Below are 57222 nucleotides of genomic sequence, written 5' to 3'. Positions count from 1 at the left end.
GACTCGACTCTCGTGGTCACCCGTCTCTCGAACTACTTCCTCCGCACGCTTCGCGAAGACCCCTCGGATGCCGAGGTCACGAGCCACCGCCTGCTCGTGCGCGCCGGCTACATCCGTCGCAACGCCCCGGGCATCTTCGCGTGGCTGCCGCTGGGCCTGAGGGTCAAGGCGAAGATCGAGACCGTCGTCCGCGAGGAGATGGCGAACGCGGGCGCGTTCGAGGTGCACTTCCCGGCCCTGCTGCCGCGCGAGCCCTACGAGCAGACGGGCCGCTGGGAGGAGTACGGCGACGCGCTGTTCCGCCTGCAGGACCGCAAGGGCGCCGACTACCTGCTCGCCCCCACGCACGAGGAGATGTTCACGCTCCTGGTGAAGGACCTGTACTCGTCGTACAAGGACCTGCCGCTCACGCTGTTCCAGATCCAGGACAAGTACCGCGACGAGGCGCGTCCTCGCGCGGGTCTCCTGCGCGGTCGTGAGTTCACGATGAAGGACGCCTACTCGTTCGACGCGACGGATGCCGGGCTGGATGCCTCGTACCAGGCGCAGCGCGATGCGTACGAGCGGATCTTCCAGCGTCTCGGCCTCGAATACGTCATCGTCGCGGCCGACGCCGGTGCCATGGGCGGGTCGAAGTCGGAGGAGTTCCTGCACCCGACGCCCATCGGCGAGGACACTTTCGTGCGGTCGGCCGGCGGGTACGCCGCGAACGTCGAGGCGTTCACCACGGTCGTCCCCGAGGCGCGGCCGATCGAGGGACAGCCCGAGCCGGTGATCTTCGATTCGCCGAACACCCCCACGATCGCGACGCTCGTCGACCACTCCAATGCCCAGCTCGACGCGCCCGCCCCCGGCATCGCCGGTCCCGCGACCGCCGAAGCCGCCGAGTGGACCGCCGCGCACACACTGAAGAACGTCGTGCTCGCGCTCACGCACCTCGACGGCACGCGGGAGATCGTCGTCGTCGGCATCCCCGGCGACCGCGACATCGACGACAAGCGCGTCGAGGTGGCCTTCGCCCCGGCCGAGGTCGAGGCCGCCACCGAGGCCGACTTCGCGAAGCACCCGCTCCTGGTCAAGGGCTACATCGGCCCCTGGTCGCCCACGGGCCCCGTCCTCGGCGAGGAGTCGGCGACCGGCATCCGGTACTTCCTCGACCCCCGCGTCGTCGACGGCACCGCGTGGATCACCGGCGCCAACATCGACCAGAAGCACGTGCACTCGCTCGTCGCGGGCCGCGACTTCGTCGGCGACGGTTTCGTCGAGGCCGCCTCGGTGCGCCCGGGTGACCCGGCCCCCGACGGCTCGGGTCCGGTCGAGCTCGCGCGCGGCATGGAGATCGGCCACGTCTTCCAGCTCGGCCGCAAGTACGCCGAAGCGCTGGGGTTGAAGGTGCTCGACGAGAACGGCAAGCTCGCGACCGTCACGATGGGCTCGTACGGCATCGGGGTCACCCGCATCCTCGCGATCATCGCCGAACTCAACAACGACGCGAAGGGCCTCATCTGGCCCGCCGCGGTCGCGCCGTTCGACGTGCACGTCGTGGCGACGGGTCGGGATGCCGTGGCCTTCGACCTCGCGGCATCCGTGTCCGATCAGCTCGAGGCCGCCGGACTGGACGTTCTGTACGACGACCGCCCCAAGGTCTCGCCCGGCGTGAAGTTCGGCGACGCCGAGCTCGTCGGCATCCCGCGCATCCTCATCGTCGGGCGCGGGGCCGCCGACGGCGAAGTGGAGCTGTGGGACCGCCGCTCGGGCGAGCGCGAGACGCTTCCGGTGGCCGAGGCGCTCACGCGCCTGCAGGGCTGAGCCGCCCCTCGATTCACCGAGACCGCATCCCGCCGACAAACCCCCTGCACGCTGCAGCGGAGTTGTCGGCGGGATGCAGTCTCACGGGTGAGGGGCCGCCGGAACCACCCTCGGCCCGGTGCGCGCTCGCGGCGGATAGCGTGGATGCCATGATCTCAGCGCCCCGCGTGCCCCTGTCCGACGGCTCGTCGATCCCGCAGCTCGGGGTCGGCACCTACAAGGTGCCCGCAGACGTCACCGCGGATCTGGTCGCCGGAGCCATCGTCGCCGGCTACCGGCACGTGGACACCGCCGCGCTGTACGGCAACGAGCGCGAGGTGGGCGAGGGGCTGCGCGCCTCGGGCGTCGCACGTGACGACGTCTTCGTCACGACCAAGGTGTGGAACGACGACCACGGCTTCGACGAGACCCTCCGCGCGTTCGACGCGAGTGCCGAGCGTCTGGGTCTCGACCGGGTCGATCTGTACCTGATCCACTGGCCGATCCCCAGCGCCGACCGGTACGTCGACACCTGGCGCGCTCTGGTGCGCCTGCGCGAGGAGGGGCGGGTCACCTCGATCGGCGTGAGCAACTTCTCGCCGGCCCACATCGAGCGCCTCCGCGACGAGACGGGCGTGCTGCCGGTCATCGATCAGGTGGAGCTGCACCCGCGGTTCCCGCAGAACGCTCTGGTCGACTGGAACGCCGCCCACGGGATCGTCACCGAGTCGTGGGCGCCGCTCGCGCGCGGCGGCCTGCTCGACGAGCCCGTGCTCGCCGACATCGCGGCGCGGTACCGCAAGACTCCCGCGCAGGTCGTGATCCGCTGGCACCTCGACCGCGGTCTCGTCGTCTTCCCGAAATCGGTATCGCTGGACCGGCTGCGCGAGAACGGCGACGTGTTCGACTTCGTCCTGGATTCCACCGATCACGCCGCGATCGCGAACCTCGAGACCGGCGAGCGCACGGGACGCGACCCCGACCTGGACTGACCGCCGGGCGGCGCCGCGGGCCTGAGGGTGCTGCGGGCTGTCTATCATTGCCGGATGCCCGCACGCCCCCGCCCCCTGTCGCGGCGGTGGAGCGCCCTCCCGGAACTCGTGCGCGATGCGCCGCCCCGTGTCCTGCTGATCGTCGGGGCGGTCGTCGTCGTCCTGGGCGTCCTCATCGTCACGCGCCCGCTCACCTCGATCGCGCTGCTGGGGATCTACGTCGGAGTGAGCGCGATCGTGACGGGCGTGGTCGAGATCGCCGGCCGGCCGGCCGGGGTGTGGCCGCGCATCGTGGCGGGCGCGTGGATCCTCGCCGGTCTGGCGGTGCTCGTCTGGCTCGGCCGCAGTCTCGAGCTCCTTCCCGCCGTCCTGGCGGTTCTGCTGATCATCGGCGGACTCGCCTCGATCGGCGGCGTCCTGCGTCCGGGACCGGCGAGCGTCCGGATCCTGCGTGGAGCGTGGGGCATCGCCCAGTTGGCCTTCGGCGTGCTGTCCTTCACATGGCCCGACGTCACGGTGCTCGTGCTGGCGGTGATCTTCGGTCTGCGCACGGTCGTGTTCGGCCTCGGCATCCTGGTGCGTGGGGCGCGTGGCATCCGTCGTCCGCGTCCGACGGAGGCCGGAGGGGATGCCGCGCGCCGGGCACGCCGCCGACTCTCGCGGTCGCGCTGGGCGGCCGCGGGTCGGTACGCGCTGTCGCTCGTGCTGGTGGCTACCGCCGCCGGCGGGTGGTTCCTCAACGACTGGCTGCAGGACGGCGCGCCCGTCGTCGACGCGTTCTACGACCCGCCCGCCGAGCTCCCGTCGGGTCACGGGCGGCTGATCCGCTCCGATTCGTACCTCGGCCGGGCCCCCGAGAACGGCGACGCCACTCGCATCCTGTACACCACCCGCGACGCCGTCGACCGCCCCGCGGTGGCGAGCGCGCTCGTGATCGTGCCGAAGGATCCGCCGCCCGGCCCGCGGCCGGTCATCGTGTGGAACCACGGGACCACCGGAGTCGCGCAGGGGTGCGCGCCGAGTCTGCGCGACGCGTCGGCCACCCGGTGGTCGATCCCGGCTCTGGAACAGGCGCTGAAGGCGGGGTGGGTCGTCGTGGCCTCCGACTTCTCCGGCCAAGGCGCACCCGGCGCCTACCCGTACCTCATCGGTGAGGGCGAGGCCCGGTCGTCGCTGGACGCGGTGCTGGCCACGGGCGAACTGCGCACCGATCTCGTGCTGTCACCCGACACGGTCGTGTGGGGGCATTCGCAGGGCGGGCACGCGGCGCTGTGGACCACCGCCATCGCCCCCGAGTACGCGCCCGGCGTCGACGTGCTCGGCACTGCCGTGGTCGCCCCGGTGGCCGACCCGCCGGCGCTCGCGCGCGAACTCCTGTCGGGCCCGCCCAACGCGATGCTCTCGGTGCTGACCTCGTGGGTGCTCGTGCCGTACTCCGAGACCTATCCCGACGTGAATCTCGACGACTACATCGCCGAGGGATCGCGTTCGATCGTGCTCGAGATGACGCAGCGCTGCCCGAGCGAGCCCGGAGTCGTGGTCTCGGTGCTCACCGCCCTCGGTGTCTCGGAGGACCGCCCCCTCTACTCCGCCGACCTCACCGACGGCGCGCTCGGACGCCGCCTCGCCGAGAACGCGATCACCCAGCCCCTGGGCACCCCGATGCTCGTCGCGTGGGGCGCCGACGACGAAGTGATCCCCCCGCGCCTCCAGCGCGAGTACGTCGACACGTTGTGCGCCGAGGGGCAGCCGGTCCGGTGGGCGACGTACGCCGGATACGACCACTTGCGCCCGATCCTGCCGAAGTCCCGGTTCCTCCCCGTGCTGTACGACTGGACCAAGGGACTCATCGAGCGGCGCGCACAGGTCGTGGACGGGTGCGGTCTGCGCTGACCGACCAGCGGACCCGTGGCGTGTGCGGCGTCAGGGTGACGATCTCGTGTCGATCCCGTTGCCTCTTGGCGCTCGCCGTCCGTTCTCATTACGGTCGAACCGTGCCCGACAACACCGCTTCCCCGTCCGAGCTCCGCCCGACCCACCCGCTCGCGCTGGCGCCCGTCGCCGCACCCGCGGCGTCGGTCGACGGCTTCGTGCGTCGTTTCCTGCAGAACCTGAACTTCGACCAGGGGGTGGCGCTGTCGGCATCCGATGACAACGACCGCTACTTGGCGCTGGCCGGGACCGTTCGCGACTACCTCATGGCGCGCTGGCTCGACGACCAGGCGCAGCAGGCGCGACAGCAGTCCAAGACCGTCTGCTACCTCTCGGCCGAGTACCTGCTGGGACGTCAGCTCGACAACAATCTGCTCGCGGCGCGCTTGACCGATATCGCCACCGAGGCTCTCGCGCAGTGCGGCATCGACATCGAGGATCTGCGCGCTCTCGAGATCGAGCCGGGCCTGGGCAACGGCGGCCTCGGACGTCTCGCGGCGTGCTTCATCGACTCGCTCGCCACCATGAGCATCCCCACCATCGGGTACGGCATCCGCTACGAGTACGGCATCTTCCGCCAGGCCTTCGCCGACGGACAGCAGATCGAACAGCCCGACGCGTGGCTGCGACTGGGATCGCCGTGGGACTTCCCGCACCCCGAGGCGGCGCAGACGATCTCGTTCGGCGGGCGCACCGAGACTTATGTCGACGAGGGTGTCGAGCGCTCGCGCTGGGTTCCGGACTGGAACGTCCTGGCGGTGCCGTACAACATGATGGTCCCCGGCTACCACAACGGGCGGGTCAACACCCTGCGCCTGTGGCGCGCCGTGGCCACCAACGCGTTCGACCTGCACACGTTCAACTCCGGCGACTACGTCGAGTCGGTGCGCGCGCAGACCTTCGCCGAGAACATCTCCAAGGTGCTCTACCCCGAGGACTCCACCCCGCAGGGCAAGGAGCTGCGGCTGCAGCAGCAGTACTTCTTCGTCGCGGCCTCGATCGCGGACTTCATCGAGCACGTCCTGCCCGAGGGCTTCGACCTCGACACGCTCCCCGAGCGCGTGATCTTCCAGCTCAACGACACCCACCCCGTCATCGGGGTGCCCGAGCTCATGCGCGTGCTCGTCGACGAGAAGCACATGGAGTGGGATGCCGCGTGGGCCATCACCCAGAAGTGCTTCGCCTACACGTGCCACACGCTGCTGCCCGAGGCGCTGGAGGTCTGGTCGGTCGACCTGCTCGGACGACTGCTGCCGCGCCACCTCGAGATCATCTACCGCATCAACGACGATTTCCTCCTCGCGGTGCGCGAGCGGTTCGGCGACGACGAGATGCTCATCCGGGACATGTCCATCATCGGCGAGCACCCCTTCCGTTCGGTGCGGATGGCCTACCTCGCCACCGTCGCCGGATCCAAGGTGAACGGCGTCGCCGAACTGCACTCGCAGCTGCTGCGCGACAACGTGCTGAAGGACTTCGCGCAGATGTGGCCGGAGAAGTTCACCAACGTCACCAACGGCGTCACGCCGCGGCGCTTCCTGCGCCTGGCCAACCCCGACCTCTCGGAGCTCATCACCGAGACGCTCGGGGCCGGATGGACCGTCGACCTCGAGCGGCTGCGCGGGCTCGAGGCGTTCGCCGACGACCCCGAGTTCCGCGATCGCTTCGCCGCGGTGAAGGCGGCCAACAAACGGCGCCTGGGTCGCGTGCTCTCGGCGCGCGACGGGATGACGATCGACGATGGGCACCTGCTCGACGTGATGATCAAGCGTCTGCACGAGTACAAGCGTCAGACGCTGAAGGTCCTGCACATCGTGAGCGCCTACGACGGCATCGTCTCCGGTCGCGTGCCGATCGAGCAGGTGCAGCCGCGGACGTTCCTGTTCGGCGCCAAGGCGGCGCCTGGGTACGCGATGGCCAAGCACATCATCCACCTCATCAACGCCGTCGGAGAGGTCGTCAACGCCGATCCGCGCGTGCAGGGCCGCCTGAGGGTGCTGTACCCGGCCAACTACAACGTGACGCTGGCCGAGAGCATCATCCCGGCCGCCGACCTGTCCGAGCAGATCTCGCTCGCGGGCAAGGAGGCCTCGGGCACCGGCAACATGAAGCTCGCCCTCAACGGCGCCCTGACGATCGGCACCGACGACGGCGCGAACGTCGAGATCCGCCAGCTCGTCGGAGACGACAACTTCTTCCTCTTCGGCATGAGCGAGCCCGAGGTCGAAGCGCTGTGGGCCGAGGGCTACCGTCCCGCGGACTTCTACCACCGCGACGAGCGCTTGCGCGCGGCTCTCGACCTCATCGCCTCGGGGGCGTTCTCGGGCGGCGACCGTTCGGTGTTCGAACCGCTCGTGTCGAACCTGCTGTACGACGACCGTTTCATGGCGCTCGCCGACTTCGGCTCGTACGTCGACGCGCAGGAGCGGGTCGACGCCGCGTACGCCGACCAGGACGGCTGGGTGCGCTCGGCGATCCTCAACGTCGCCCGCAGCGGCTTCTTCTCGTCCGACCGCTCGATGCGCGACTACCTCGACCGCATCTGGCACGCGACGCCCGTCAACTGAGCAGAGACGGATGCCACGACCCCGGTGTCGTGGCATCCGTCCCGCTCTGGCAGGAAGACGCCGAAGGCTGACCGGCGGGCGCCCGTTCGCGGCGCCGGCGCACGCGAGAGTGGGGGAGCGGCCCCGTCCGCCCGCCCGAAGGAGCCCTGCCATGCGCCTGTCCGACGTCTCGGCCCCCGACACCGTCGCCGCTCGCGGCGCTCTCGCGCTGGCGCAGCAGTACCAGTCGCCCGCGATCACCGCCCACGCCCTGCGCTCGTGGCTGTGGGCCGAGGCGTTCGCGCGCGTGGACGGGATCTCGGGCATCGATCACGAGCTGCTCTACGTCGCCGCGGTGCTGCACGATATCGGCACGGTGACGGAGTTCGACAACCACACGCTGTCGTACGAGCACGCCGGCGGTCACGTCGGCATCGCCCTCACCGCGGGGGCGGGGTGGGAGCCAGCGCGGCGGGAGCGCGTGCTCGAGGTCATCGTGCGCCACAACTGCCCGCGGGTGGACCGGGCGCTGGACCCCGAGGGGTACCTGCTCGAAACCGCGACCGCGCTGGACATCTCCGGTGCCCGGCCCGACGCGCTGCCGTCGACGTTCGTGCGCGAGGTCCTCGAGGTGTATCCGCGGGGCGCGCTCGCGGCGGAGTTCGGCGCCTGCGTCGCGGACCAGGCGGCGCGCAAGCCCGACACGGCTGCGCGGCGGCTCGTCGACGGGGGAGTGCAGGCCAAGCTCGCCGCGAATCCCCTCGAGCACGTCTGACGCCGATCGGAACCGCTCCGCGGGTCGCGAGGGATGCGGCATCCCGGGTATCGTAGGAGGGTTGTCGGTACCGGTTGTGCCGACGAGAGCTGAATACGGAGGATCCCGATGGACATCGATCTTGCACTCCTGAAGACGATCGAACGCGAGAAGGAGATCCCCTTCGACGAACTCGCGCGCATCATCGAGCAGGCGATCCTCACCGCCTACGCCAAGCACATCTCGCCCAGCGGCGAGATCCCCGCCGGAGCGCGCGCCGAGCTCGACCGCAAGACCGGCCACGTCGGCATCTTCACGCCCGTCCTCGATGACGAGGATGTCGTGATCGGCGAGGAGGAGCAGGCTCCCGACGACTTCGGCCGCATCGCCGCCTTCGCCGCGAAGCAGGTCATCAGCCAGCGTCTGCGCGACATCGCCGACGACGCGGTGCTGGGCGAGTTCCGCGGAAAAGAGGGCGACATCGTCGCCGGTGTCGTGCAGCAGGGCCCGAACCCTCGCATGGTGCACGTCGACCTCGGCACGGTCGAGGCGATCCTCCCGCCCGAGGAGCAGGTCCCGGGCGAGACCTACGCGCACGGTTCGCGTCTGCGCGTCTACGTGACGTCGGTGTCCAAGGGCAACAAGGGCCCCCAGATCACCGTGTCGCGCACGCACCCCGGTCTGGTGCGCAAGCTCTTCGCGCTCGAGGTCCCCGAGATCGCCGCCGGGCTCGTCGAGATCGTGTCCCTCGCGCGCGAGGCCGGCCACCGGTCCAAGATCGCCGTCAAGGCCAACGACCCGACCGTCAACGCCAAGGGCGCCTGCATCGGCGAGCTCGGGCGCCGCGTCCGTGCCGTGACCGAGGAGCTCGCCGGCGAGAAGATCGACATCATCGACTACGACGCCGAGCTGCCGAAGTTCGTCGCCAACGCGCTGTCGCCGGCCAAGGTCACCTCCAGCTTCGTGCTGGACGCCTCCACCAAGGCCGTCCGCGCCCTCGTGCCCGACTACCAGCTGTCGCTGGCGATCGGCAAGGAAGGGCAGAACGCCCGCCTGGCCGCCAAACTCACCGGGGCGAAGATCGACATCCAGCCCGACAGCATCCTCGAAGACAACTGAGCGTCCGATCGCCCGGACGACGGCGAGGTGTACGATGGAACCAGTACGAACGTGCGTCGGATGCCGCGCACGTGCCCCTCGATCCTCGCTTCTGCGTGTGGTCGCGGAGGGATCGGTCCTCGTCAGAGACGAGCGGGCGGTTCTGCCGGGACGGGGTGCGTGGGTGCATGAGACGGACGCGTGCGTCGGGAAAGCTCTCGCACGCCGCGCCTTCGTACGAGCATTGCGTGTGTCAGGCCCGCTTGACACGCAGACCTTCGAATCAACCCTCCAGCGAAACGGCTGAACGGCTATGGACACGAAGTGAACGGCTCGAAATGAGACCCGTCCGCAACTAACGGTCTGCCCTGTCCGGGGTAGGCCCTGAGACAGGAGAATTGTGGCAAAACCACGCGTGCACGAGATCGCTTCCGAGCTCGGCGTCGACAGCAAGGTCGCGCTTGCGAAGCTGAAGGAGCTCGGCGAGTTCGTCAAGAGCCCCTCATCCACCATCGAGCCCCCCGTGGCCCGGAAGCTCCGTGCCGCCCTTGCGGCCGAGGGTTCTTCCGGTTCGTCGGATGCCAAGCCCGCCGCAGCGTCGGCGCGCCCGGCTTCGGGTGCTCGTCCCGGTCCCGCGCGCCCCGCGGCGACCCCCGGCGCCCGTCCTTCGGGCCCCACCCCCGGCCCCGCCAAGCCCGCCGCCCCCGCGGCCGCCCCGGCTCCGGCCGAGGCTGCTCCCGCGGCATCCGCTCCCGCGGCATCCCCGTCGGCCAGCCCGGCCCCCGCCCCCGCGGCCAAGCCCGGCAACGCCGGTGGCACGCCGGCGGCACCCACCCCCGGTGCCGGAGCCCCCAAGCCCGGCCCGAGCGCGCCCCCGCGTCCGGGTGGAGCACGTCCCGGCAACAACCCCTTCGCTTCGGCGCAGGGCATGGGCCAGCGTCCCGCCGGCCCGCGTCCGGGTAACAACCCCTTCGCTTCGGCTCAGGGTATGGGCCAGCGCCCGACCCCCGGTAACATCCCGCGTCCCCAGGCTCCGCGTCCCGGCGCCCCGCGTCCCGGTGCCCCGCGCCCCGGTGGTGCCGGTCGTCCCGGTGGCGGCGGTCGTCCCGGTGCTCCGTTCCAGCAGCGTCCCGGCGGCCCCGGTCGTCCCGGCGGTGCCGGTGGCGGGTTCCAGCGCCCCGGTGGCGGTGCTCCCGGTGGCGGTTTCGCCGGTCGTCCCGGTGGTGGCGGCGGCCGTGGCCGCGGTCCCGGCGGGGGCACCGCGGGTGCCTTCGGTAAGGGCGGCGGCAAGTCCAAGCAGCGTAAGTCGCGTCGGGCGAAGCGGCAGGAATTCGAGATGCGGTCGGCGCCGGTCGTCGGCGGCGTCAACGTCTCGAAGGGCAACGGCGAGATCATCCGCCTGCGTCGCGGTGCCTCCATCGCCGACTTCGCGGACAAGCTCGAGGCGCTGCGCGGCTACACCGTGCAGCCCGGCACGCTCGTGACCATCCTGTTCAACCTGGGCGAGATGGCCACCGCGACCGAGTCGCTCGACGAGGCCACCTTCGAGGTCCTCGGCGCCGAACTCGGCTACAAGATCCAGATGGTCTCGCCCGAGGACGAAGACAAAGAGCTCCTCGAGGGCTTCGGTCTCGACCTCGACGCCGAGCTGGAGGCCGAGAGCGAGGACGACCTCGAGATCCGTCCTCCCGTGGTCACCGTCATGGGCCACGTCGACCACGGTAAGACGCGACTGCTCGACGCCATCCGCCAGACGAACGTCGTGGCGGGCGAGGCCGGTGGCATCACGCAGCACATCGGTGCGTACCAGATCTGGACCGAGCACGAGGGCATCGAGCGCGCGATCACCTTCATCGACACCCCGGGTCACGAGGCGTTCACCGCCATGCGTGCCCGTGGTGCGCAGGTGACCGACATCGCGATCCTCGTGGTCGCCGCCGACGACGGCATCATGCCCCAGACGGTGGAGGCCCTGAACCACGCCCAGGCGGCCAATGTGCCGATCGTGGTCGCGGTCAACAAGGTCGACAAGCCGGATGCCAACCCCGCCAAGGTGCGCCAGCAGCTCACCGAGTACGGTCTGGTCGCCGAGGAGTACGGCGGCGACGTCATGTTCGTCGACGTCTCGGCCCGCCAGGGCACGAACATCCAGGAGCTCCTGGACGCCGTGCTGCTGACGGCCGACGCCGGTCTCGACCTGACGGCCAACCCGAACAAGGCTGCCCGCGGTGTCGCGATCGAGGCGAAGCTCGACAAGGGTCGCGGTTCGGTCGCCACGGTGCTGATCCAGTCGGGAACGCTCCGCGTCGGCGATGCGATCGTGGCCGGTACGGCCTACGGCCGCGTCCGCGCGATGATGGACGAGAACGGCGACGCGGTCGACGAGGCCTACCCCTCGCGTCCCGTCCAGGTGCAGGGCCTCAACTCGGTCCCGCGTGCCGGCGACGTCTTCATCGTCACCGAGGAAGACCGCACCGCGCGCCAGATCGCCGAGAAGCGCGAAGCCGCCGAGCGCAACGCCCAGCTGGCCAAGGCCCGCAAGCGCATCTCGCTCGAGGACTTCACCCGTGCTCTCGAAGAGGGCAAGGTCGAGTCGCTCAACCTCATCATCAAGGGTGACGTGTCGGGTGCCGTCGAGGCGCTCGAGGAGTCGCTGCTCAAGATCGAGGTCGATGACAGCGTCCAGCTGCGCATCATCCACCGCGGTGTGGGTGCGATCACCGAGTCGGACATCAACCTGGCCACGATCGACAACGCGATCGTGATCGGCTTCAACGTCCGCCCCGACACCAAGGCCCGCGAGCGTGCCGCCCGCGAGGGTGTGGACGTCCGGTTCTACTCGGTCATCTACAACGCGATCGACGACGTCGAGCAGTCGCTCAAGGGCCTGCTCAAGCCGGAGTTCGAAGAGGTCCAGTCGGGTGTCGCCGAGATCCGCGAGGTGTTCCGCTCCTCGAAGTTCGGCAACATCGCCGGTGTCATCGTGCGGTCGGGAACGATCACGCGCAACGCCAAGGCCCGCGTCATCCGCGACGGTGTCGTGCTGGCCGACGGCCTGGCCATCGAGTCGCTGCGCCGCTTCAAGGACGACGTCACCGAGGTCCGCACGGACTTCGAGGCGGGTATCGGCCTGGGCAAGTTCAACGACATCCAGATCGGCGACGAGATCGAGACCACCGAAATGGTCGAGAAGCCTCGAGGCTGATCCGTCGTGCGGGGGTCGCGTCTTCGGGCGCGGCCCCCGCTCCGTCTTCCGGAGAAAGGGAACGAAAGTGGCAGGGGAACGACAGGCCCGAGTGGCCGACCGCATCCGCGTGGTTCTCGCGGAGCGTCTCGAGAAGGGGCTGCGCGACCCGCGGCTCGGTTTCGTGACGATCACCGACGTGCGCGTCACGGGTGATCTGCAGCACGCATCGGTGTTCTACACCGTCATGGGCGACGAGGCGCACCGCGCCGACACCGCCGCCGCGCTGAAGTCCGCGACCGGCATGCTGCGCAGCGAGGTGGGCAAGAACCTCAACACGCGCCTCACACCGTCGCTGGAGTTCATCCTCGACGCCATCCCCGAGAACGCCGATCACATCTCGGCGCTGCTGCGCGAAGCGCGCGAGCGCGACGAGTCGGTGGCCGGTCTCGCCGCGGGCGCCGCATACGCCGGCGAGGCGGACCCGTACGTCAAGCCGCGCGAGTTCGACGAGGACGACGCCGATGAGGACGAAGACGACACCGACGACACCGACGAGGTGGACGCGCGCGCCTGACGTCCGCGATCGACACGGTCGGATGCCACCCCCTCGGGCGGCATCCGGCCGTTCGTCTTCCCGCGAGGGTCAGGGGTGCGCCGGTCTCCGTCGCGCGGGGGAGGCGCCGGCATCCGGTCCTTCCTAGGGTCGAGGTATGCACAGCTCGTCTCGCCCCGACTGGCCCGCCGTCCTCGTCTTCGCCGTGACCTCGGTCGCGCTGTCGTGGCTGATCGCCCTGCCCGTGTGGCTGCGCGGCCAAGGCCTGGCCGACCCGTTCCTCGGTCTCACCGCCGCGGCGATGATGGTCACCCCGGGACTCGGGGTGCTGGCGGCGCTGGCGGTCCAGCGTCGGACCCTCGGTCGCCGCGGGGCACGGGCGGTGTTGCGCGAACTCGGCATGTGGCCGCTGCGACCGGCCGCGCGAACCGTGTGGACGTGCGTGGCGGTCATCTTCGCCGCGCCGATCCTCGTGGCCGTCGGACTCGCTGTCGTCGGGGTGCTCGGAGTCGCGAGCTTCGACATCGTGACCTTCTCGGGATTCCGGCAGCTGCTGGAGGCCTCGGTCCCCGCCGGCACGCCGCTGCCGCCGGTCGAACTGCTCGTCGGCGTGCAGCTCGCGATGATCCCGGTGGGCGCGGTCATCAACGCCCCGTTCGCGTTCGGCGAGGAGCTCGGCTGGCGCGGGTTCCTGCTCCCCGCGCTGCGCCCCCTCGGCGTCTGGCCGGCGCTGCTGATCTCGGGCGCGTTCTGGGGGTTCTGGCACAGCCCGCTGATCCTGCTCGGCTACAACTTCCTGGAGCCGAACGTGCTCGGGGTGGTGCTGATGATCGGTGCCTGCACCCTGTTCGGCATCCTGCTCGGATGGACGCGGCTGCGCACCGCGTCGGTCTGGCCGGCGGTGTTCGCCCACGGGGCGTTCAACGCCTCGGCGGGGCTGGGGACGCTCGTCGTCGCGGCCGATTCGCCGACGCCGTCGCCGGTGGTCGCGGGACCCCTCGGGCTCATCATGTGGGGCGTGTTCGCCGTCGTGATCGCGGTGCTCGCTCTGACCGGGCAGTTCCGCGCCGACCGGGTGAACGCCACGCTCGGCCCCGATCCGGTGCGCCCCGCCCCGGCCCCGGCCCCGACCGCCTGATGCGGAACGGCGGCCGGTGTCGCGTCAGCGGGGCAGGAAGAGCAGTGCCTCGGCGGCCTCGGCCAGGCCGTCGGCGATGAGCGAATCGATCGCGCGGTCGCGCTGCACGGGGTCGGGCCACTCGGCGATCACCGCGTCCAGGGGCACGGCGGCGGGTGCTGCCTCGCGCAGCACCTTCATGACCGCTCCGCGCGCCTGACGATCGCTGCCCTCGTACTTCGCTGGGCGACGGCGACGATCCTCGGATGCCGGATACCCGGCGTTCCGCCACGCGCACTGCGCCGAGAGCGGGCACACGTCGCACTTCGGCGATCGGGCGGTGCACACGATCGCGCCGAGTTCCATCGCGGCGGCGTTCACGATCGCGGCGGCGGTGAGGTCGGCCGGGAGCTCGGCATCCATGCGGGCGAGGTCGGCCTTGCCCGGAGGGCCGGGCTGCGCGACGCCGTCGACGACGCGCGCGAGCACCCGGCGGGTGTTGGTGTCGACGACCGGATGCCGATCCCCGTAGGCGAAGACCGCGACGGCGCGCGCGGTGTAGTCGCCGATCCCGGTGAGGGCGAGCAGCGCCTCGACGTCGCGCGGCACGACTCCGTCGTGACGATCGCGGATCTCGACCGCCGCCCGGTGCAGCCAGAGCGCGCGGCGCGGATAGCCGAGGTTCGCCCACTGGGTCACGGCCTCGGCCGGGGCGGCCGCGGCGAGGGCGGCCGGCGTCGGCCAGCGGTCGAGCCACGCCTCCAGGTGCGGGATCACGCGATTCACGGGCGTCTGCTGCAGCATGAATTCGCTCACGAGCGTTCCCCACGCCCCGAACCCGGCGCGGCGCCAGGGGAGGTCCCGCGCGGTGTCGCGATACCACGCGATGAGCGGCGCGGCGAGTGCTGGCATCCCTCCAGCGTAGATCGAGAGTCGGCGTGTCCGGCGCCCGGCCTAGGCTGGAGGCATGTCGCTCGAGTCCCTCCACCGCAGCCTCCGCGACGAGGTGCGTCAGAACTCCCGTTCCGGCCGGGTCGTCGTCGCCGTCGACGCGCTGGATGCCGAGGCGGCCACCGCGTTCGCCGAGGGGTTCGCCGCGGCGCTCGGGGCGGACGGCACCCCCGTGTTCCGCGCCTCCCTGGGCGAGGTCGCTCCCGACCGGGCCGAGGCGGTGCGCGCGGAGCTGGTCGCACCGTTCCGGGCGGGTGAGCCGTTCCCGCCCGTCGGCGTCGAGGCGGCACCCGCGGACGCCGTGCTCGTCGTCGACGGAGCGTTCCTCCTGGACTCCGCGTTGCGCGGCATGTGGCACTGGTCGGTGTGGCTCGAGTCCTCGCCGCCGATCGGGGCACCCGCACCCGAGCGGAGCGACGCGCAGAAGCACTACCTCGCGGCGACGCGCCCGCGCGCGACGGCCTCGGCCATCGTCGAGAACTCGAATCCCGCCGACCCCGTGCGCGTGTTCGGCGACTTCTGCTGATGGCGCGCGCCGGAATTCTCCTGGTCGACAAGCCCGGAGGCCTCACCAGCCATGACGTCGTCGCGCGGGCCCGCCGCGCCCTCGGCACTCGCAAGATCGGGCACGCGGGCACTCTCGACCCGATGGCGACGGGGCTGCTCGTGCTCGGTGTCGAGGGTGCGACGCGCCTGCTCACCTTCATCGTCGGGGCCGACAAGACCTACGAGGCGACGATCCTGCTCGGGATCGAAACCGACAGCGACGACGCCGACGGCGAAGAGACGGCTCGAGCGGACGCCGCCGATGTCGCGGCGGTGACCGATGCGGCGATCGCGGCGGGCATCGCCGACCTCACGGGAGAGATCGACCAGGTGCCCAGCACCGTGTCGGCCATCAAGGTCGCGGGCCGCCGGGCGTACGACCTGGCGCGTGCCGGCGAGACCGTCGAGCTGAAGGCCCGACGCGTGACGGTGTCGCGCTTCGACGTGCGTGCCATCCGTCGGGACGCGGCGACGATCGCCCTCGACGTCGTCGTCGACTGCACCAGCGGCACCTACATCCGCGCCCTCGCCCGCGACCTGGGCCGAGCCCTCGGCGTCGGCGGACACCTCACGGCTCTGCGTCGCACGCGGATCGGTTCCTTCGACGTGGCGTCCGCGGCATCCGTCGACGACATCGCCGACGACGCCCTCGTCGACCCGGCCATCGCTGCGGCCACGGTCGTCGGAGGTCTGGCCGTCGGCGACGACGACGCGCGCGATCTCCGCCACGGCAAGCGCATCGACGGCGGCGGCCGCCTCACGGGGGAGCGGGCTGCGGCGATCGATCCGGGTGGGCGCCTGGTGGGCATCGTCGAGCGGCGGGGGAGCCAGCTCAAGAGCGTCATGAACATGCCCGAGGAGGCCGCGCGATGATCCTGTGGTTCACGCTCACGCAAGTGGGGGTCGCGGTTCTCGCGGGCCTCGTCGCGATCGCGGCGGGGCTGGCGGGACGTCGTCCCTCCGACCTCACCGTCGGGGCGCTCGCCCTCATCGAACTGCTGCTCATCGTGCAGATCGTCGTCGCCATCGTGTCGCCGTTCGCCGGCAACCCGGCCTCGGGCAGTCTGCTGGAGTACTGGACGTACCTCGTCTCGGCCGCACTGCTCCCGCCGGCCGGCGCCGCGTGGGCGCTCATCGAGCGCAGCCGCTGGAGCACCGTGATCATGGGGGTCGCGGCTCTCGCGGTGGCCGTCATGGTGTGGCGCATGCACGTGATCTGGACGGTGCAGGTCGCCTGACCCGGGCGCCGAACCGACGGCGAGCTGCGGTGCCGACCGAACTAGACTCGGAAGGTCATGGCATCCACCACTCCCGCCCGCACCCGCGGAATGACCGGCATCGGCCGGGTCCTCGTGATCGTCTACGGCATCATGGCGCTCGCTGCCACGGGGCGCTCGTTCGTACAGATCGTCCGCGAGTTCGACGAAGCGCCGGTGGCTTATGCCCTGTCGGCGCTCGCGGCGGTCGTCTACATCCTCGCGACCCTCGCGCTGATCTTCTCGGCCCGCCCGGCCTGGTACCGGGTCGCCTGGGTGGCGATCGGCTTCGAGTTGATCGGCGTGATCGTCGTGGGCACTCTCAGTCTCGTCCTGCCCGCGCTGTTCCAGCACCCGACGGTGTGGTCGGTGTACGGCATCGGCTACGTGTTCATCCCGCTCGTACTGCCGTTCCTGGGCCTGTGGTGGCTCGTGCGGCACCGTCGGACGGCGTCGTGATCGTCTTCCGCAACCCCGAAGAGGTGCCCGCCGGGTTCGGGCCGTCGGTCGTGGCGATCGGCAAGTTCGACGGCGTCCACACCGGCCACCGTGCGGTGATCGATCGCGCGCGCGTCGAGGCCTCCGACGGGGCGAAGGTCGTCGCAGTCACCTTCGACCGCAACCCCCTCCGCGTGCTGCGGCCCGACACCTGCCCGCCGGATGTCATCGGCCCGCACCAGAAGCTCGAGCTGCTCGATCGCGCGGGAGTGGATGCCACCCTGCTGCTGACCTTCGACGAGGCGCTCGCCGCGCTCCCCGCCGATGTGTTCGTGCGCCGCGTCCTGGTCGACGCGCTCTCGGCACGGACCGTTCTGGTCGGACGCGACTTCCGGTTCGGCGCGGGGGGTGCGGGCGATCCCGACCTGCTCGTCCGGATGGGCGAGGCGCACGGTTTCCGTGTCGACGTCGTCGACGATGTCCGCGCCGTCCATGCCGATCGTCGGGTGTCCTCGACGTGGATCCGCGAGGCCTTGGCCGCCGGTGACATCGCGACCGCCGCGCGCCTGCTCGGTCGGTCGCCGTCCGTGTGGGGCGAAGTGGTGCACGGCCTCAAGCGCGGGCGCGAGCTCGGCTATCCGACGGCCAACCTGTCACCCGACCTCGAGGGGTTCGTGCCCGCCGACGGGGTCTACGCCGGCTGGCTGATCGACATCGAGGGCACACGCCGCACCAGTTACCCCGCGGCGATCAGCATCGGGACGAACCCCACGTTCGACGACGTGCACGCCCGCCAGGTCGAGGTGTACGTGCTCGACGAGACCGATCTCGACCTCTACGGGCATCACGTCGAAGTGCGCTTCGTCGAGCGCGTGCGCGGCATGACGGCGTTCGACGGTGTCGACGCGCTGCTGGTGCAGATGGCCGACGACGTCGAGCGCGTGCGCCGCATCCTGCGCTGACGCTGTCGTCGGGTGCGCGGCAGCGCGACCGCCTCAGTCCTGACGCGACAGGTGATTGCGGATGCCGCAGAACGACGTCGCGGCACCGAGCACCATCAGTACGGCGGTGAAGATCGCCGCGCGGTGGAACCCGTCGAGGTCGAGCGCCCCGCCGGCGATCGCGGACACCGCAGCGATCGCGAGGAGGCCCGCGACGCGCGATACGGCGTTGTTGACCGCCGACGCGATGCCCGAGCGCTCCGCGTCGATCGCGCCGAGGACCGCGGCCGTCAGGGGCGACACCGTCGCCGTCAGACCGAGGCCGAACACGACGACCCCCGGGAGCACTTGCGTCCAGTAGTCGAACTCGGGGCGCACCGTCAGCAGCAACAGCGCGCCGATCGCCATGATCGCCGGCCCGAGCGTCATGAACAGGCGCGGCCCCAGCCGACCCGACAACGCCCCCATGCGCGAGCTCAGCGCGATCATGAGCAGAGTGCTGGGCAGCGACGCGAGTCCCGCGAGCGTCGCCGGCAGCCCCGCGCCCTGCTGCAGGTAGACGCTGAGGACGAAACCGTTCAGCGACAGCGCCGCGTAGACGAACATCGTCGTGAGGTTGCCGGTCCAGAAGTTGCGGGAGCGGAAGAGGTCCAGAGGCATCATCGGCTCGCGGGCGACGCGCTGACGCACGAGGAATCCGGCGAACGACAGCACGCCCAGCACGCCCGGAGCCCAGATGACCGGCGAGGACCAGCCGAGGTTCGGCTGCTCGATGAGCGCGAACACGACGCCTCCGAGGCCCGTCGCGCACAGGACCGCTCCGAGGATGTCGACGTGCGCCCCCGGCCGCCGGTGGTCGGTACGGCCCCGCCGGGCGAGCAGCCAGAGAGTCAGGCCGATCGGCAGGACGTTGACGAGGAAGACCAGGCGCCACGACAGCGTGTCCACGAAGACGCCGCCGATGAGGGGCCCCGCGATCATGGCGACGGTGGTCGCGCCCGTCCAGATGCCGATCGCGCGGGCCTGCGACGCGCCGCGGAAGGTGGAGGTGATCAGGGCGAGGGAACTCGGCACGAGCAGGGCGCCCGCGACGCCCTGCAGCGCCCGCGCGACGATGAGGAACTCGGCCGTGGGGGCCGCGGCGATCGCGACCGAGGTGATCCCGAAGCCGACGAGACCGATCCGCAGGACGAGGGTCCGACCGAGGACGTCGCTCAAAGAGCCCGCGACGAGGATGAACGCCCCGAGCGTCACGAGATACGCGTCGACGACCCACTGCTGCGTCGAGAGACCGCCACCGAGATCCCGTGAGATCGCGGGAAGCGCGACGGTGACGACCGTGCCGTCGAGGAAGGACACGAAGGATGCCAGTACCGCGACCGTCAGGACCACGCGCTGGTCCCGCGACATCGGTTCGGCCATGGGCCCAGCGTAGGTGTCCATGATCGCGGGCGGGTCGGTGAGGGTGCGACCGGCCCGGGACGCGCTAGAATAGGGGCGACCCCGTCACCCGCCTCCTCGCGAGCCGTTCCGGTGAAGACGCGTTGCGGGTCGCTGGCACTGCCGCTTCGGCGGGAGGCCGTGCGGCATTCTCCGGGGTCACTGATCCACCGGCGTCACGCCGGACGTCCCGGACCGATCCGGACGACACGCTCAGGAGGAGCATGCCGACCACGGCAACCGCAGCCCGTAGCTCGAGCCAACGGCGCCGCAAGACCTCGTCATCCCGTCGCGACGACGAGGCACCCGTCATCCCCATCCTCGCCCGGAAGGTTCGCGAGGTCGAAGCCAAAGCTCAGCGCGGAAAGCTCGGCCCCACCAACCGGGTGAAGTTTCAGGTGATCGCTTTCCTGGTGCGCGAAGAGCGCGCGCGGGTGAAGGCCGACACCGAGATCACCGACGGCGCCCGGGCCGAGCTGCTCAAGCGTCTCGACGGGGTAGCCACGATCCTGGCCAAGACCGCCGCACGCGACACGTCGCTCATCCAGCTGCTCGAGGTCGATCAGGCCACGTCGCCGGTCGCACGACGCATGCGCCGCGACTGGCTGCTGGAGTCCGGTGCCGAGCTCGCGCCCGACGAGCTCATCATCACCGACACCGCCCCCGCCGCCACGCCGGTGGTCCCCGCGGCGCTCGCCGAGAAGCAGGTCATCCCGCCCTCGATCGAGGCGCGGCAGATGGCCAACCCCTTCCTCCCGCCCGACCTCACCCCGCGTGCCACGGGTGACGCACCGCGCCGCCGCCTCGACGGGTGGGAGCTCATGGGCCCGCTCTACAAAGCGTTCGAGACCGGGGCCGGGGGATCGGCGGCGAGCATGGAGCTTCCGCCCGTGCCCGAGTTCGACCGCCTCTCGCCGCGCGGGCTCGAGGTCATGCCGCACCAGTCCCGGTTCCTCGAGGCCGTGCGCCTGGGCCACCGCTCGTTCCTGCTGGCCGACGAGCCGGGCCTGGGCAAGACCGCCGAGTCGGTGCTCGCCGCCTCCGTCGCCGAGGCCTACCCGCTGCTGGTGGTCGTGCCCAACGTCGTGAAGATGAACTGGGCGCGCGAGGTGCAGCGCTGGACACCGCACCGCCGCGCGACGGTCATCTCGGGCAGCGGCGCCGACATCGACGCGTTCGCCGACATCTTCATCGTCAACTACGAGATCCTCGACCGGCACCTGTCGTGGCTGTCGTCGATCGGCCTCAAGGGCATCGCGGTCGACGAGGCGCACTTCATCAAGAATCTGTCGTCGCAGCGGTCGCAGAACGTCCTCGCCCTGGCATCCCGTGTCCGTCAGCAGACGCGTGATCCGCTGCTGCTCGCGCTCACCGGAACGCCGCTCATCAACGACGTCGAGGACTTCGACGCGATCTGGCGGTTCCTGGGGTGGACGACCGGAGAGAAGCCCGGCGCCGAGCTCATGGAGAAGCTGGATGCCACCGGCCTCACGCCGGCCGACAAGGCGTTCTACCCGGAGGCTCGCGAGGCCGTGATCTCGATGGGCATCGTCCGTCGCAAGAAGAAGGACGTCGCCGCCGACCTCCCCGACAAGCTCGTGGCCGACCTCCCGGTCGAGCTCGACGACGAATTCGGGAGGTCGATCCGTCAGGCCGAGCGTGAGCTCGGAGCGCGCCTCGCGGCGAAGTACCGCCGCATCATCGAGGCGCGCGGCGACCGGGGCCTGGCCCCCGGCGAGATCGACGAGGACATCGTGCGCCTCGTCGCGCACGGCGAGCTCGAAGAGAGCAAGGCCGCCGGCACCGGTTCTGAGAACGTCTTCACGATGGTGCGCCGCATCGGTCAGGCCAAGGCGCACCTCGCCGCGGACTACGCCGTGCAGTTGCAGCGCTCGGTCGGCAAGGTCGTCTTCTTCGCCAAGCACATCGACGTCATGGATGCCGCCGAGGCGCACTTCAAGGCCTCGGGGCTGAAGTCGGTCTCGGTGCGCGGTGACCAGACGTCCACCGCCCGACAGGCCGCGATCGATGCGTTCAACAACGATCCGGGTGTCGGCATCGCCGTGTGCTCGCTGACCGCGGCCGGTGTCGGCCTGAACATGCAGGCGGCGTCCAACGTCGTGCTCGCCGAGCTGTCGTGGACCGCCGCGGAGCAGACGCAGGCCATCGACCGTGTGCACCGCATCGGCCAGGAAGAGCCCGTCACCGCGTGGCGCATCATCGCGGCCCACACGATCGACACCAAGATCGCCGAGCTCATCGACTCGAAGGAGGGCCTGGCCCAGCGCGCGCTGGACGGCCTCGCCATCGAGCCGGGATCGAGCGATTCGGTGCAGCTTTCGGCTCTCATGCACCTGCTGCGGCAGGCGCTCGGGGCCTGACCCCTCTCGCGAACGCCCCGGTGCTGCCGGGGCGTTCGCGCGTTGCGGGCGTGCGTCCTGGATGCCACGTCGGCGCTGTCGCTAGGGTCGGGGGCATGTCCCTCGACCCTTCGATGTTTCTCGACGGTCCGCGCGGACGGCGCTTGTGTCTCGAGATCCTGCTCGACGCGGCCCGGCAGTCCGACACACCCGTGGACCGGGATGCCACGCAGGCGGTGTTCTGGGCGGCGCACGCCCTCGCCGAGAACCCCGGGACCCTCATCCACATCGGGGGAGGTGACGAGCCGTTCGTCGAGCCCGAGGTCTCGAGCGCCCAGGCCGCTGCGGCACTCGCCGAGATCCCGACGCCCGAGATCACGCCCGCGCGGATCGAGCGGGCACTCGAAGTCGCGGTCGATCTCGCCGCGTACTGGCAGCCGCCGTCCGGCGAGGACGTCCTCGCCGCGGCCTCGGAGATGCGGCCTGTGCTCGCTCCCGTGGCCGCGGCCGTTGCGCGATCGGGGCGCGCGGCCTCGTGGACCCGTCCGGTCGATCACGACGCGCAGGCGACGGTCACGTGGGAGGGAGCGGGCCCGTTCCGCACGGACACGGAAGCCGTCCTGTCGGAGTGGCGTGCGAACATGGCGGCGACCGAGATCCAGTTCGCGGCGTCTGCGTACAGCGAGCGGCTTTCGGGCCCGTGGTGGTCCACTCCGCCAGTCGACCTGCCCCGGACGACGCCGTCGCGCGGAGCCGAAGGCCCGGTCGGGATGTCTCTCGTGGAGGACTCCCTGGGGTGGACGTCGGCGAGGACGCGTAGCGTGACCGTCCCCGACGGAGAGGTCATCGAGATCGACGGCCCCGACGCGTGGGCGTCGCTGTGCCATCGGCATCCACTCGTCGTCACCGCCTCCCGGCGCAACGTGTGGCGCTGGACGACCGGTCGCGAGGGGGTCTGGGTCCAACCCGACTGGTCGGCGCTCGCGAAAGAGGCCGTGGGCGTCCACCTCACCACCGCGGGGTATGTGGCCACGGCAGGCCGCGTGGTCGAGCTCGGCGGCCTCGGGGCGAGCGTCCTGGCGGGGTGGGGCCCCGACGAGACGTTCTGGTTCGGTGAGGTGGCACCCAGCGGGGAGGCGGAGGAGTGGACGCGTGAGGACTCCTCCGGCCCGGGCGCCTGGCGTCGTGCGTGAGTGGTCCTCGGGTTCCCGCTTCCCGGGGGTGGGGCGATAGTCTCGGTGGTGGCAGCGTCGCCGACTCGATCATCCCCACTAGCGAGGTTCACAGCATGAAGATCGGCATCCTGACCAGCGGCGGAGACTGCCCCGGGCTGAACGCCGTCATCCGTGGCGTCGTGCTCAAGGGCACGACCAACTACGACATCGAGTTCGTCGGCATCCGCGACGGATGGCGCGGAGTCGTCGACGGCGACTTCTTCCCGCTCACCCGACACGAAGTGAAGGGGCTGTCCAAGGTCGGCGGCACGATCCTCGGCACCAGCCGCACCAACCCCTATGAGGGGGTCCGCGGTGGCGCCGAGAACATCTCGAAGACGCTGTACGGGCACCGTATCGACGGCATCCTGGCCATCGGCGGCGAGGGCACTCTCGCCGCGGCCGACCGCCTGTCGAAGGACGGCATCAACGTCCTGGGCGTGCCCAAGACGATCGACAACGACCTGCGCGCCACCGACTACTCCTTCGGCTTCGACACCGCCGTGAACATCGCCACGGATGCCATGGACCGCCTGCGCACCACCGGCGACTCCCACCAGCGGTGCATGGTCGCCGAAGTCATGGGCCGCCACGTCGGGTGGATCGCGCTGCACGCCGGCATCGCCGCCGGTGCGCACGTCATCTGCATTCCCGAAGTTCCGATGTCGATCGACGAGATCGTCGAGCAGGTCACGCGCGCCCACGACCGCGGCCGCGCGCCCCTGGTCGTCGTCTCGGAGGGGTTCAAGCTCAAGGGCATGGACGAGGCCTTCAGCGACAAGGGGCTGGATGCCTTCAACCGCCCCCGCCTCGGCGGCATCGGCGAGCTTCTGGCCCCCGAGATCGAGCGCCTGACCGGCATCGAGACCCGGGCCACGGTGCTGGGTCACATCCAGCGCGGCGGTTCGCCGTCGGCCTTCGACCGCGTGCTCGCGACCCGTCTGGGGCTGCACGCCGCCGACGCGCTGAACGACGGCGCCTGGGGCCAGATGGTGGCGATGAGCGGCACCGACATCGTGCGCGTTCCCTTCGCCGACGCCCTCGGCGAGCTCAACTCGGTCCCCCTCTACCGCTACGAAGAGGCCGCGGCGCTCTTCGGCTGAGCCCCGGCTCCCGCCCCCGTCCCTCCGGAGCGTCTCGCGCCCCGTCCCGCCGCCGCGGGGCGGGGCGCTGTGTTGCACGGGGCGCGGGCGCGCTTCCGGAACAGGCTGTGCGCCGGAGACAGGGCGATCACGCCGGGATCGGCCTGTTTCGGGTGCATCGCCTGTTCTGGGTGCGGTGGCGGGGTGCCGGTGGGGGTGGTGGCGGGGGCAGGCTGTGCGCCGAGAACAGGCTGCGCGCCGGGGACAGGGCGATGACGCCGGGATCGGCCTGTGTCGGGTGCATGGCCTGTATCGGGTACGGGGCCGCACGTGAAGCGGACCGCGCCCGACCCGGCCTCGCGCCGCCGGGCACGACGTCGGCTCCTCAGCGCGGGAGGTGGCGGCCCTGGGCCATCGCGGTGCGGATGGTGTCCACCACAAACGCGGGGTCGAACAGCACCTGCGTGTAGTCGAACCGCAGCACGGTGTAGCCGCGCAGGATCAACCGCGCGTCCTGCCGGAGATCGCGCCGCCGATCGGCCGCGGCGCGGTGGAACGCGAAGCCGTCGAGCTGCACGACGAGGCACTCGCCGATGAGCGCGTCGACGGGGTGGCCGTCGATCCAGACCTGCTGGCGGATCCGCACCCCGATCCCGGCCAGCAAGTCCCGGAAGTGCGTCTCGAGCCCGGAGTCCGACAGGTGCCCGGCCACCGCGGCGAGCTCGTTCGCCCGCGTCGAGGCCCATCGCACCGACGCCAGGGTGCCGGCATCCACCGCGCCCGTCCGCAGCGCCGACTCCCACACCGCCAGCGCGTCGGCGCGGGGCAGGCACCGTGCGACGTGGAACAGCACGTTGATCACCGGTTCATCGGGATCCGTGCGGGGCACCGGCACCGGGGGAGTAGCCCGATGCAGGTGCAGCCCTGTGCGGTCGAGGCGCGACGCCGTGGACGGCACCCACACGTGGGCTCGATCAGAGTCGGGCGTCCACAGCCCGCGATCTCGGGCCGCGCTCACGCACGTGAGGCGCCCACTGACGGATGCCGCGGAACGCCGCCCCGCCGGACATTCCGGCGTGAGAATCCACGAGCGTCGGACGCGGTCGACCTCGCCCGCGCCGACGGCCGCGGCGATCGTGCGCGCCCCGTGCCCAGCGGCACGGGCGACAGAGGTGTGGGCGACGCCGCCGCGTCGCGACAGCCACTCGAGCAGCCCGGGAGTCATCGCACCAGCGTTGCTCGTCGGGCTGCAGCTCTCCCGCCGGATCGGCCCGAATGTGGAGAAGTCGGACACCTCTGCGCCTGTGGAGGACAGGTCGCCGGGGTGCCGGCATCCGCCTGGTCGTCACGAGAACAGGGGATGCCACGAGAACAGGCCCATTCTGCGCGAATGGGCCTGTTCTCGGCGCTCAGCCTGTTCCGGTAACCGCGCGACCCCCAGCCCCGCAGGCCCGCACCCGGACCCGCGCAGCCGCACCGACCCCGCTTACTCCGCGAGTCCGAGCACGTCGAGGAGCCACGCGAGCTCGAACGCGCGCTCGCGCCAGGCGTTGTAGCGGCCGCTGACGCCGCCGTGGCCGGCGACCATCTCGCACTTCAGCAGTGCGTCGGCGCCGACCTCGCGCAAGCGCTGCACCCACTTCGCCGGCTCGACGTACAGCACGCGCGTGTCGTTGAGCGACGTCACGGCGAGGATGCGGGGGTAGGCGACGCCCTCGCGCACGTTCTCGTACGGCGAGTACGACTTCATGTACGCGTACACGTCGGCGTCGTGCAGCGGGTCGCCCCACTCGTCCCACTCGATGACCGTGAGGGGCAGTGAAGGATCGAGGATCGTCGTGAGGGCGTCCACGAACGGGACGTCGGCGAGGATCCCGGCGAACAGCTCGGGGGCGAGGTTGGCCACGGCGCCCATGAGCAGGCCTCCGGCGCTGCCCCCCTCGGCGACGAGCCGCTCGGGCGTGGTGTATCCGGATGCCACGAGGTGACGGGCCACCGCGACGAAGTCGGTGAAGGTGTTGCGCTTGGACTGCAGCTTGCCGTCCTCGTACCACTGCCGGCCCATCTCGCCGCCGCCGCGCACGTGCGCCACGGCGAAGATGACGCCGCGGTCCAGCAACGACAGGCGCGGCACCGAGAAGCCGGGCTCTATGGAGTGCTCGTACGAGCCGTAGCCGTACAGGTGCACGGGCCGGGCGGACGCCCCCGGTTCGCCGAACGAGCGCTTCCACACGAGCGAGATCGGCACGCGGGTGCCGTCGTCGGCGGTCGCCCACGCGCGGGCCTGGCCGTAGTCGTCGGGGTCGAATCCGCCGAGCACCGGCTGGCGCTTGCGCAGCAGCAGCTCGCCCGTGTCGACGACGTAGTCGTAGACGGTGCCCGGGGTCACGAAGGATCCGTAGCCGACGCGCAGCACGGGCGGTGCCCACTCGGGGTTGCCGCCGGTCCCGACGCTGTACAGCGGCTCGTCGAAGGCGATCTCGGTCACGGCACCGTCGGCGTACGACAGCATGCCCAGACGCGGGAGGCCGTCGCGTCGGTAGGCCACGACTCCCCAGTCGCGGAAGGTGTCGACGCCGAGGAGCCGCTCGCCGGAGCGGTGCGGGATCACCGTCTCGCGGGGTCCTTCGGGGTCGGATGCCGAGACCCGGACGAGCTCGAAGTCGAGAGCGCCGTCGTTGTGGAGGATGTACAGCACGTCCTCGCCGTCGACCACCGCGTGATCGAGGGAGTACTCCACGCCCTCGCGGCGCGGCCACACGACGCGTGCGTCGCCGCGCAGATCGTCGGCGTCGACCAGGCGCTCCTCGGAGGTGATCGAGGAGCCCACGCCGATCACGAGATACCGATCGCTGCGCGTGAAGTCGGCGCCGACCCAATAGCGCTCGTCGGGCTCGTGGAACAGCTTCTCGTCGGCATCCACGGGCGTGCCGATCTCGTGCAGCCACACGGTGTCGGGGCGCCACGCGTCATCGACGGTGGTGTACACGATGAAGCGTCCGTCGGGAGAGAACGTCGCGCCCGAGAACGTGCCGGGGATCTCGTCCGCGAGCGTCTCGCCGGTCACGAGGTCGCGGACGCGTACGGTGTAGCGCTCGTCGCCGGCGACGTCGATGCCGTAGAGCATGCGCGTGCCGTCGTTCGAGACCTCGAAGCTGCCGAGTGAGAAGAAGTCGGTGCCCTCGGCCTCGACGTTGCCGTCGAAGAGCACCTGCTCGCCGGGCACCGGCTGGTCGGGGGAGAGGACGGGAGGGGTCCAATCGTCGGGCGAGGCTAGCGGCGCCCGGCACTGGATGCCGTACTGCGCGCCCGCCACCGTGCGGCCGTAGTACCACCACTCACCGCGCCGCGCGGGAACCGAGAGATCGGTCTCGAGCGTGCGGCCCTTGATCTCGCCGAAGATCTCGTCGCGGAGGGATGCCAGGTGCGCGGTGCGCGCGTCGGTATAGGCGTTCTCGGCCTCGAGGTGGGCGACGACGTCGGCGTCGTCCTTCGCGCGGAACCACTCGTACGGGTCGTCGAAGGTGTCGCCGTGGTGCGTGCGCGCCGCGGGGCGGCGGGCGGCGACGGGAGGGACGGGGCGGTCGTCGGTGTCGGTCACCTCTCCACGCTAGTCCGGTCCCGCCGTGCGCCGCCTGCACGGCGGTCCTCCGTTTGACCGAAAGGAACGCCGGTGAAATGATGTCGTCGGCCCGGTGAACGTGGGCCGAACGTCAGGTGAACTCTTCGTTCTCCGCGCCGATCCCGTCGGCATCCCTCCTTCCCCCTCACGGAAAGCGATCGGTGGAGAGCGCAGCCCTCGTCATCGTGCTGGTCATCGGCCTGGCACTGTTCTTCGATTTCACCAACGGCTTCCACGACACCGCGAATGCGATGGCGACGCCCATCGCGACGGGCGCCCTGAAGCCCAAGGTCGCGGTGCTCCTGGCGGCCTCGCTCAACCTCGTCGGAGCGTTCCTGTCGACCGAGGTCGCCAAGACGATCTCGGGCGGCATGATCCGCGAAGACCAGTTGAGCCCCGACATCTTCCCGCCGATCATCTTCGCCGGCCTGATCGGCGCGATCACGTGGAACATGCTCACGTGGCTGCTGGGGCTTCCCTCCAGCTCGTCGCACGCGCTCTTCGGCGGTCTCATCGGCGCCACCCTCGTCGGCGTCGGCGCCTCGGCCATCGACACCGGGGTCGTGCTGAGCAAGGTGATCCTCCCCGCTCTGATCGCCCCGCTGACCGCCGGCGTCATCGCCTTCGCGGTGACGAAGATCGCGTACGGCATCACGCGGCGGTACGACATGAAGGCCGACGGCCGCGACGGCTTCCGCTGGGGGCAGATCTTCACGTCGTCCCTCGTCGCCCTCGCCCACGGCACGAACGACGCACAGAAGACCATGGGCGTCATCACGCTCGCCCTCATCACGGTCGGATGGCAGTCGACCTCTGATCCAGACCCGCAGCTGTGGGTCATCTTCGCGTGCGCGATCACGATCGCCCTCGGCACGTACATGGGCGGCTGGCGCATCATCCGCACGCTCGGCAAGGGCCTCACCGACGTCAAGCCCGCGCAGGGCTTCTCGGCCGAGACCTCCACGGCCGCGACGATCCTGGCATCCAGCGCCCTGGGCTTCGCCCTCTCGACCACGCAAGTGGCCTCGGGCTCGGTCATCGGGTCGGGGCTCGGCCGTCGCGGGTCGACCGTGCGCTGGAACACTGTCGGCCGCATCATGATCGGCTGGGTCCTGACGCTCCCCGCCGCCGGCGCCGTGGGGGCTGCGGCGGCCCTCGTCGTGGTGTGGCTCGGCGGGTGGGGTGTCGCGGTGGATGCCGTCATCGCCGTGGCGATCATCCTGGGCCTGTTCCTGCGGTCGCGGCAAGACGCCGTCACCTCCGCGAACGCGATGAGCGAGGTCGCCGATTCCGGCGCGGCGGTGAAGGTTCCGCGCAAGCCCGGTCCGACTCGCCGCCAGCGCCGCCTCGAGCGCACCGCCGCGGGGAAGGACCGCTCATGACCATCGACTGGGAGGCATTCCTCCATGTGTTCCTCGCGGCCCTCCTCGGCGCCGCGATCGTCGTGACCTTCTATGCCCTGGGTCTGCGCCTACTCGTGCGCGGCGGACGACCGCCGCTCGTCGCGCCGGCGGAGTTCACGGATGCCATCACCGTGATCTCCGACAAGCAGAAGCGCCGCGCCGCGAAGGCCGTCGCCAAGGCGGCCGCGCGCAACCCGCTCAGCGCGGGGCAGAAGAGGCTCGCGCTCGTCGGGGCGTACGTGTGCTTCGCCGTGTGCGCGGCGGCGGTGCTCGGCGCGCTCCTGCTGATCCTGCTCCGCCACTGACGTCCTCCGTGTCGGCACCCCCTCTTAGGCTGGGGGCATGGCATCGGTGCAGTTCGGTCAGCACGCGCCCGCACGGCGCGTGATCCTCCACCTCAGCGACACTCATCTGCTCGCGGGCGATCGACTGCTCGGCGGCCGGTACGACGCCGCCGCGCATTTGCGCCGCACGCTCGAGGCGGCCGAGGCGACGGGGGTGCGCCCGGATGCCGTGGTGTTCACCGGCGATCTGACCGACCTCGGTGAGCCCGAGGCGTACCGCGCGCTCCGTGCCGCCGTCGAGCCGTGGGCGGACCGCCTGGGCGCGCCGGTGGTGTGGGTCGCGGGCAACCACGACGAGCGGCCGGCGCTGCGCGCCGAGCTTCTCGACGACGAGCCGACCGAGGAGCCGGTGACCGGGGTGTGGGACCTCGGCGGACTGCGGCTGATCGCCCTGGACTCCACGGTGCCCGGCTGGCACCACGGCGACCTCGATGCCCGTCAGCTCGAGTGGCTGCGCGCCGAGCTGGCCGAACCGGCGCCGCTGGGCACGATCCTCGCGCTGCACCACCCGCCGCTTCCCACGCACATCCCGTTCTTCGACATCCTCGAGCTGCGCGATCAGCCCGGTCTGGCGGCCGCGATCGCGGGCAGCGACGTCCGGGCGATCCTGGCCGGGCACCTGCATTACTCCACCTCGGGAACGTTCGCCGGGGTCCCGGTGAGCGTCGCCGCCGCCTCGTGCTACACGATGGATCTCGCGCGCCCCGCCGACGAGGTCAACGGCATGGATGCCGGCCGCTCGTTCCACCTCGTGCACGTCTGGGACGACACGATCACGCACGCCGTGGTGCCGGTGGTCGACGCCGAGCCGGCGGGGTATTTCACGCCCGAGTGGGTCGCGCGCATGGCCGCGCTGTCGCCTGAGGAGCGTCTCGAGGCCTTCTCGCGCAAGCGGTGAGCCGCTGTACGCGGGGGAGTGCGTGAGTCCCGCGACCTGCCGTGGTGGCCAACGACGACTCCGGACGCGGTCGTTAGGCTCGTGGCATCCCTGACCGCCGTGACGACCCACGAGGACTTCCCCCCATGGCTTTGGACGCAATGACGCGCACCCGCACCGAGACCGATTCGCTCGGTTCTCTCGAGATTCCCGCCGATGCCTATTGGGGCATCCACACCGCGCGGGCGCTGGAGAACTTCCCGATCGCCAAGCGACCGATCTCGGTCTACCCCGATCTCGTGCGGGCCCTCGCGATGGTCAAGCAGGCCTCCGCGCGCGCGAACCGGCAGATCGGCGTGCTCGACCCGGCCAAGGCCGAGCTGATCGACCGTGCTGCCCAGCGGGTGATCGACGGGGAGTTCCACGAGGAGTTCACCGTCGGCGTGATCCAGGGCGGCGCCGGCACGTCGACCAACATGAACGCGAACGAGGTCATCACCAACATCGCCCTCGAGATGGCGGGCCGGGAGAAGGGCGACTACGCGTTCCTCTCGCCGATCGACGACACCAACCGCAGCCAGTCGACGAACGACGTCTACCCGACCGCCGTCAAGATCGGCCTGTCCCTCACGCTGCAGAGCCTGCTCGAGGAGCTCGGACTGCTGCGCCAGTCGTTCCTGGCCAAGGCCGAGGAGTTCCACGACGTCCTGAAGGTGGGGCGCACTCAGCTGCAGGATGCCGTGCCCATGACGCTCGGCCAGGAGTTCCACGGCTTCGCGACGACGCTCGGCGAGGACTACAACCGCCTCACCGAGAACGCCTACCTCATGTTCGAGATCAACATGGGGGCCACCGCCATCGGCACCGGGATCACCGCGCATCCCGAGTACGGCCCGTCGGTGCTGCGGCACCTCCGTGAGATCACCGGTCTCGACCTCGAGACGGCGACCGACCTGGTCGAGTCGACGAGCGACACGGGCGCGTTCATGTCGTTCTCGTCGTCGCTCAAGCGCAACGCGATCAAACTGTCGAAGATCTGCAACGACCTCCGGCTGCTCTCCAGTGGTCCGCAGGCCGGCCTCGGCGAGATCAATCTGCCGGCACGCCAAGCGGGCTCGAGCATCATGCCCGGCAAGGTCAACCCGGTGATCCCCGAAGTGGTGAATCAGGTCGCGTTCTCGGTCGTCGGCGCCGACATGAGCGTCACGATGGCCGTCGAGGGCGGCCAGCTGCAGCTCAACGCGTTCGAGCCCGTGATCGCGCACTCGATCTTCCAGTCGATCACCTGGATGCGTCAGGCGATGTGGACGCTGCGGGTCAACTGCGTCGACGGCATCACGGCCAACCGTGAGCGCCTGGGCGCGATGGTCGGTTCGTCGGTGGGGGTCGTCACGGCCCTGACGCCGTTCATCGGGTACGCCGCCGCCGCGGCTCTGGCCAAGACCGCTCTGCTGACCCACCGCAACGTCGCCGATCTCGTCGTCGAGGCCGGGCTCATGTCCCGCGACGAGGTCATGAAGCAGATCTCGCCCGCGCGGCTGTCGGGTCTGCAGGCCATCACCGAGGCGATCCCGGTGATCCGCGCGGCGGACAGCGTCGTCGAGGAGTAAGCCTCGATCCGCGAGACTGCACCGGCCTGACGAAACCCCCGCGGCCTGCGGGGGAATTGTCAGTCGGGTGCAGTCTCGGCGCTCGGGCGGGCCCGCGGCGCGTCAGTCCAGGATGCGGCAGTGGGTCGTCAGCTCGCCGATGCCGTCGATGCCGACGGTCACCGTGGAGCGGTCGCGCAGGAAGATCTGCGGGTCGCGCGAGTATCCGGCGCCGCCGGGGCTCCCGGTGGAGATGAGGGTTCCGGGCAGCAGCGTCGCGGATTCGGACAGCTTGTGCACGAGCGTCGCCACCGACCGCACCATCTGTCCTGTCGTGGCATCCTGCACCGTGTGCCCGTCGACGACCGTCCAGATGTGCAGATCCTGCGGGTCGGGGATCTCGTCGGCGGTGACGACGAAAGGCCCCGTCGGGGTGAAGCCGTCGAACGACTTGCAGCGCGACCACTGCGCTTCCGAGAACTGGATGTTGCGCGCGGTGATGTCGTTGACCACCGTGTAGCCCCACACGTGGTCGAGGGCGTCGGACTCGGCGATGTCTCGACCCGGGCGTCCGATGATGACGCCGAGCTCGGCCTCGTAGTCGACCGCTTCGCTGAGGGAGCGGGGCCACGAGGTGGTCTCGTGGTGGGCGGTGAGCGAGTTCGGCCACAGCACGAACACCGTGGGACCGGCATCCGTCTTCAAGCCCAGCTCGCCCGAGTGCGCCGCGTAGTTCAGCCCGACCGCGAGGATCGTGGGGGGAGCGAGCACCGCCGAGGCGAACCGGACGCCCTCGAGAGGATGCCGCGGCGCGGTGTCCGCGGCCCCGCGCACGCGGTCCAGGAGCGCCTCGCCGCCGGCGATGAGCTGCTCGAGGGTCGCGGGAGCACCCGGGAAGAGCTCGTCGACGAACGCATACTCCTCGCCGTGGACGCTGACGAGGCGAGGGGCATCCGCCGCCTCCGGGGATCGGACGTGGGCGAAACGCATGCCCCCACGCTACCGGGCCGCACGACGCGAGGTGCCCGGCACCGATGCGGTGTGCAGCGCTTGCGACGCGGCCCCTCGCGAGAGCGCCCCTAGGCTGTGCGCATGAGCTACCCGTCGCCCCTGTGGCAGCCGGGCCCGGGCAAGCCCGCGCCGATCACCGATGCCCCCCGTTCGAGTGCGCCGGTAGCCGCTGCGGTCCCCGCGCGCGCCCGCCGCAGCGGAGTGATCCTGTGGGTCGCCGCCGCGTTGCTCGTCCCGGTGCTGGCTCTCCTCGTGCTGTACTTCGTGCGCTTCCTCGGAGCGGCGGCGTCGCTCGTCGGCGTCCTGCTGGCCGTCGTGCCGTTCGTGATCGTGTGGTTCGCGGTGCGTCTGATCGATCGATGGGAGCCGGAGCCCCGCCGGCTGCTCGTCTTCGCCGTCGCGTGGGGAGCGATCGCGTCGGTGGCCATCGCCCTCGGGGTCGACGCGGTGCTCGCGCTCCTCGTCGGCGGCCTCGGCGACACCTTCGGGTCCGTGGTCCAGGCGCCGATCGTCGAGGAGGTCGCCAAGGGGCTCGGCCTGCTGCTGCTCTACGCGGGTGCCCGTCGCTCGTTCGATGGCCCCGTGGACGGAATCGTCTACGGCGCGCTCATCGGCGCGGGCTTCGCGTTCACCGAGAACGTGCAGTACTTCGCGGTGAGCTTCATCGAGGGTGGGGCGGTGCAGGTGGGCGGTGTGTTCTTCCTGCGGGCGGTGCTCTCGCCGTTCGCGCATGTGATGTTCACGAGCCTCACCGGCTTCGCGTTGGGCCTCGCCGCCCGTCGCGCGCTGCGGACGGGTCCGGCCTTGCGCTACGCCGTGCCGGGCCTCGTCGGAGCGATCGTGCTGCACGCACTGTGGAACGGCTCGGCGGCGTTCTTCAACTTCTTCGAGCTGTACGCCACCCTTCAGGTGCCGCTGTTCGTGCTGTTCATCCTCGGCATCCTGGCCCTCCGCCGGGAGGAGGCGCGGCTCACGCGCGCACGGCTGGGGGAGTACGCCGCGGCCGGCTGGTTCACCGCGCAGGAGGTCGACATGCTCGCCACGGGTCCCGGTCGCCGCTCGGCGGTGGCGTGGGCGCGGTCGCTGCCCGGCGACCGCTCGGCCCAGATGCGGACGTTCATCCGGGATGCCACGGCGCTCGCCGCCGCACGCCAGCGCGCGCTGTCGGGGCGCGATGCGACCGCGGCGACGCAGGAGCGCGCGCTGTTGCAGCAGACGACCGCGGCCCGCGCAGCACTCCTGGCGCCCTGAGTCGGGAACGCCCGGAGGGGTCTTGACAGCGTCGCGGTGGCGGAGCACCATCGATATACACCAACTCAGCGCTCGGGAGACACGCAGGCATCGCCGCGGCACCGGGCGCTGAGTCTTTGTCCGGGGCCGTCATGGGCGCCGTGGTCGTGCTTGGATGGAGTCATGACTGATCGCACCAAGCCGGAGTTCGACGCTCCCAGCGGCCCCGCCCCCTCCGACCTCGTCATCCGCGACATCATCGTCGGCGACGGCGACGAGGCCAAGCCCGGCGACACCGTCACCGTCCACTACGCCGGTGTCGAGTACGAGTCGGGCGAGGAGTTCGACTCGTCGTGGGGACGCGGCGAGAGCATCCAGTTCCCCCTGCGCGGCCTGATCCAGGGCTGGCAGGACGGCATCCCGGGCATGAAGGTCGGCGGACGCCGCGAGCTCGTGATCCCGCCGCACCTGGCGTACGGCCCCGCCGGCGGGCACTTCCTCGGCGGCAAGACCCTCATCTTCATCATCGACCTGATCAAGGTCGGCTGACCGGCGTTTCACCGGTTGTTCACGAACCCGAGGGGGCCGCGGCCTCTTCGGGTTCGTCATTTTCCGCGAACGTGGAATACATTCGGATGAATGAGAGTTGGGCATCGGCAGGACGCCGAACCGGCTCCCCAGACCTCAAGGAGTGACATGACCGACACGACCACGCTCGAGATCCCCGGCTACAAGGCGGGCACCTGGGTGCTCGACCCCTCGCACAGCGAGGTGACCTTCACCGTTCGCCACATGATGATCTCCAAGGTCCGCGGCACCTTCGGCATGAAGAGCGCCACCCTCGTCGCCCCGGAGAACCCGCTCGAGGCCACCGTCGAGGCGTCCGTGGACGTCACCTCGGTCGACACCAAGGACGAGGGCCGCGACCAGCACCTCCGCTCCGCCGAGTTCTTCGACATCGAGACGTACCCGACGATGGACTTCCGCTCGACCGGAACGCGCGTCGAGAACGGCGACTTCCTCGTCGACGGCGAGCTCACCATCCGTGGCGTCAGCAAGCCCGCGACCTTCGCGATCGACTTCGGCGGCTTCGGCACCGACCCGTGGGGCAACTACAAGGCCGGCGCGACCGCCAAGACGGTCATCAACCGCGAGGAGTACGGCCTCACCTGGAACGCCGCGCTCGAGACCGGCGGTGTGCTCGTCGGCAAGGACGTCACCATCGAGCTCGACCTGCAGTTCGCGCTCCAGGCCTGATCGCCTGACTTTTCGAGACCCCGGATGCCACGGCATCCGGGGTCTTCGTCGTCGACGGGCCGCTCAGGGGCGGACGGTGCGGCGCAGTCGAATCCGTTCCTGCACCAAAAGGATGCCGAGGAACACGATCACCGCACCGGCGGGCTCGTTCCACGTGAGGCGTTCACCGAGCACGAGGATGCCGAGCGCGACGCCGACGACGGGCGTGATGTATGTCACCGTCGAGGCGCGGGTCGGGCCCCACGCGCGCAACGTGTTCTGGTTCCACACGTAGGCCAGTCCCGTGCCGAGGACGCCGAGCGCGACGATGCTCGCGACGATCGGGACGGTCAGCTGCATCGGCTCCGCGAGGATCACGGGCGACAGCAGGAGCATGAGCACCGCGGCGGGACCGATGTAGCCGAAGGCGAAAGCGATGCCCGACAGGCCCGTGTCGCCGAGGAAGCGTCGCATGTAGGCGAGGCTGAAGCCGTAGCAGGCGGTCGCCCCGAGGAGGGCGACCTGGGCGATCGTGCTGCCGCCGATGTCGGCGATCGCGCCGGGGGCGATGATCACCACGACCCCGACGATGCCGATCGCGATCCCGATGAGCTGCCCCGGACGCAGGCGCTCCACCTGGAATACCGCCCACGCCATGATCGCGGTCATGATCGGCGTTGTGGCGTTGAAGATGCTCGCCAGACCCGACGAGACGTGCTGCTCCGCCCACGCGAAGAGGAGGAACGGCACGACGCAGAACGTCACGCTCAGCACGCTCAGGTGGGCCCATACCCGCACGGTGCGGGGGAGGCGCTCGCGGCGGATCGCGACGACCGCGGCCAGGGCCAGGGCGCCGAAGAGCAGTCGCCCGCCGGCGACCTGCGCGGGGGTCATGCCCATCAGGGCGACGGCGATGAAGAGGAAGCTCGATCCCCACACGATGCCCGTGAGGACGAACTGGACCGTGATCGATACGGGGGAGGGGGAAGGACCGGATGCCACGTCCCGACCCTAGGCCCGGTGTCGTCGCCGCGCGGACCCGGGCGGGTGAGACGTCCGGAATCCGCCGGCGGTTGGCCGGGCGCTCGCGACGAGGCTCACGGCACGGGGTGGAGTGCGTCGTACTCCCGGAAGCGCGGAGTCAGACGCACGAGCAGCCCCACGAGGGCGAGGATCAGGATGCCGCCCAGCAGTGGCGGCACCCAGAGCATGGTGAGCGTCGCGAGGGTGCCCGCGTACAGGGCGCCGATGCGCGGCCCGCCGGCGACCACGACGATGAAGATGCCCTGCAGGCGCCCGCGCACGGCATCCGGGACGGCGGCCTGCATCATCGTCGAGCGGTAGATCGCGCTGACGTTGTCGGCGGCGCCCGAGACGGCCAGCGTGATCGCCGCGAGGACGATCAGCGCGACGGCGCCGGTGCCTTCGCCGGTGTCCGCGGGGCGCATCCAGCCCAGGGTCGCCGCGAGCAGCACGAGGCCGAACGCCCCGATCGAGAGCCCGTACACCTGGATCGCCCGTTCGATGCCGAGGCCCTGCCGACGTACGCGTCCGACGGGTCCCGAGAACAGGCTCGACAGGAACGCGCCCGCCGCGACCGCCGCGGTCAGCACGCCGGTCGTGATCGCCCCACCGCCCAGCAGGACGGCCCCGATCGCGGGGAAGAGGGCGACCGGCTGGCCGAAGGTCATCGCGGTGATGTCCAGCAGGTACTGCAGGCGGATGTTCGGCGCATTGCGGAGGAACCGCGCACCGTCGCGCAAGGACTGCCATCCCGGGCGCACGATCTCGCCCTCGGGCCGCAGCCGCGGCAGCGACCACAACCCCAGGAACAGCGACGTCATGAGCAGGACGTCGAGCGAATAGGTCCACGCGTACCCGGCCACGGCCACCAGCACGCCCGCAAGGGCCGGACCAGCCATGACCATGATCCCGACGGTGACGCCCTGCAGAGCCGCCGCGGCCGGAAGCAGCTCGCGCGGCAGCAGTCGCGGGGTGATCGCCGACTTCGTGGCCAGCACGATCGAGTTCGCGGCGGAGTTCACCACGCTCAGGACGAACAGCCAGCCGACGGTCTCCAGGCCTGTCCAGGCGAGCGCGGCGAGCAGCGCCGTGGAGACGAAGGTCACCGTCGCCGCGACGAGGGCGACCGTGCGACGGTCGAACGCGTCGGCGAGCATCCCGCCGTAGAGCCCCGCCGCGATCATGGGGAGGAGCCCTGCGACGGCGATCATCGACACGGCGAACGTGCTCTGCGTGAGCTCGAAGACGTGCAGCATCACCGCGACGATCGTCAGCTGCCCGCCCATGCCCGACAGGGTCGAGCCGATCCACAGCCGGGCGAACGCCGGCGACGTCGTGAGGGGCCGCAGGTCGATGAGGGCCCCGCGGTGGCTCACGCGTCGACCTCGACGCGCTTCACGCGGGACGTGTGGCCGCGCAGGATCTCGACGTCGCGCGGCGGGACGCCGAAGTGCTCCGCGAGGGCGCGCACCACTCCGGTGTTCGCGGCACCGTCGACGGCCCGCTCGCGCACGTGCACCACGAGGCCGTCGGGTCCGTCTTCGACGAGGGGCCCGCGCCGGCTCCCGGGCTTGACGCGGACGGTGAACTGCACGCGTCGAGGCTACGGCACTCCGCGAGCGAGGGGCGCGTGCGGCGGTGGGCGTCGGCATCCGGATGCTGGTAGACTCATGCGGTTGCCGTTGGATCGGCCGCGGATAAAGAGAGCCCACGCATCAGGCGTCGGGCGCCGCGCAACAAGAGGAAGGGGATCCCATCTATGGCACTCGAAGCAGACGTCAAGAAGGCGATCATCGAAGAGTACGCGACGCACCCCGGTGACACCGGATCCCCCGAGGTGCAGGTCGCGATGATGACGCAGCGCATCAAGGACCTCACCGAGCACCTCAAGATCCACAAGCACGACCACCACTCGCGCCGTGGACTCTTCCTGCTCGTCGGTCAGCGCCGTCGCCTGCTGGGTTACCTGCAGGATGTCGACATCAACCGTTACCGCTCGCTCATCGAGCGTCTCGGTCTGCGTCGCTAATCGCGCCAGCGTTCTATCGCGCAAAACATTCTTGGAAGGCCGCCCCACGGTGTGGGGCGGCCTTCGTCATTCCCCGGCGAGGTGCTGCGGCTGCGGTCGGGTGTGGCGGCGCGGGGTGTGGCATCGACCGATAAACGCCTCCTGCACTGAGACACGCTCTCGGCGAGCGTTTCCCGGTGCAGGAGGCGTTTATGGGGAAGGGGCGAGGTTCAGGATGCCGCGCGGGCGGCGAGCAGGTCGGGGTGCCAGCGCTCCGCCACGTCGGGGTGGGCGCGCAGGCGCGACTTCAGTGCGTTCTCGCCGTAGGTGGCGTGGATCGGGTTCGTCGGGTCCTGGGAGACGCCGCGGGCGTCGGCCGCCAGCTCGGTGGGCAGGTCGATGATCGGGAGGACCGCGTCGAGCGCCGGGTTGAAGAAGAACGGGACCGAGATCCGCTCGTCGGGGTACCGCGGCGAGATCACGCGGTGGTTCGTCGCCGTGAGGTAGCCCTGCGTCGCGTACTCCAGCAGTTCGCCGATGTTGACGACGAAAGCCCCCGGGACCGGGGGAGCGTCCACCCACTCGCCGTCGCGCTGGACCTGCAGGCCGCCCTTGCCGGGCTCCACCCACAGCAGCGTGAGGACGCCCGAGTCCTTGTGCGCTCCGACCCCCTGCTGGGGAGTGGGGTCGTCCTTCCCGGGGTACCGCACGATCTTGATGAGGGTCTGCGGGTCGCCGAAGTGGCGATCGAAGTACTCCTCCTCGGCGCCGAGCGAGAGCGCCCAGGCGCGTAGCAGTGTGCGGGAGATCTCGGTCAGGCGGTCGTGCCACTCGGTCACGACCTCGCGAAGCTCCGGCTGGGCGGGCGGCCAGAGGTTGGGGCCGACGAGGCGGTTGTAGCCCGGGCCATCGGGATCGGTGATCGCGTCGCGCTCGGGTCCGATGTCGATCTGCTCGCGCCAATCGACGCGCCCCTGGGTCAGTTCGCCGCCCACGCGGGTGTAGCCGCGGAAGTGGGGACTGGTGACGTTCTCGATCGCGAGCTTCTCGGCCTCGGGCAGGGCGAAGAAGTCCTTCGCCGCCTGCAGTAGGCGGGCCTCGAGCTCGGGGCTGATCCCCGTTCCGGTGAGGTAGAAGAAGCCCACGTCGCGTGTCGCGGTGCGCAGATCGTCGCGGAAGCGGGCGGCTGCCTCGGGCCCCTGGTCGAGGAGCGAGAGGTCGAGGATCGGGAGGTTCAGCTCGGACATGCGACGAGGCTAGATCGCCGCGCGCACGTCGCGGCGATTGTTGCCGACGGTTACCGGGGCGGGCCCGCCGTCGGTGCGGTGCCCGCGGGTGGGACGGTCGACGCGCGCGGTCGGGGGCGGATTTTCCCGATCGGGGCGCAAAACTCCCGCCCCGAGCGGAATGTGACGCCCCCCACCCGGGGTCACCCGACGAACGGATATCCCCCGACCGGCGGGGGTGGCCCGCCGATCGGTGGGGTGCGAGGGAGTGCGCTCATTGCGTAATGTGGCTGAGTCAGGTGAGGCTGCCCTTACCTACCCGCAGCGTGGCGGCTCCCACCCGAATCCCGAAAGTCGGTCACCGCCCGTGCTCGCCACCTTCCTCATCGGCCTCCGTGAGGGCCTCGAAGCGGCCCTGGTCGTGGGCATCCTCGTCGCCTACCTATCGCGGCTCGGGCGTCGCGACGCCCTGCCGCGGCTCTGGATCGGCGTGGGGCTCGCTATCGCGCTCGCGGTCGGCATCGGAGCGGTGTTCACTTTCGGCGCCTACATGCTCACCTTCGAGGCGCAAGAGCTCATCGGTGGATCTCTGTCGCTGCTGGCTGTGGCGATGGTGACCTGGATGATCTTCTGGATGCAGCGGGCCGGCCGCACCCTCAAGTCCGGCCTCGAGGGCGGCGTCGACCGCGCGCTCCGCGGCGGCGTGTGGGCGATCGTCGCGATCGGTTTCGTCTCGGTCGCGCGCGAGGGTGTCGAGACGACGCTCTTACTGTGGTCGATGGTGCAGTCTTTCGGCGACGCGCCGCTGGCTCTGCTGGGTGCCGTCCTCGGCCTCGCGGCCGCCGCCGTGCTCGGCTGGCTGATCGCCCGCGGGATGCTCCGACTGAACCTCGGCCGCTTCTTCACCTGGACCGGTGCGTTCCTCATCGTGGTCGCCGCGGGCGTCCTGGCGTACGCCGTCCACGACCTGCAGGAGGCGGGGGCGCTCCCGGGCCCGTTCGGGGCGGCGGCGCCGATCGACACCGCCACGGGCATCGTGGCCGTCGGCTGGGCGGCCTTCCCCTTCGGCTGGGCCTTCGACCTCTCGGGCGTCATCGCCCCCGGCGGTGCGCTGGCGGCGCTGCTGCAGGCCACGGTCGGCTTCATGCCGCAGATGACGTGGCTGCAGGTCGTCGCCTGGGTGCTGTACGTGGCCGTCGTCGTCCCGCTCTTCGTCCGCGGCGTCCGGGCGAACCGCCGCCCGACCGCCCCGCGCACCCCCACGGACGATGTCGCGCCCACGCCGATGTCGCCGTCCTCGATTCCGGATGCCGCTCCCGCCGCGGCATCCGTTCCCCACCCGAACGGAGCATCATGAACTCGACTCGCCTCCTTGCGGCCACGGCTGCGGTCGGCGCGGCCGTCCTCGTCCTCTCGGGCTGCGTCGCCAAGACGGACGCGGCCGGCAGCGGCGCCCTCACCGTCACCTCGACGGCGGACGGCTGCGACGTCTCGGCGGCGACCGCGTCCAGCGGCACGCTCGCCTTCGACGTGGCGAACAAGGGCGATCAGGTGACGGAGTTCTACCTGCTCGCCTCGGACGGTCTGCGCATCGTCGGTGAGGTCGAGAACGTCGCCCCCGGGGCGTCGCGCACGCTCACGGTCACCGCGCAGCCGGGGGATTACTTCACGCTGTGCAAGCCCGGCATGGTGGGCGACGGCGTGGGTCGTGCCGCGTTCGCGGTGACGGGCGACGCCGTCGAGATCACCGGAGAGGATGCCGAGCAGAAGCAACAGGCCATCGACCTGTACGCCGCCTTCGTCAAGGATCAGGTCGGCCAGCTCCTGCCCGCTGTCCAGACCTTCGCCGCCGCGTACGAGTCCGGAGACGACGCCGCGGCGCGCGAGCAGTTCCCGCGGGTGCGCGCGTACTACGAGCGCATCGAGCCGATCGCCGAGGCGCTGGGCGACCTCGATCCGCGTATCGACTACCGCGAAGTGGATGCGGTCGCCGAGGGCCTGACCTGGACCGGCTTCCACCGCATCGAGAAGGACCTGTGGGTCCCGGCGCAGGACGCCCTCAACGCCGACGGCGAGACCCCGGCCTGGAAGGACTGGGCGCCGTCCACTCCCGCCGGGCGTGCGTCCTACGGCGACACCCTGATCGCCGACACGCAGCAGCTGTACGACTACGTGCACTCCGACGAGTTACAGCAGACCCTGAACGCGCAGGGCGTCGCGGGAATCTCCAACGGCGCCATCGCGCTGCTCGACGAGGTCGCGACCGGCAAGATCAGCGGCGAAGAGGACTGGTGGTCGGGGACCGACCTCTACGACTTCGCGGCCAACGTCGAGGGTTCCAAGATGGCGTTCTCGCTCGTGCGCGATTTCGCCGAGTCCAAGGGTGACAAGGGTGCCTCGCTCGTGGCGCGGATCGACACCGGCTACGCCGACCTCGAGTCGGCTCTCGCGGCGCACGGTTCCTCCGAGGCGGGCTTCGTGGCCTACGCTCAGCTCACCGAGGACGACAAGCGCCAGTTCACCGACCTCATCAACGCCCTCGCCGAGCCGCTGTCGCAGCTCACCGTCACCGTCTTGGAGTGAGATGAGCGACGACGAGAACACCCCGGAGGCGACGAACCCGGTCGACGACTCGGCGACGCCCGTCGGCGGGGTGTCGCGCCGCGACCTGATCGGTCTCGCTTTCGGCGCGAGCGCCACGAGTCTCATCGTCGGCGCGGGCGCGGGGGTCGTCGGGGGTGCCGCCTACGGCCAGGAGCAGGCGCGACAGGCGATGGATGCCGTGGCACCGGCATCCGGCATCCATCAACCGGGCATCACGACCTCGGTGCAGGACCACTTGCACTTCGCCGCGTTCGACATGATGGCCCGCACCACGCGGGACGACGTCGCGTCGCTGCTGCAGGACTGGACGTATGCCGCGACCCGCATGATGCAGGGGCTCGACGTCAGTGCGACCGGTGCGGTCGGAGGATCGCCCGAGGCACCGCCGGACGACACCGGCGAGGCTCTGGGGCTTCCCGCGAGCAACCTCACGATCACGTTCGGATTCGGTCCGTCGCTTTTCGACGACCGCTTCGGCCTGGCCGATCAGCGTCCGCCGGGGCTCGAGCGTCTGCCGGCCTTCCTCGGCGACGATCTCGACCCGGATCGCTCGGACGGCGACCTCTGCATCCAGGCGTGCGCCGACGACCCGCAGGTGGCCGTGCACGCGATCCGCAACCTCAGCCGCATCGCGTTCGGCCGGGCCCGGATCCGCTGGTCGCAACTGGGCTTCGGCCGCACCTCGAAGACGACGAGTGATCAGGCCACGCCGCGCAACCTCTTCGGGTTCAAGGACGGCACGGCCAACATCCTCGCCGACGACACCGCTGCGCTGGAGGAGAACGTCTGGGTCCCGGCATCCGAGGGGCCGGCGTGGCTGGCCGGCGGGTCGTACCTCGTCGCGCGGCGCATCGCGATGCTCATCGAGACCTGGGATCGCACGCGTCTCGCCGAGCAGGACCGCGTCGTCGGCAGGGACAAGGCGCAGGGGGCGCCGCTGTCGGGCGGTGACGAGTTCTCCGCTCCCGACTTCTCGGCGACGGATGCGGCGGGTACGCCCCGTATCGATGCGCGCAGCCACGTGCGGCTCGCGCATCCCGATATGAACGGCGGCATCCGGATCCTCCGTCGCGGGTACAACTTCGTCGATGGGAACACCGACCTCGGCCGGTTGAACGCGGGGCTGTTCTTCCTGTCGTTCCAGCGCAGCCCCGACCGGTACATCGCGCTGCAGCGCGCGCTGTCCACCGACGCGATGGGGGAGTACCTCAAGCACGTCGGCTCGGGGCTCTGGGCGGTGCCGCCGGCTCCGTCCGCCGGGCAGTCGGTCGGGGCGGGGCTGTTGGGCGCCTGACTCTGCTTCCCGCTGACGATAAACGCCGTGCCGAGTGAGACACTCCGTGTCGTGGCGTGTCCCACTCGGCACGCCGTTCATCGGCGCGTCGACGGCGGGGTGGGGGATGCCGCGGCCCCGCGGCCGGTGCCGAGCGCACGGTCGCGGAAGAGCCAGGGGAGGCGCGGCTCGACGAGGGGGCGGAACACCCGCCGCACCGGACGGCTCGAGAGTGCCACGGCGATGGCGACGCTGCCGAGAGCGACGACGGGGATCCACAGTCCCATCGGCTCCAGGCCCCGCAGGATCCCGGACTGGCGGAACGGGTACAGCACGAACGTGTGGAGCAGGTAGACGTACATCGTGTACCGCCCGAGCGCCGTCCACCGCGTCTCGCGGCGCGGCACGAGAACGAGGAACGCGGCCATGAGGACGAGCGCCAGCGCGATGATCGCCAGGCGCACACCTCCGGCCCACCACTGCGGGGCGCCGAGATCGGCGTAGCCGTCGACGAAGAACAACCACGTCCCCAGACGCATGTCGCGCCAGACGTCGACGAGCGCGAACGCGGCGACGCCGGCGCTCGCGAGCACGGCGACGGCGACCCCGCGCAGCCACGCGGGTCGGTGAGCGAGCATCCGGTAGCGGGCGACCGCATCGTGCTCGCGCAGCCACCAGCCGAGCGTGAAGAAGGGGAGGAGCCCGAGGAAGCGCGAGAGCGAGAACGTCGAGTCGAGGCTCGGCAGATACCCTGCGACGATCGAGATCCCCAGAGCCCACCACACCGGGCCGCGGAGGAGCACGAGGTACGGCAGAACGAGGCGGAACAGCGCCAGGGCCAGCAGGAACCACAGCGTCCACGCCGGTTGTGCCGGATCGAGATTCGTCCGGCCGGTCACGAGGAACTGCGTGAGCGTCCACAGCGCCTCGAAGATCAGGTAGGGCGCGACGAGGTCGGTGATCACTCGCGCCATGCGCTGCCGCGTGGGCTCGCCCGCCGACGAGAAGTACCCCGAGACGAGGGCGAACAGCGGCATGTGGAACGCGTACACCAGGAGGTACAGCGCCTCGGCGGCATCCGAGTCGTACGTCAGGCGCTGGATCGCGTGGCCGAACACGACCAGGACGATCGCGGCGAAGCGGGCGTTGTCCCAGAACGGCACCCGGGGTTTCGCGGGGCGGAGGGGCGTGGCATCCGGAGTCGTCATCGCGCGCCACGATAACCCGGTGCCCCGTCGCGGGTCGACGGGGAGGGTCGGGGGATGCCGATGGGGTAGGGCGGAATAAAACCCCGCGGGAGGCGTTCTCCCATGTATATTCAGATGCATACAAAAAGGAGGGGCATCGTGAACGAGACGACCAACTGGCCCGGGATGCAGTTCGGTGTCATGACGGTGAGCGACATCACCCAGGACCCGACCACCGGCAAGACCCCGAGCGAAGCCCAGCGCATCCAGGACACGCTCACGATCGCGAAGCACACCGAAGAGGTCGGGCTCGACGTCTTCGCGCTCGGCGAGCACCACAACCCGCCGTTCTGGTCCTCGTCGCCCACCACGACGCTGGCGTACATCGCCGCGCAGACCGAGCGCCTCATCCTCACGACCTCCACGACCCTCATCACCACGAACGACCCGGTGAAGATCGCCGAGGACTTCGCGATGCTGCAGCACGTCTCGGGCGGTCGCGCCGACCTCATGCTCGGCCGCGGCAACACCGGCCCCGTCTACCCCTGGTTCGGCAAGGACATCCGTCAGGGCCTGCCGCTGACCATCGAGAACTACGATCTGCTGCACAAGCTGTGGCGCGAGGACGTCGTGGACTGGGAGGGCAAGTTCCGCACGCCCCTGCAGGGCTTCACCTCGACCCCTCGTCCGCTGGACGGCGTTCCCCCGTTCGTGTGGCACGGTTCGATCCGCACCCCGGAGATCGCCGAGCAGGCCGCGTTCTACGGCAACGGCTTCTTCGCCAACAACATCTTCTGGCCCAAGGAGCACTACCAGCGCCTCATCACGCTGTACCGCGAGCGCTACGCCCACTACGGCCACGGCACTCCCCAGCAGGCGATCGTCGGCCTCGGCGGCCAGGTGTTCATGCGCGCGAACTCGCAGGACGCGGTGCGGGAGTTCCGCCCCTACTTCGACAACGCGCCCGTGTACGGCCACGGCCCGAGCCTCGAGGACTTCAGCGAGATGACGCCGCTGACCGTCGGCTCGCCGCAGCAGATCATCGACCGCTACGCCGCGATGCGCGAGACGTTCGGCGACTATCAGCGCCAGCTCTTCCTCATCGACCACGCGGGTCTTCCCACCAAGACCGTGCTCGAGCAGCTCGACATCCTCGGCGGCGAAGTCGTCCCGGCACTGCGCAAGGAGTTCCAGGTCAACCGCCCGGCCGAGGTTCCCGACGCGCCCACGCATGCCAACCTCGTCGAGAAGATCTACGCCGGTGCCGCTCCGCGCCAGGCCGTCCCCGGCGCCAACCGCGGCGACAACCTCACCGCCGGCAGCCCCTACCAGGACGCCCCGGCGAAGGCCGGCAGCGCCTTCGGTGCCGCCGCGACCCGAGTGGGGGCCTGACATGACCGCCCGCCGTATCGCGGTCGTGACCGCGGGGCTGTCCACGCCGTCGTCGACGCGCATGCTCGGCGACCGTCTCGCTCACGCCGCGCTCGCCGAACTGCGCCAGCGCGGGATCGACGCCACCGCCGACGTGTTCGAGCTGCGCGACTACGCCCACGACCTGACCGACAATCTGCTGACGGGGTTCGCTCCGCCCGCCCTCGAGCAGATGATCAACACCGTGGTCTCGGCCGACGGCATCATCGCGGTGACGCCGATCTTCTCCACGAGCTACTCGGGGCTGTTCAAGTCGTTCATCGACGTGCTCGACCCGCAGGCGCTGTCGGGGACCCCGGTCCTCCTCGGCGCCAACGCCGGCACGGCCCGCCACTCGCTCGCGATCGACTACGCCATCCGGCCGCTGTTCACCTACCTGCACGCCAACCCCGTGCCGACCGGCGTGTTCGCGGCATCCAGTGACTGGGGCGCGACCGCCGACGAGGTCGCCCCGCTGGGCGCGCGCGTCGACCGCGGCGCGCGGGAGTTCGCCGAGGCGATCGCCGCCCGGGAGCCCGTACGCGACGCCGATCCCTTCGACCCCGCCTCGTACCTCGGTGCCGGGAAGTCGTTCGGACACCTCCTCGGTGGTCTCTCCGGCGAGTGATCTCCCCCGAAGCCCCGTCGCCCGTCCGTGGCGGCGGGGCTTCGTGCTGCCGGGCGCGCCCTCCGCGCAACCTCAGCCGCTCGGCGGAGCGCCGGGCGGAGGTCGTGCCGATCACCGACGTCGCACGGGGCCCCTAGGGTGAGGGACATGGATGCCGAGCAGTGGGACGAGCGTTACCGCGCCTCCGCCGGAGGAGTGTGGGCCAGCGAGCCCCCCGCGACGGTCCGCGAGATCGCTGAGGCGCTGCGCCCCGGCACGGCGATCGACGTCGCCACCGGGGACGGCCGTACGGCGCTGTGGCTCGCCGCGCGGGGGTGGAGCGTCACGGGGGTGGACTTCTCGGCCGAGGCCCTGGCGATCGCCGCGGACCGACCCGGCGGCGACGCCGTGTCGTGGGTGCGCGCCGACGTGCACGCGTGGGAGCCGGCGGCATCCGTCGACCTGGTCGTGTCGTGCTACCTGCACCTGGCGGACAGTGCGGCGGCGGTGGCCCGGATCGCCGACTGGGTCGCGGTGGGCGGAACCCTCGTCGTGGTCGGTCACGACGTCGAGAACATCGCCGCCGGGGGCCACGGCCCCTCCGACCCCGCGATCCTCTACACCCCCGAGCTGCTGCGGGGTGCCCTCGACGAGCGGTTCCGCGTCGAGCGCTGCGAGCGCGTGGTCCGCGGCACCGCGGACGCCGAGCTGCGCGGCGGTCATTCCCACGCGGCCGTGGACACGGTGCTGCACGCCGTGCGGGTGGCCTGACCCGGGTCAGAGCACGATATCCGCCGTGCTCCGCAGTTCGCGGGCACCGGCGGGCCGAACGCCCGGACGCGCGAGGACGTCGGCGCCGGCGAGGTCTCGGACGTCGACACGCGCTTCGGTGGCGATGTCGCGGATCGGCACCTGGAACGTCCGGAACGCCCCGAGCGGCGGCACGGTCAGTCCCTGTCTCGTGTCGACGAGATCGGTCTGGTCGAGCACGAACCCCGCCGCGGCGAGGCGCTCGCCGGTGCGCCACACCGCGATCTTCCAGAACCGCAACGGAACACGGATGCCGCGATACGCCGGGTCGTCGTCACCGAGCACGGGCGCGGTGAACACCGCGATCCGCTGGTCGGTGCTCTCGGCGTAGGCGAGGACGTGATCCTCCAGTCCCAGCCACAGCTCCTTCGACTGGTTGAACCCCGCCGCCTGCGGGGCGGCGTTGGGGTAGAAGAACGTCGCGGCGGTGGCATCCCGAGCCTCGGACGCACTGCCCCACCCGGGATCGCGACGCCGCACGAGGTGACCGCGATCGAGGTCGTTGCGGCTGTACACCTCGGGGCCGGCCTGGGTCGTCGCGGGGGCGCGCGGGTCGAGCCGCCACTCGCCCGCGCGCGGCGGGTCCTGCAGGCGCACGCCGTCGATGATCACTCCGGTGACCGCGGCGAAGCGCCGCTCGGGGTCGAGCAGCACCGAGAAACGCGGGTAGTCGAGCCGGATCGTGTCGACGGCGGGCGAGGGGAGGGGCAGGGGGATGCCGAGGAAGTCGGGGTCGAAACCGTCGCTCATCGCCCCATCGTGCCCCTGACCTCCGACATCGCGACAGACTGGAGCGATGGAACGGCTGGTGAAGACCCGGGACGACGCGCCGCAGGGGTTCTTCGCGGCGGAGGCCGCGGGACTGGAGTGGCTCGCGGAGGCCGGCGGCGCGCGCACCGTGCGCGTGATCGAGGTCGAACCGACGCGCATCGTCCTCGAGCGCATCGGCGAGGCGCGCCCGAGCGCGGGCGCCGCGGCCGCGTTCGGTGCCGCCCTCGCGGCCACCCACGACGCGGGCGCCTCGGCGTTCGGCGCTCCGCCACCGGGCTGGGCGGGCGACATCTTCATCGGGCGTCGGTCGCAGCCGTCCCGACCGAATCCGACGTGGGGCGCGTTCTACGCCGCGCAGCGCGTCGAGCCCTTCCTCGCCTCCGCCGTCGCGGCGGGGAACCTCTCGGCATCCGGCGCCGCGGTCGTCCGGCGCGCGTGCGCGCTCATCTCCGCCGGGGCTTTCGACGACGGCGACGCCCCCGCCCGGCTGCACGGCGACCTCTGGGCGGGGAACGTCCTGTGGTCGCCCGAGGGGGTCGTGCTCATCGACCCCGCGGCGCACGGCGGCCATCGCGAGACAGACCTGGCGATGCTCGCGCTGTTCGGCTGCCCCCACTTCGACGACATCGTCGACGCGTACGATCGCGCGCACCCGCTGCGCGAGGGCTGGCACGATCGCGTGCCCGTGCACCAATTGCATCCGCTCGCCGTCCACGCCGCCGGGCACGGGCCGTCCTACGGCCGCGCGCTCGTCGACGCGGCCGAGCGGACGCTCGCGCTCGGCTGACGCCGGGAGTGGCGGCATCCGGGATCCGCGGGCTCTCGCGGCCATCGCAGCTCGCGGCCGGGGTGCCGCGGAGATCGTGCGATTCGACGCGCGGCCGAGGGACTACGCCGCGACGTCCTTGGCGGCACGCCGACGCGCGCGCCGGGCCAGCACCATGTCGATGCCGACCCCGATGCCCACGGCCACCACGATCGACACGATCACCGCGACCACCGGCCCGCCCGGGACGATCGCGGCCACGACCGCACCGATCACCGCTTGGTACGCGGCCCACGCCAGGGCCGCCGCGGCGGCGACACCGAGGTAGCGCGCCGGATTCACCCGCGACGCACCCGCCGCGAGGTTCACCGCGAGTCGGGCGAACGGCACGAACCGCGCGGTGAACAGCACGACCGCGGCGTTGCGCTCGAGCCGCGCCCGTGCCCATTCCAACGCGCCGCGCACGCGCGGACCGCGCATCCAGCGCCACCGCTCGACGCCGACCGCGCGCCCCACGAGGTAGCAGCACAGGTCGCCGCAGAAGGCCGCCGCCCCCGCGACGAGGATCACCGCGAAGAGCGGAGGAGTGCCGTTCGCGACGGCCAGGGCTCCGAAGGCGGTGACGGCCGCCTCACCCGGGATCACGACGAGGAACGCGTCCGCGAAGACGAGGAGAGCCATCGCCGGAAGCGCCCACGGGCTCGCCGCGACGCCTGCGAGCCACGCGTCGATCCCGTCCATCACGTCACTCTCCGCCGCCGATCGGGACGCGATGCCGTCCAGGCGGTGACCCCGCGCGGATCATCCGGTGAACATCGCGAACGTCGGGCCAGGATCGACGCCCCCGCAGGTCCGCGGGTCCCACCCTGGAGGCGTGAGAGTCGCGCTGCTGGCCGAATCCTTCCTCCCGCACATGAACGGGGTCACCGGTTCCGTTCTCCATGTCCTGCGCCATCTGGCGGAGGCGGGCCACGAGACGCTCGTGATCGCCCCCAAATCCGGCGATGTGACCGCCGACCTCCACGGCGCCCGCGCCGAGCTGCTGCGTTCGGTTCCGCTGCCGTCGTACCCCGAGGTCCGCGTGGTGTTCGCCCGTGCGGCGCGCCTGGGCGGTCTGCTGCGGGAGTTCCGCCCCGACGTCGTGCACCTGGCATCCCCGTTCGTGCTCGGCTGGCAGGGGCTCGCCGCCGCCGAGGCGTTGAAGATCCCCTCGGTCGCCGTCTACCAGACCGACGTCATCGCGTACGCCCAGAAGTACGGCCTGCCGCACGCGACCGCCCTCGTCGCGGGGCACGTCACGCGGCTGCACCGCCGGGCGACGCTCACTCTCGCGCCCTCGTCGGCGTCGATGCGTCAGCTCGAGGGGCTCGGCGTCGACCGCGTGCGCCGGTGGGGCCGGGGAGTGGATGCCGTGCGCTTCGCCCCCGAGCACCGCGACGAGGCCTGGCGCGCCGCGGTCGCGCCGGGAGGGGAGCGCATCGTCGGTTACGTCGGCCGACTCGCCCCCGAGAAGCAGGTCGACGACCTGCGGGCGCTCGCCGATCTGCCCGGGACGCGTCTGGTCGTCGTCGGCGACGGCCCGTCGCGTCCCGCGCTGGAGAAGGCGATTCCGGATGCCGTGTTCACCGGTCACCTCTCGGGTTCGGCGTTGGCGTCGACGATGGCGGGGTTCGACGTGTTCGTGCACCCCGGTGAGAGCGAGACCTTCGGGCAGACGATCCAGGAGGCGCTCGCCAGTGGCGTCCCGGTGGTCGCGACCGGCGTCGGCGGTCCCGTCGACCTCGTCCGCTCCAGCGTCGACGGCTGGCTGTACCGACCGGGCGACCTCGACGACCTGCGCGCACGCGTGGCCGACCTCGTCGGCGACGAGTCGAAGCGGCAGGCGTTCGCACGCGCGGCCCGGGATGCCGTGGCCGGACGCACGTGGGAGGCCCTGACGCACGATCTGGTCGGGCACTACCGCGAGGCCGCGGCGTTGAGGACGATGGACGAGGGCATGCTCGTGCGCGGGGGGCAACGGCCCGAGGTCCCGGCGCCGCGGGCGCGCGGGCGCTGGACGCGCTATGTCGCCCTGGGCGACTCGCTGACCGAGGGACTGTGCGACGCATCGCGCATGCCGTCGGGACAGTTCCGCGGGTGGGCCGACCGCCTCGCCGAACTGCTCGCGCACACGAGCGACGAGGGCCCGTTCCGGTACGCGAACCTCGCCGTGCGCAGCCGGCGGGTGCGGCACCTCATCGACGAGCAGATCCCGGCCGCCCTCGCCCTGCGACCCGACCTCGTCTCGATCCTCATCGGCGCCAACGACCTGGTCGGTCCCGCGCCGGTGATCCCGGCGCTCGTGGCCGAGGTCGAGTCCGCCGTTCGCGCCGTGCGTCGCACCGGCGCCGACGTGCTCCTGGTGACGACGTTCCTGCCCCGGCGGGCGGCCGCGCGTATCTTCGCTCGCCGTTTCGCCGCCTACAACGTGGAGCTGCGTCGCATCGCCCGTGCGCACGGCGCGATCCTGCTCGACTTGGAAGCGGTCGCCGAGATCGGCGAACTGCCGCTGTGGGCCGATGACCTCGTGCACCTGCGCTCGCGGGGTCACCGCCTGGTGGCCTATCGCGCGGCCGAGGCGCTGGGCGTGCCGGACGCCGGAGAGCTGTCCGACCTCGACGAAGCGCTGCACGCCGACGACGACGTGCCCCAGCGCGGGTGGCTGACCCGCGACGCCCTGCCCTGGGTGTGGCGTCGAGTTCGCGGGCGCACCGCCGGCGACGGCATCCTCCCCAAGCACGACGGGTACGTCGAGCTGCCCACGCGCGGCGACCGCCAGCGTCAGCGCACGACGTCCTGATCGCCGTCGTGGGTGCCCAGATCACGTGGTCTGGCCGAACGGGCACGGCGTGGACGGTCACGAGGCGTGACCTCGACCAGATCACGTGATCTGGCGACTCAGTACCAGCCGGTGGACTCGGAGTGCGCCCACGCGCCGCACGGGGAGCCGTAGCGGGACTTGATGTAGGACAGGCCCCAGGCGATCTGCGTCGCGGCGTTCGTCCGCCAATCGGGACCAGCGGCGGCCATCTTGTCTCCGGGAAGAGCCTGGGGGATGCCATAGGCACCGCTCCACGGATTCAGAGCGTCCGCTCGCCAGCCGGATTCCCGGTTCCACAGCGACACCAGGCACGAGAACTGATCGTCGCCCCAGCCGTAACCGCCGATCGCACCGCGGGCGTAGTCGCGCGCGGCCCCGGGGCTCATCGTCGGCCCCGCCGGCGCGGTCGACCCGCCGCTGCCGCTGCCGTTGCCGTTGCCTGAGCCGTTGCCGGAGCCTGAGCCGTTGCCTGAGCCGCCCGTCGACCCGCCGCCGCCGCCCGCCGATCCGCCGGAGCCTGAGCCGCCGCCGCCGGCCGCTCCGCCGCCCGTCGCCCCGCCGCCCGTGGCCCCGCCACCCGTCGACCCCCCGCCGTTCGAGGACCCGCCGCCCGTCGCCCCGCCCGGCTCGGCGGCCTGCGCCGCGGTCTGCTGCGCCAGGCGAGCGGCTCGTTCCTGGGCGGCCGTGGTCTCGCGCAGCGCCGCCAGTCGGGCGAAGAGCCGGTCGAGTTCCGCCTGCGTCGCCGTCACCGTCGCCGCCTCGGCGTCGGACTGCCTCTGGGACTCGGCCGCCGTGGTCTCGGCCTCCGCGGCGCGGCGCGCCGCCTCCGCACGTGCCCGTTCGGCTTGCGCGCGGAGGGACTCGGCGACGTCGGCGGTGCTCCGCGCCTCGCCCGCGGTGCGGACGGTGACCGTCGTCACGCGATCGAGGATGCCGAGGCGCTCCAGCAGCGAGTCCGGATCGGCCGCGGTCAACAGCTGCGCGACGAGGGGACCCCCTGAGGTCGTGCGGTACAGCCGGGCGACGCTGGCTCCCGCGCGGGTGATCGCCTCGGTGCGAGCGGCGTCGGCCGCGTCGCTCTGCGCGGTGAGCGCGTCGGCGCGCGCCGCCGTGAGCTCGGCGGTCTGGCGGGCCCGCTCGGCCGCGGCCGAGGCGTCGAGGGCGCGACGCGAGGCGGCGGAGGCCGCGGTCTCGGCGGCATCCAGTGCCTGTTGAACCTCACGGACGGCGGGATCGTCGTCGCCGGCCGCGGCGACGTGGACCGGCGCGGCCACCGCACCGGTCACCGGCGTGATCACGAGGACCGCGCTCATCAGCGCGCACGCGAGAAGCGTGTGACGCGTGAGACGGCTGAGGCCCATGAGGCAAAGGTACGGTACGCCCTCGGAACGAACCAGCCGAGCAACCCTCGCCCTGATAGGCTTTCGCAGGGTGCCGCCATGGCATCCGCTCAACTCAAGATGAGCTCACGGAGCAGGCCGGCAGACGCTGGTCCCCTGTGGTGGACTCCCCGTCGTGACGCCGGGTGGTCGTCTACTGGTGGCCAGTCGCCGGGATTTCCGGGTCGATGCGTCGACGCGCCCTTTCTGCCTGTTCCTGCTCCTTCGCATGTCAGCTCGTCGCCCACACGGGGCGACGAGCCTAAACAAAGAAGGAGGGACCTCTTGGAAGGTCCAGAAATCACCGCCGCTGAAGCCGTTCTCGACAACGGCCGTTTCGGCACCCGTACCGTCCGCTTCGAAACCGGTCGTCTCGCGCAGCAGGCGCAGGGCGCTGTCGCGGCGTACCTCGACGAAGAGACCATGCTTCTCTCGGCCACCAGCGCCGGCAAGCACCCGCGTGAAGGCTTCGACTTCTTCCCGCTGACCGTCGACGTCGAAGAGCGCTCGTACGCCGCGGGCAAGATCCCCGGCTCGTTCTTCCGTCGCGAGGGCCGCCCCTCGACCGAGGCCATCCTCGTGTGCCGTCTCATCGACCGCCCGCTGCGCCCGTCGTTCGTCGACGGCCTCCGCAACGAGGTGCAGATCGTCGTGACCGTGCTCTCGATCGCTCCGGGCGAGTTCTACGACGCCCTCGCCATCAACGCCGCCTCGCTGTCGACCCAGATCTCGGGTCTGCCGTTCTCGGGCCCCATCGCCGGTGTGCGCCTCGCGCTCATCCCCGGGCAGGGCGAGCACGCCGACCAGTGGGTCGCGTTCCCGACCGTCACCCAGCTCGAGGACGCCGTCTTCGACCTGATCGTCGCGGGCCGCGTGCTCGACGACGGCGACGTCGCCATCATGATGGTGGAGGCCGAGGCGACCGAGGGCAGCTGGAACCTCATCAAGGGCGGCGCCACCAAGCCGAACGAGCAGGTCGTGGCCGAGGGCCTCGAGGCCGCCAAGCCGTTCCTCCGCCAGCTGGTCGACGCGCAGAACGAGGTCGCCCGCACGGCGGCCAAGGAGATCCAGTCGTTCCCCGTGTTCCCGGCCTACAGCCAGGAGACCTACGACTTCGTCGCCGGTCGCGCCTACGACCGCCTCGTGCCGGTGTACCAGATCGCCGACAAGCAGGACCGCCAGAACGCCGACGACGAGGTCAAGACCTCCGTCAAGGAGCAGCTCCTCGCCGCCGTCGAGTCGGGTGAACTGCCCGCCGTCGCGACGCTCGAGTTCAACGCCGCGTACAAGTCGGTCACGAAGACCATCGTCCGCGGTCGCATCCTCGCCGAGGGCGTCCGCATGGACGGCCGTGGTCTGGCCGACATCCGCCCGCTCGACGCCGAGGTGCAGGTCATTCCTCGCGTCCACGGCTCGGCGATCTTCCAGCGCGGTGAGACGCAGATCCTCGGCGTCACCACGCTGAACATGCTCAAGATGGAGCAGCAGATCGACTCGCTGTCGCCCATCACGAGCAAGCGCTACATGCACCACTACAACTTCCCGCCGTATTCGACCGGTGAGACCGGTCGTGTGGGCAGCCCCAAGCGTCGCGAGATCGGGCACGGCTTCCTCGCCGAGCGCGCCCTCGTGCCGGTGCTGCCCAGCCGCGAGGAGTTCCCGTACGCCATCCGTCAGGTCTCCGAGGCCCTCGGGTCCAACGGCTCGACCTCGATGGGTTCCGTCTGCGCGTCGACCCTGTCGCTGCTGAACGCGGGCGTGCCGCTGCGCGCCCCCGTCGCCGGTATCGCCATGGGTCTGGTCACCGACGAGGTCGACGGCCAGACGCGCTACGCCGCGCTGACCGACATCCTCGGCGCCGAAGACGCTCTGGGTGACATGGACTTCAAGGTCGCCGGCACGAGCGAGTTCATCACCGCGATCCAGCTCGACACCAAGCTCGACGGCATCCCGTCGTCGGTCCTGGCGGCGGCGCTCACCCAGGCGAAGGAGGCTCGTCTGACGATCCTCAACGTCCTGAACTCCGCGATCGATGCTCCCGACGAGATGGCGCCCACCGCGCCGCGAGTCATCAGCGTGCAGATCCCGGTCGACAAGATCGGTGAGCTCATCGGGCCCAAGGGCAAGACGATCAACTCGATCCAGGACGAGACCGGTGCGCAGATCTCGATCGAGGACGACGGCACCGTCTACATCGGCGCAACGGACGGCCCCTCGGCCGAGGCCGCCCGCGCCCAGGTCAACGCGATCGCCAACCCCACCAACCCCGAGGTCGGCGAGCAGTTCCTCGGCACGGTCGTGAAGATCGCGACCTTCGGTGCGTTCATCTCGCTCCTCCCCGGCAAGGACGGCCTGCTGCACGTCAGCGAGGTGCGCAAGCTCGCCGGTGGCAAGCGTGTCGAGAACGTCGAGGACGTCCTGTCCGTCGGCCGCAAGATCCTGGTGCGCATCACCAAGATCGACGACCGCGGCAAGCTGTCGCTCGAGCCCGTGATCGACGAGGCCACCGAGACGACCGAGCCCGCGGACACGCAGAGCTCGGCCGCCGCGAGCGAGGGCCCCGAGGCTCCCGCCGAAGGCTGATCCCGCTCTCACCGGATGCCCGTCCCGCCGTGTGCGGGGCGGGCATCCGTGCTTTCCCGCCGCCGGAGCTCGCGTGCCCGGGTGACGGCAAGCGTTATGCAATGTTTATCGCTGAGCCGTGGGATTCGGCGGCCGCGGTCCGGTCAGGCCCTACCCTCGAACTACGCGTCGGGGGCGTAGCGGGCGCCGCCGGTGTCCCATCTCCGGCGCAGCACGAGGGGAAGCCCATGAGCGGCTCGGGCGTCGACGAGACGGCCTCGCCGCGCCTGCGTCGTGACCGGGTGGCGCACCCGTCGGCTCCCGTGTCGCACCCGTCGGCTCCCGTGACGCTGCAGGGTCCGGGTCTCGGATCGCACGTGCGCGTGCCGCTCGGCGAGACCGGGTTCGACGTGTTCCCCGTCTTTCTGGGGGGCGGCGAGTTCGGGTGGAACGTCGACGCCGCGACCAGTCACGAGATCCTCGACACCTACGTCGAACTCGGCGGCAACGCGATCCACACCGCCGACAGCTACGCCGCCGGGCGCAGCGAGCACATCATCGGGTCGTGGATGCGTTCGCGGCGGACCCGCGACGACACGGTGCTCGCGGTGCGTATCGGTCGGCATCCCGACAACCCCGGGCTCGGATCTACTAACCTCGTCCGCGCTGTCGAGGCGTCGCTCAGCCGCCTGGGCACCGACCGCATCGACGTGCTCTCGCTCGACGCCGTACGCGGTGATTCCGCGGTGCTCGAGGACACCCTCGCCACGTGCGAGTGGCTGGTCGACAGCGGCAAGGTGCGCGCGATCGGCGCGTGCGGCTACACGGCGTCACAGCTGGTCGAGGCTCGCATCCTCTCCTCGGCGGGGTACCCGCGCGTCACGGTGCTGGACGTGCCCTACAACGTGCTGCGCCGCGACGAGTTCGACGGCGATCTGCGGCTCATCACTTCGGCGCAGGGGATCGCCGTCACGCCATCGCATCCCCTCGCGCACGGCTTCCTCGCCGGCGAGACCCGCACCCGCGGTCAGCAGGCCAGCTCGGTACGCGGGTCCCAGCTCGCGGTGAACCTGAACCGCCGCGGCTCCCGCGTGCTGCGCGCCCTCGACGTGATCGGCGAAGAGCTGGGGGTGGAGGATGCCGCGGTCGCGATGGCGTGGCTGCTCGCGCAGAAGGCGGTCACGGCCCCGATCGTCAACGCCTTCGCGCCGCGCCACGTGGTGGAGTGC

The 57222-nt window shown here is 71.0% G+C and carries 49 protein-coding genes (1 of these 49 running past the window's edge); 36 read left to right on the top strand and 13 right to left on the bottom strand.

Going from position 1 to position 57222, the window contains the following annotated elements; genetic code table 11:
• The first annotated feature begins 12 nt into the window (after positions 1-12).
• The 10 genes from AC3E6M_RS13875 to AC3E6M_RS13830 all read left to right on the top strand — a co-directional run bounded on the left by AC3E6M_RS13875 (position 13) and on the right by AC3E6M_RS13830 (position 13988).
• A complete protein-coding gene (locus AC3E6M_RS13875) occupies positions 13-1809 on the top strand; it encodes a proline--tRNA ligase (protein WP_490530258.1) in 1797 nt (598 codons plus the stop codon).
• 149 nt (positions 1810-1958) lie between these two features.
• A complete protein-coding gene (locus AC3E6M_RS13870; RefSeq protein WP_490530257.1) occupies positions 1959-2780 on the top strand; it encodes an aldo/keto reductase in 822 nt (273 codons plus the stop codon).
• A 54-nt stretch (positions 2781-2834) separates the two neighbouring features.
• Positions 2835-4673, top strand: coding sequence for a lipase family protein (locus AC3E6M_RS13865; RefSeq protein ID WP_490530256.1), 1839 nt, complete (start codon positions 2835-2837; stop codon positions 4671-4673).
• A 101-nt stretch (positions 4674-4774) separates the two neighbouring features.
• Positions 4775-7279 (top strand): glycogen/starch/alpha-glucan phosphorylase, encoded by a 2505-nt coding sequence (locus AC3E6M_RS13860; RefSeq protein ID WP_490530254.1) that lies wholly within the window; start codon positions 4775-4777, stop codon positions 7277-7279.
• Positions 7280-7430: 151 nt separating this feature from the next.
• Complete coding sequence (locus AC3E6M_RS13855; protein WP_490530252.1) at positions 7431-8033, top strand: HD domain-containing protein; 603 nt, start codon at positions 7431-7433, stop codon at positions 8031-8033.
• A gap of 108 nt (positions 8034-8141) precedes the next feature.
• On the top strand, positions 8142-9131 hold the full coding sequence (nusA, locus tag AC3E6M_RS13850; RefSeq protein ID WP_138176965.1) for a transcription termination factor NusA: 990 nt from the start codon (positions 8142-8144) through the stop codon (positions 9129-9131).
• 34 nt (positions 9132-9165) lie between these two features.
• Positions 9166-9417 carry a YlxR family protein gene (locus tag AC3E6M_RS13845; protein WP_076490888.1) on the top strand — a complete coding sequence of 84 codons (252 nt, stop codon included), beginning with the start codon at positions 9166-9168 and terminating at the stop codon, positions 9415-9417.
• Positions 9418-9510: 93 nt separating this feature from the next.
• Positions 9511-12315: a translation initiation factor IF-2 gene (infB, locus tag AC3E6M_RS13840; protein ID WP_490530249.1), complete on the top strand. Its 2805-nt coding sequence runs from the start codon at positions 9511-9513 to the stop codon at positions 12313-12315.
• Between the two features lie 67 nt (positions 12316-12382).
• Positions 12383-12871, top strand: coding sequence for a 30S ribosome-binding factor RbfA (gene rbfA, locus AC3E6M_RS13835; RefSeq protein WP_138178216.1), 489 nt, complete (start codon positions 12383-12385; stop codon positions 12869-12871).
• A 136-nt stretch (positions 12872-13007) separates the two neighbouring features.
• Positions 13008-13988: a CPBP family intramembrane glutamic endopeptidase gene (locus tag AC3E6M_RS13830; protein WP_490530247.1), complete on the top strand. Its 981-nt coding sequence runs from the start codon at positions 13008-13010 to the stop codon at positions 13986-13988.
• 24 nt (positions 13989-14012) lie between these two features.
• Here the strand turns inward: AC3E6M_RS13830 and AC3E6M_RS13825 are convergent, their stop codons facing one another.
• On the bottom strand, positions 14013-14879 hold the full coding sequence (locus AC3E6M_RS13825) for an HhH-GPD family protein (RefSeq protein ID WP_490530246.1): 867 nt from the start codon (positions 14877-14879) through the stop codon (positions 14013-14015).
• Between the two features lie 55 nt (positions 14880-14934).
• Here AC3E6M_RS13825 and AC3E6M_RS13820 point away from each other — a divergent pair, with 55 nt between their 5' ends.
• From AC3E6M_RS13820 to AC3E6M_RS13800, 5 genes are read left to right on the top strand one after another with little or no spacing between them, the layout of a single operon-like run.
• Positions 14935-15444 carry a nucleoside/nucleotide kinase family protein gene (locus AC3E6M_RS13820; protein ID WP_490530245.1) on the top strand — a complete coding sequence of 170 codons (510 nt, stop codon included), beginning with the start codon at positions 14935-14937 and terminating at the stop codon, positions 15442-15444.
• Positions 15444-16337 (top strand): tRNA pseudouridine(55) synthase TruB, encoded by an 894-nt coding sequence (truB, locus tag AC3E6M_RS13815; RefSeq protein WP_490530243.1) that lies wholly within the window; start codon positions 15444-15446, stop codon positions 16335-16337. The genes AC3E6M_RS13820 and truB overlap by 1 nt, the downstream gene beginning before the upstream one ends.
• Positions 16334-16702, top strand: coding sequence for a hypothetical protein (locus AC3E6M_RS13810; RefSeq protein WP_138177726.1), 369 nt, complete (start codon positions 16334-16336; stop codon positions 16700-16702). The genes truB and AC3E6M_RS13810 overlap by 4 nt, the downstream gene beginning before the upstream one ends.
• 57 nt (positions 16703-16759) lie before the next feature.
• Positions 16760-17179 (top strand): hypothetical protein, encoded by a 420-nt coding sequence (locus AC3E6M_RS13805; protein WP_138177724.1) that lies wholly within the window; start codon positions 16760-16762, stop codon positions 17177-17179.
• Positions 17176-18120: a bifunctional riboflavin kinase/FAD synthetase gene (locus AC3E6M_RS13800; protein ID WP_138177722.1), complete on the top strand. Its 945-nt coding sequence runs from the start codon at positions 17176-17178 to the stop codon at positions 18118-18120. The genes AC3E6M_RS13805 and AC3E6M_RS13800 overlap by 4 nt, the downstream gene beginning before the upstream one ends.
• Positions 18121-18153: 33 nt before the next feature.
• Here the strand turns inward: AC3E6M_RS13800 and AC3E6M_RS13795 are convergent, their stop codons facing one another.
• Positions 18154-19521, bottom strand: coding sequence for an MFS transporter (locus AC3E6M_RS13795; RefSeq protein ID WP_490530241.1), 1368 nt, complete (start codon positions 19519-19521; stop codon positions 18154-18156).
• A 242-nt stretch (positions 19522-19763) separates the two neighbouring features.
• Between AC3E6M_RS13795 and AC3E6M_RS13790 the strand changes: the two genes are divergently transcribed.
• The 3 genes from AC3E6M_RS13790 (at position 19764) to AC3E6M_RS13780 (ending at position 24216) form a co-directional block, all read left to right on the top strand.
• Entirely contained in the window at positions 19764-21920 is a 2157-nt protein-coding gene (locus AC3E6M_RS13790) for a DEAD/DEAH box helicase (protein WP_490530239.1), read from the top strand.
• 95 nt (positions 21921-22015) lie between these two features.
• Positions 22016-23092: a hypothetical protein gene (locus AC3E6M_RS13785; RefSeq protein WP_490530238.1), complete on the top strand. Its 1077-nt coding sequence runs from the start codon at positions 22016-22018 to the stop codon at positions 23090-23092.
• A gap of 95 nt (positions 23093-23187) precedes the next feature.
• A complete protein-coding gene (locus AC3E6M_RS13780; RefSeq protein WP_138177714.1) occupies positions 23188-24216 on the top strand; it encodes a 6-phosphofructokinase in 1029 nt (342 codons plus the stop codon).
• Positions 24217-24580: 364 nt separating this feature from the next.
• On the opposite strand, the gene AC3E6M_RS13775 is transcribed toward AC3E6M_RS13780, so the two are convergent.
• Complete coding sequence (locus AC3E6M_RS13775) at positions 24581-25420, bottom strand: endonuclease domain-containing protein (RefSeq protein WP_490530236.1); 840 nt, start codon at positions 25418-25420, stop codon at positions 24581-24583.
• Positions 25421-25681: 261 nt separating this feature from the next.
• Positions 25682-27796 carry a S9 family peptidase gene (locus AC3E6M_RS13770; RefSeq protein WP_490530234.1) on the bottom strand — a complete coding sequence of 705 codons (2115 nt, stop codon included), beginning with the start codon at positions 27794-27796 and terminating at the stop codon, positions 25682-25684.
• A gap of 182 nt (positions 27797-27978) precedes the next feature.
• Here AC3E6M_RS13770 and AC3E6M_RS13765 point away from each other — a divergent pair, with 182 nt between their 5' ends.
• The 4 genes from AC3E6M_RS13765 (at position 27979) to AC3E6M_RS13750 (ending at position 32051) form a co-directional block, all read left to right on the top strand.
• On the top strand, positions 27979-29199 hold the full coding sequence (locus AC3E6M_RS13765) for an inorganic phosphate transporter (protein ID WP_138176671.1): 1221 nt from the start codon (positions 27979-27981) through the stop codon (positions 29197-29199).
• Entirely contained in the window at positions 29196-29525 is a 330-nt protein-coding gene (locus AC3E6M_RS13760; RefSeq protein ID WP_138176668.1) for a peptidase, read from the top strand. Before AC3E6M_RS13765 ends, AC3E6M_RS13760 begins: the two co-directional genes overlap by 4 nt.
• Positions 29526-29562: 37 nt before the next feature.
• Positions 29563-30462, top strand: a complete 900-nt coding sequence (locus AC3E6M_RS13755) for a phosphodiesterase (protein WP_138176665.1) — start codon at positions 29563-29565, stop codon at positions 30460-30462.
• Between the two features lie 125 nt (positions 30463-30587).
• Positions 30588-32051, top strand: coding sequence for an aspartate ammonia-lyase (locus AC3E6M_RS13750; RefSeq protein WP_138176662.1), 1464 nt, complete (start codon positions 30588-30590; stop codon positions 32049-32051).
• Between the two features lie 102 nt (positions 32052-32153).
• On the opposite strand, the gene AC3E6M_RS13745 is transcribed toward AC3E6M_RS13750, so the two are convergent.
• The gene (locus tag AC3E6M_RS13745; protein ID WP_138176659.1) at positions 32154-33020 is read right to left on the bottom strand and encodes a fumarylacetoacetate hydrolase family protein; all 867 of its coding nucleotides are present in this window, start codon (positions 33018-33020) and stop codon (positions 32154-32156) included.
• Between the two features lie 102 nt (positions 33021-33122).
• Here AC3E6M_RS13745 and AC3E6M_RS13740 point away from each other — a divergent pair, with 102 nt between their 5' ends.
• The 3 genes from AC3E6M_RS13740 to AC3E6M_RS13730 all read left to right on the top strand — a co-directional run bounded on the left by AC3E6M_RS13740 (position 33123) and on the right by AC3E6M_RS13730 (position 35528).
• Positions 33123-34292 carry a PrsW family intramembrane metalloprotease gene (locus tag AC3E6M_RS13740; protein ID WP_138176656.1) on the top strand — a complete coding sequence of 390 codons (1170 nt, stop codon included), beginning with the start codon at positions 33123-33125 and terminating at the stop codon, positions 34290-34292.
• Between the two features lie 162 nt (positions 34293-34454).
• Entirely contained in the window at positions 34455-34820 is a 366-nt protein-coding gene (locus AC3E6M_RS13735; protein ID WP_138176654.1) for an FKBP-type peptidyl-prolyl cis-trans isomerase, read from the top strand.
• 147 nt (positions 34821-34967) lie between these two features.
• On the top strand, positions 34968-35528 hold the full coding sequence (locus AC3E6M_RS13730; RefSeq protein ID WP_138176651.1) for a YceI family protein: 561 nt from the start codon (positions 34968-34970) through the stop codon (positions 35526-35528).
• 63 nt (positions 35529-35591) lie between these two features.
• Here the strand turns inward: AC3E6M_RS13730 and AC3E6M_RS13725 are convergent, their stop codons facing one another.
• From AC3E6M_RS13725 to AC3E6M_RS13715, 3 genes are all read right to left on the bottom strand, one after another.
• Complete coding sequence (locus AC3E6M_RS13725; protein ID WP_138176648.1) at positions 35592-36509, bottom strand: DMT family transporter; 918 nt, start codon at positions 36507-36509, stop codon at positions 35592-35594.
• Positions 36510-36604: 95 nt separating this feature from the next.
• A complete protein-coding gene (locus AC3E6M_RS13720; protein WP_138176645.1) occupies positions 36605-37906 on the bottom strand; it encodes an MFS transporter in 1302 nt (433 codons plus the stop codon).
• Positions 37903-38124 carry a DUF167 domain-containing protein gene (locus AC3E6M_RS13715; RefSeq protein WP_138176641.1) on the bottom strand — a complete coding sequence of 74 codons (222 nt, stop codon included), beginning with the start codon at positions 38122-38124 and terminating at the stop codon, positions 37903-37905. Before AC3E6M_RS13715 ends, AC3E6M_RS13720 begins: the two co-directional genes overlap by 4 nt.
• Before the next feature lie 165 nt (positions 38125-38289).
• On the opposite strand from AC3E6M_RS13715, the gene rpsO reads away from it, so the two are divergent.
• Positions 38290-38559, top strand: a complete 270-nt coding sequence (gene rpsO / locus AC3E6M_RS13710) for a 30S ribosomal protein S15 (protein ID WP_013583433.1) — start codon at positions 38290-38292, stop codon at positions 38557-38559.
• Positions 38560-38768: 209 nt separating this feature from the next.
• Here the strand turns inward: rpsO and AC3E6M_RS13705 are convergent, their stop codons facing one another.
• Positions 38769-39785: an isopenicillin N synthase family dioxygenase gene (locus AC3E6M_RS13705; RefSeq protein ID WP_138176638.1), complete on the bottom strand. Its 1017-nt coding sequence runs from the start codon at positions 39783-39785 to the stop codon at positions 38769-38771.
• A gap of 346 nt (positions 39786-40131) precedes the next feature.
• On the opposite strand from AC3E6M_RS13705, the gene efeU reads away from it, so the two are divergent.
• From efeU to efeB, 3 genes are read left to right on the top strand one after another with little or no spacing between them, the layout of a single operon-like run.
• Complete coding sequence (gene efeU, locus AC3E6M_RS13700) at positions 40132-41121, top strand: iron uptake transporter permease EfeU (RefSeq protein WP_138176635.1); 990 nt, start codon at positions 40132-40134, stop codon at positions 41119-41121.
• Positions 41118-42347, top strand: coding sequence for an iron uptake system protein EfeO (gene efeO / locus AC3E6M_RS13695; RefSeq protein ID WP_490530229.1), 1230 nt, complete (start codon positions 41118-41120; stop codon positions 42345-42347). Before efeU ends, efeO begins: the two co-directional genes overlap by 4 nt.
• Position 42348: 1 nt before the next feature.
• A complete protein-coding gene (gene efeB, locus AC3E6M_RS13690) occupies positions 42349-43662 on the top strand; it encodes an iron uptake transporter deferrochelatase/peroxidase subunit (protein WP_138176629.1) in 1314 nt (437 codons plus the stop codon).
• Between the two features lie 77 nt (positions 43663-43739).
• On the opposite strand, the gene AC3E6M_RS13685 is transcribed toward efeB, so the two are convergent.
• Positions 43740-44849 carry an acyltransferase family protein gene (locus AC3E6M_RS13685; protein ID WP_394529778.1) on the bottom strand — a complete coding sequence of 370 codons (1110 nt, stop codon included), beginning with the start codon at positions 44847-44849 and terminating at the stop codon, positions 43740-43742.
• A gap of 165 nt (positions 44850-45014) precedes the next feature.
• Between AC3E6M_RS13685 and AC3E6M_RS13680 the strand changes: the two genes are divergently transcribed.
• From AC3E6M_RS13680 to AC3E6M_RS13670, 3 genes are all read left to right on the top strand, one after another.
• A complete protein-coding gene (locus tag AC3E6M_RS13680) occupies positions 45015-46220 on the top strand; it encodes an LLM class flavin-dependent oxidoreductase (RefSeq protein WP_171024398.1) in 1206 nt (401 codons plus the stop codon).
• 1 nt (position 46221) lies between these two features.
• Positions 46222-46866 carry a CE1759 family FMN reductase gene (locus AC3E6M_RS13675; RefSeq protein WP_138177987.1) on the top strand — a complete coding sequence of 215 codons (645 nt, stop codon included), beginning with the start codon at positions 46222-46224 and terminating at the stop codon, positions 46864-46866.
• A 147-nt stretch (positions 46867-47013) separates the two neighbouring features.
• Entirely contained in the window at positions 47014-47616 is a 603-nt protein-coding gene (locus tag AC3E6M_RS13670) for a class I SAM-dependent methyltransferase (protein WP_138177989.1), read from the top strand.
• A gap of 6 nt (positions 47617-47622) precedes the next feature.
• On the opposite strand, the gene AC3E6M_RS13665 is transcribed toward AC3E6M_RS13670, so the two are convergent.
• Positions 47623-48405, bottom strand: coding sequence for a DNA/RNA non-specific endonuclease (locus tag AC3E6M_RS13665; RefSeq protein ID WP_138177991.1), 783 nt, complete (start codon positions 48403-48405; stop codon positions 47623-47625).
• 46 nt (positions 48406-48451) lie between these two features.
• Between AC3E6M_RS13665 and AC3E6M_RS13660 the strand changes: the two genes are divergently transcribed.
• Positions 48452-49213, top strand: coding sequence for a fructosamine kinase family protein (locus AC3E6M_RS13660; RefSeq protein WP_138177993.1), 762 nt, complete (start codon positions 48452-48454; stop codon positions 49211-49213).
• Between the two features lie 102 nt (positions 49214-49315).
• Here the strand turns inward: AC3E6M_RS13660 and AC3E6M_RS13655 are convergent, their stop codons facing one another.
• Positions 49316-49933, bottom strand: coding sequence for a DedA family protein (locus AC3E6M_RS13655; protein WP_138177995.1), 618 nt, complete (start codon positions 49931-49933; stop codon positions 49316-49318).
• Positions 49934-50066: 133 nt separating this feature from the next.
• Between AC3E6M_RS13655 and AC3E6M_RS13650 the strand changes: the two genes are divergently transcribed.
• Positions 50067-52031: a GDSL-type esterase/lipase family protein gene (locus AC3E6M_RS13650; RefSeq protein WP_138177997.1), complete on the top strand. Its 1965-nt coding sequence runs from the start codon at positions 50067-50069 to the stop codon at positions 52029-52031.
• Positions 52032-52129: 98 nt separating this feature from the next.
• Here AC3E6M_RS13650 and AC3E6M_RS13645 read toward each other — a convergent pair whose 3' ends face one another.
• Positions 52130-53413 (bottom strand): coiled-coil domain-containing protein, encoded by a 1284-nt coding sequence (locus tag AC3E6M_RS13645; protein WP_490530227.1) that lies wholly within the window; start codon positions 53411-53413, stop codon positions 52130-52132.
• Between the two features lie 303 nt (positions 53414-53716).
• Between AC3E6M_RS13645 and AC3E6M_RS13640 the strand changes: the two genes are divergently transcribed.
• Together AC3E6M_RS13640 and AC3E6M_RS13635 are read left to right on the top strand one after the other, a co-directional pair.
• Complete coding sequence (locus AC3E6M_RS13640) at positions 53717-56014, top strand: polyribonucleotide nucleotidyltransferase (protein ID WP_490530226.1); 2298 nt, start codon at positions 53717-53719, stop codon at positions 56012-56014.
• 227 nt (positions 56015-56241) lie between these two features.
• A protein-coding gene (locus tag AC3E6M_RS13635) for an aldo/keto reductase (RefSeq protein WP_138176851.1) crosses the window boundary here: on the top strand, positions 56242-57222 show its 5' portion. Its footprint extends 66 nt past the window's final position; 981 of the gene's 1047 nt are visible here — the first part of the coding sequence; the start codon lies at positions 56242-56244; its stop codon lies beyond the right edge, outside the window.

The sequence above is a fragment of the Microbacterium sp. SCPM-O-B-15248 (M128) genome (genome assembly GCF_058214835.1).
Note: the sequence above shows the minus strand (reverse complement) of the source record. Positions and strands in the feature narration are given on the sequence as shown.

Excerpts from the sequence above, each read along its gene's own strand:
- AC3E6M_RS13870 (WP_490530257.1), top strand. The coding sequence starts at position 1,959 with ATGATCTCAGCGCCCCGCGTGCCCCTGTCCGACGGCTCGTCGATCCCG.
- AC3E6M_RS13865 (WP_490530256.1), top strand. The coding sequence starts at position 2,835 with ATGCCCGCACGCCCCCGCCCCCTGTCGCGGCGGTGGAGCGCCCTCCCG.
- AC3E6M_RS13855 (WP_490530252.1), top strand. The coding sequence starts at position 7,431 with ATGCGCCTGTCCGACGTCTCGGCCCCCGACACCGTCGCCGCTCGCGGC.
- nusA (WP_138176965.1), top strand. The coding sequence starts at position 8,142 with ATGGACATCGATCTTGCACTCCTGAAGACGATCGAACGCGAGAAGGAG.
- AC3E6M_RS13845 (WP_076490888.1), top strand. The coding sequence starts at position 9,166 with ATGGAACCAGTACGAACGTGCGTCGGATGCCGCGCACGTGCCCCTCGA.
- AC3E6M_RS13830 (WP_490530247.1), top strand. The coding sequence starts at position 13,008 with ATGCACAGCTCGTCTCGCCCCGACTGGCCCGCCGTCCTCGTCTTCGCC.
- AC3E6M_RS13825 (WP_490530246.1), bottom strand. The coding sequence starts at position 14,879 with ATGCCAGCACTCGCCGCGCCGCTCATCGCGTGGTATCGCGACACCGCG.
- AC3E6M_RS13820 (WP_490530245.1), top strand. The coding sequence starts at position 14,935 with ATGTCGCTCGAGTCCCTCCACCGCAGCCTCCGCGACGAGGTGCGTCAG.
- truB (WP_490530243.1), top strand. The coding sequence starts at position 15,444 with ATGGCGCGCGCCGGAATTCTCCTGGTCGACAAGCCCGGAGGCCTCACC.
- AC3E6M_RS13810 (WP_138177726.1), top strand. The coding sequence starts at position 16,334 with ATGATCCTGTGGTTCACGCTCACGCAAGTGGGGGTCGCGGTTCTCGCG.
- AC3E6M_RS13805 (WP_138177724.1), top strand. The coding sequence starts at position 16,760 with ATGGCATCCACCACTCCCGCCCGCACCCGCGGAATGACCGGCATCGGC.
- AC3E6M_RS13795 (WP_490530241.1), bottom strand. The coding sequence starts at position 19,521 with ATGGCCGAACCGATGTCGCGGGACCAGCGCGTGGTCCTGACGGTCGCG.
- AC3E6M_RS13790 (WP_490530239.1), top strand. The coding sequence starts at position 19,764 with ATGCCGACCACGGCAACCGCAGCCCGTAGCTCGAGCCAACGGCGCCGC.
- AC3E6M_RS13785 (WP_490530238.1), top strand. The coding sequence starts at position 22,016 with ATGTCCCTCGACCCTTCGATGTTTCTCGACGGTCCGCGCGGACGGCGC.
- AC3E6M_RS13780 (WP_138177714.1), top strand. The coding sequence starts at position 23,188 with ATGAAGATCGGCATCCTGACCAGCGGCGGAGACTGCCCCGGGCTGAAC.
- AC3E6M_RS13775 (WP_490530236.1), bottom strand. The coding sequence starts at position 25,420 with ATGACTCCCGGGCTGCTCGAGTGGCTGTCGCGACGCGGCGGCGTCGCC.
- AC3E6M_RS13760 (WP_138176668.1), top strand. The coding sequence starts at position 29,196 with ATGACCATCGACTGGGAGGCATTCCTCCATGTGTTCCTCGCGGCCCTC.
- AC3E6M_RS13755 (WP_138176665.1), top strand. The coding sequence starts at position 29,563 with ATGGCATCGGTGCAGTTCGGTCAGCACGCGCCCGCACGGCGCGTGATC.
- AC3E6M_RS13750 (WP_138176662.1), top strand. The coding sequence starts at position 30,588 with ATGGCTTTGGACGCAATGACGCGCACCCGCACCGAGACCGATTCGCTC.
- AC3E6M_RS13745 (WP_138176659.1), bottom strand. The coding sequence starts at position 33,020 with ATGCGTTTCGCCCACGTCCGATCCCCGGAGGCGGCGGATGCCCCTCGC.
- AC3E6M_RS13740 (WP_138176656.1), top strand. The coding sequence starts at position 33,123 with ATGAGCTACCCGTCGCCCCTGTGGCAGCCGGGCCCGGGCAAGCCCGCG.
- AC3E6M_RS13735 (WP_138176654.1), top strand. The coding sequence starts at position 34,455 with ATGACTGATCGCACCAAGCCGGAGTTCGACGCTCCCAGCGGCCCCGCC.
- AC3E6M_RS13730 (WP_138176651.1), top strand. The coding sequence starts at position 34,968 with ATGACCGACACGACCACGCTCGAGATCCCCGGCTACAAGGCGGGCACC.
- rpsO (WP_013583433.1), top strand. The coding sequence starts at position 38,290 with ATGGCACTCGAAGCAGACGTCAAGAAGGCGATCATCGAAGAGTACGCG.
- AC3E6M_RS13705 (WP_138176638.1), bottom strand. The coding sequence starts at position 39,785 with ATGTCCGAGCTGAACCTCCCGATCCTCGACCTCTCGCTCCTCGACCAG.
- efeO (WP_490530229.1), top strand. The coding sequence starts at position 41,118 with ATGAACTCGACTCGCCTCCTTGCGGCCACGGCTGCGGTCGGCGCGGCC.
- efeB (WP_138176629.1), top strand. The coding sequence starts at position 42,349 with ATGAGCGACGACGAGAACACCCCGGAGGCGACGAACCCGGTCGACGAC.
- AC3E6M_RS13685 (WP_394529778.1), bottom strand. The coding sequence starts at position 44,849 with ATGACGACTCCGGATGCCACGCCCCTCCGCCCCGCGAAACCCCGGGTG.
- AC3E6M_RS13680 (WP_171024398.1), top strand. The coding sequence starts at position 45,015 with ATGCAGTTCGGTGTCATGACGGTGAGCGACATCACCCAGGACCCGACC.
- AC3E6M_RS13675 (WP_138177987.1), top strand. The coding sequence starts at position 46,222 with ATGACCGCCCGCCGTATCGCGGTCGTGACCGCGGGGCTGTCCACGCCG.
- AC3E6M_RS13670 (WP_138177989.1), top strand. The coding sequence starts at position 47,014 with ATGGATGCCGAGCAGTGGGACGAGCGTTACCGCGCCTCCGCCGGAGGA.
- AC3E6M_RS13665 (WP_138177991.1), bottom strand. The coding sequence starts at position 48,405 with ATGAGCGACGGTTTCGACCCCGACTTCCTCGGCATCCCCCTGCCCCTC.
- AC3E6M_RS13660 (WP_138177993.1), top strand. The coding sequence starts at position 48,452 with ATGGAACGGCTGGTGAAGACCCGGGACGACGCGCCGCAGGGGTTCTTC.
- AC3E6M_RS13655 (WP_138177995.1), bottom strand. The coding sequence starts at position 49,933 with ATGGACGGGATCGACGCGTGGCTCGCAGGCGTCGCGGCGAGCCCGTGG.
- AC3E6M_RS13645 (WP_490530227.1), bottom strand. The coding sequence starts at position 53,413 with ATGGGCCTCAGCCGTCTCACGCGTCACACGCTTCTCGCGTGCGCGCTG.